Origin of the sequence: Pseudoalteromonas agarivorans, from assembly GCF_024518735.1 — a bacterium.
GTDB classification, from domain to species: domain Bacteria; phylum Pseudomonadota; class Gammaproteobacteria; order Enterobacterales; family Alteromonadaceae; genus Pseudoalteromonas; species Pseudoalteromonas atlantica.
Genome location: NZ_JANIGJ010000008.1, coordinates 1 through 57,671 on the forward strand (window position 1 = coordinate 1; position 57,671 = coordinate 57,671).

Genomic DNA, 57,671 nt, shown 5'->3' on the forward strand with positions numbered 1-57,671 from the left:
TCACACCGACCCTAAGCGGCACCAGTGATGCGGTTGAAGGCACCGTGATCACCTTTACGGTTATCGATGATTTAGGGGCCGAGCAAACCTTTACCACCACCGTGGATGCGAGCGGCAATTTCTCAGTAGAAGTACCGACGGCACTTGCAGAAGGACCGTACAGCATTGAGGCCAGCATTAGCGATGATGCAGGTAACAGCACTGATATCACCGGCACCGGTAACATCGATACCACCGCACCAAGTGTGAGTGTAGATGCACCAGCGCTCACCAACGACAGCATGCCAACTGTAACGGGCACCAGTGATGCACCCAACAGCACCGTCACGCTAACCTTTACCGATGCAGCCAATGCCGTACAAACTATTGATGTACAAACCGATGTCAACGGCAATTGGAGTGCGACACCAACCAGCGACTTAGCCGAAGGGAGTTACAGTGTGAGTGCCAGCATTACCGATGCAGCAGGCAACACCGGCACAGGCAGTGATACGGGCGAAGTGGATGTAACTCCACCGACTTTAGAGATCATTCCTTCGTTCTTGTTGGGGAATTTAGTCTCTCTTTCAGGGGATTCTGATTTACCAGAAGGGTCAGTGATCACAATTACCGAGTATTTAGTCGGTGGTTTAGTGGGCGCAACGTACACTGCTACCACGAATGCTGATGGCACATGGGGACTTGCCAACATAACAGTACCTTTGCTTAGTCTTGCGTATGTTACTGCAACTGCAAGTGATGCTGCCGGCAATGTTGCGAGCGTCAACTCACTTAATTTTGATAATGAAGCACCTGCGCTTACCGTTACTGTAGATGCATTATCGAATGATGCAACGCCTGTGATCTCTGGTGTTACTGATATGGTTCAAGGAACCGAGGTAGAACTAACCGTTGTAGATAGTGCAGGTCAAAGCCAGCAGTTTACGGCCATAGTTCAAGCTAATGGAAGTTGGTCTGTTGAAGTGCCAACCGAGTTAGCACAAGGGCAGTACACTGTTACCGCAGAGGTAAGAGACGATGTTGGTAATTTAACCACTGAGCAAGCACAAGGTGAAATAGACAGCATAGCACCTACTCTTAGCGTTAATCCTATCGACACTACAGCAGATACAACGCCAACCCTATCAGGCACTAGTGATGCTATAGGTGCTGATGTAATAATTAGCATTGATGGCCAAACCTTTTTTGCGGTAGTAGATGCTGATGGAAATTGGCAGGTAGAGGTACCAACTGCACTTACCGATGGTAACTATACGGCGCAAATTAATGTTGCTGACGACGCCAATAATATCACTAACACAACAATCGACTTAACAATTGATACTCAGATACCAATAGTCGCATTGGACGACATAACCGTATTTAACACAGATACGCCAGTTATTAGTGGTACATCTGGTGAACCTACTGGCACAAATGTAGATATTGTTATTACAGATAGTAATGGTGATACGCATACGTTAGCTGCTACGGTAGATGCAAATGGTAATTGGCAAACAACAGCGCCTAATTTACCTGAAGGAAATTATAGTGTTGTTGTTAGTATTACCGACGATGCTAATAATACAGGTTCAGCGACTGGAACAGGGCTTGTTGATACTCAAGCACCAACCATTACCATTGACGCATTAGGTACAATTAATAGCAGCACGCCTACTATTTCAGGTACATCTAATGAGGTTGAAGGTACTACAATTAATGTCACAATTACTGATGGTGATAGCATTGATACTTACACAACGACTGTGGGGGCAGGCGGGGCCTGGAGTGTTGATGTAACCACGCCATTAACTGATGGACAAGTGACAGTTTCAGCAATCATTACTGATACTGCAGGTAACAGTAGTGAAGCAAATGCTACTGCTACGCTTAATACTAATGCACCTACCATTAATATAAACACCATTGTTGATACAAACGATCAAACACCTACGCTTTCTGGGTCGAGTAGTGCTGCAAATGGTACGTTAATTACGGTTACTATTACCGATGTTAATAATGTCTCGCACACGGTTACAACAACTGTAACTGATAATACATGGAGTGTAGATGCGACAAATATCCTTCCTGAGGGCACGTTTACTGTTTCAGCTAATGTGACTGAAGGTGGCTTAACCAGCAGTGCAACAGATACAGGGCTGATAGATTTAACAGCCCCAGAATTGAATATTACACCGCTACTAACGAGTAATGATACAACGCCTACAATTTCAGGTACAAGTACAGCCCCACAAGGCGCCATAGTCGCTATTTTGATTACAGATAGCTTAGGTGTAGAGCAAACAGTTAATGCCACAGTCGGTGCAAATGGCACATGGTCAGTTGCAGCTCCTTTATCGCTTAGCGAAGGCACATATACTGTTACTGCATCAACAAGTGATACCGCGGGGAACCCTGTAAATACTAGCACTACCGGTGTGGTTGATATAACCGCACCAGTGGTTAGCATTAACGATATTGTAGGTAGTACAGATTTAACACCTAGCGTTTCTGGCAGTGTAACAGGTGCAGCCGTAGGAGATGTGGTTGCTGTGGTATTTACCGACTTCCAAGGTAATGCGCATACAGTCAATACAACGGTGCAAGCCGGTGGAACTTGGTCAGTAGAGGCAAGCAATAGCCTTTCGCAAGGGGCATATTCAGTAGAAGTGTTTATTACTGATAATGCCGGAAATACAGGCAGCAATATCACTAACGCAAATATTGATACAATTGCGCCAGAAATTAGTATTGATCAAAGTTCATTAATACTTACCCAAGACAGCACGCCATTAATTAGTGGCACATCAAACGAGCCAAATACAAACGTTTTCGTTACGTTTACTGACTCAGCTGGCGCATCGCATCAAATTACCGTACAAACGGATGCTAATGGAGACTGGCAAGCCGCTGCAGACAACGTATTAGCAGAGGGGGTTTACAGTGTTTCGGCAACGATTACTGATAGCGCAGGAAATACCTCTGTTGATAGTAAAACAGGTGGCGAAGTAGATACAGTAGGGCCAGAGCTTACTATTGTGCCTTCGTTCGTATTAGGGCAGCTAGTATCTTTATCTGGTACTTCCGATTTAGGTGAAGGTAAAACAGTTACCGTTAATTTAGAATTAGCAGGTGATTTGGCTAACTTAACTTACGATGTAACTACTGATGCCAATGGTGACTGGGTGTTATTAGGTCTAGCGGTTAATATCATTGGCTTATCAGTTGTTGAAGCCTCTGCAACTGATGAAGCGGGTAACACCACCACTATTACGACGGCAGATGTAGATGCTTCAACGCCGTTACTTAATGCGGTAGTTGACTTTGTAGCTGGCGAGGGTGATTTACCAGTAATTAGCGGTACGACCGACCAAGCCCCAGGCACCGAAGTGCTAGTGAGAGTGGTAGATAGCGATAACATAGCACAAGATTTGGTTGCAATAGTGCAGGCAGATAATTCATGGCTTGTACAGGTTCCTCAATCACTTGCTGAGGGCGTGTTTACTGTAACTGTGAATGTATTAAGTGAAGTCGGGATCACAGCTACACAGCTGCTAAGCAGTGTAGTAGATACCATCTCACCAACACTTAATTTGCAAGTGATTGGTACAACGTCAGATTCTACTCCAATTATTCAAGGGACCAGTGATTTAATTAATGGAGTGGTAGAGATTCAGCTGGACGGAGGCTCAGTACTAACAACAACAGTGAATGCAGCAGGGCTATTTTCATTGGAAGTTGATGCGCTGACTGAAGGGCAGCATGTCGCCAACGTGAGTATTACTGATGATGCTGGCAATGTAGTAACACAAACGCTCGAGTTTGTTGTTGATACGTTAGTGCCTGTGGTAGATATTTTACCGTTGAGCATCAGCAATACTGACATTCTAACTATTTCTGGTACTTCTGAAGAAGCTCAAGGCACAGACATTGATGTAACTGTGATAGATAGTAACGGCAACGCAACAGTATTTGATGCCCTTGTTGGTAGCGATGGCACGTGGTCATTAGTAACCACTAGCCTACCTGATGGTATATATAGTGTATTCGCTAGTATTACTGATGCTGCGGGTAATGTAGGCCAGTCTGCTACTGAGCAAGTGACGATTGATACCATACCGCCATCGTTAGAAATAGACGCCTTTGGTGTACTTAATACATTAACGCCTACGATTACTGGCACCAGTGACGAAGAAACCGGTAGCTTAATCACGGTTAATATTACCGACTCCACAAACACACTTTATGAAGTTACTACAACAGTATTAGGAGATGGCACGTGGCTTGTTGTTGCACCTTTACTTGCTGAGGGCGATTTAACCGTCGAGGCTATTAGTATTGATAACGCAGGCAATATAGCAACGGTGACGCAAACGGGCGTTGTGAGCACCACTTTACCGAGTCTATTAATTAACCCAATAATAGATACAAGCGATACAACCCCTACTATTAGTGGTACTACCGATGTAATAAACGGTAATGTAGAAGTGGTTATTACAGATAGCAGTGGTAATGCAACAACCTATAACACTCAAGCTATTGCTGGTGTATGGACATTAATACCGACCACTCCATTAGCTGAAGGTGCATTTACGGTTGATGCAACAGTCGAAAACTTAAACCTTACAAGCTCTACAAGTCTTAATGGCATAGTTGACTTAACTCCGCCTACAATTGAAATTAATGAACTTGCAGTTACGAATAACTCACTGCCAACCATCTCAGGTACAAGTGATGCTCCGGCAGGTACAACCATAAGCGTAGTACTTACTGATGCTAATAGTGATTCGCAAACATTAACTGCGCAAGTGGCAGGTAACGGAACTTGGTCAGTCACAGCTGTTACGCCGCTTAGTGAAGGCAGTTTTAGTGCTACTGCAACAGTGAGTGATGCTGCAGGAAACTCATCAAGCGATACCATGGTTTCAAGTACTGATTACACAGCACCTATTGTATTTATAGACCCTATTGCAGTAGGCCAAGATACCACACCGACTATTACAGGCTCGGTAACCGGAAGTTTTGCTGGAGCTGCAGTTATGGTGATGTTTACTGACGCACTAGGTGAAACACACAATGTTTCAACAACAGTAAACACAGATGGGTCGTGGAGTGTTACAGCTTCGCAGCCTCTTAGTGAAGGGAATTACAGCGTTGATGTAAGCGTACTTGATAACGCAGGTAATATTGGCGAGCAATCAATAAGCAGCATAGTTGATTCAGGCATAGTAATTAACTCTGGTTTAGAATTAACAGCCGATAGCACACCTAAGATCACCGGTACCGCAGGAGCAAATGAAGATATTACCGTAAGCTTTATAGATGAAAGCGGTACTGTTGTAACCAAGGATACAACAGCGGGTGAGACAGGTGTATGGAGCGTATCACCAGACAACGCTTTACTCGATGGGGCATACACTGTAACGGCTACCGCTACTGATGAATCTGGAAATGTTACTTCAAGTGGAAGCTTATCTGGGTTAGTGATTGACTCAACGCCGGTAGACTTCGAAGTGTCTAACTATTACTGGGGCTTACTAGGAATAGGTTTAACTGCAGAAGGCACAGTAGAAGAAGGAAATAGTGTATATGTTGTAGGAGCAAACTTACTTGGCCTTGAGGTGTTAAACCTAAACTTAAATGTGCTAGAAAGCGCTATGGAAATTCAACCTGATGAGAATGGAAATTGGAGTTCATTATTATCAGTTCTTGATTTAGGTTCTTGGTCTGATTATCGCTTTATCACAGTTGATGAAGCCGGTAATTATTTAATTAAGGATATTAATGACAATATTATTGACCAAGGAAACGACCCACAACTTGCTAGCGCAGGAAGCAGTGCAAGTGCCACCGATACAACATTTGGCTTAGAAGGAGCCGCTGAGCCGTTTAGCGAAGAAGCAGCATTAGGCGCTACTATGCCAAATGAAGCAGTAACCAGCGATGCTTTAGGAGAAACGGTTAATTTAAGTAATGTAAGTGCTTTATCGAGTACAGAGCAAACGGTGTCAATGAGCTCTACAGAGCCCCTTAATATCAATGATGTAATTATTGACGAAGACACCGAGCAACTCGTTGCTCTTAATACTTTGATTGACGATGAAGGCTCTGCAATTGCTTATAGCCCAGCACAAAGTGGCGGAAGTACCGATGAAGCTGCGCCAGCAGTTGATGTTCAAAATCAATCAGAGGAAATGATTAAACACTTAATTGAAAATGGTAATAATCAAACAGATATTTAAATCAGTAACCCACTTCAGTTAAATAACTGAAGTGGGTTTCTAAAACTCACTTAATCAAAAGTGTGGTTATTATTTTGTGCTAAGTAGTAAACCTAAAAAAGCCCTTATTGAGACTTCAATAAGGGCTTTTTTAATAAATTAGGATAGATAAAAGCAGTTAAGCTTTTAGGTTACGAACCAGCTTGCTGTCGGTATTAACTACACTACCGCCTTGGTCGTAAGTCATACTGGTTGGGGCGCCAATTAAAATATCTTTTAATTGTTTTACACTTAAGTGTGCTTGGCGGGCAGCATGTGAGTTTACTTTATTTTGTTTTTGGCACTGCGCTAACTGCGCTTTAACTTGCGCTACTCGTTCAGTTACGTCAGGGGCATTTTCATCATTTGCAGCAAAAAGTTTATTCAACTCTTTATCGAGCTGCGTAAGCTTAGTTAAAAAAGACATTTTTTGTTGGGCAAGTTCTTTTAAACCTTCACCTCTGCGAGAGGCAATAATACTAAGCTCTTCGTTTAATAACGCATATAATGAATCCAAGCATTTAACTTGTTCATTTAATTTAACGCTAATTAAACTATTGTGATCAGCCATATACGTTAAACTCAAAATCAGCTAAGTTTTTAGTCAGCTTTTCAGCATCAATTTGGTATTTACCTTCGGTAATCGCTTTTTTAAGCTCAGCGACCTTTTCACTATCAAAGCCAGATGATTGCTGTGCTTTATCTTGCAGTGTTTTTAACTGCTGTGCTTGCGGCGTCAGGCTCACTGAATCACTCGCCGCTTTAGGCGAAGGAGTCTGTGTTGTTTGTGTACTTGCAGCGTTATCTTTTTTAATATCAACTTGTTGCTGTTTAGCGTTTGTAAGCGCATTAGCTTGTTGATTACTGCCATTAACTTGATTAACCATAATAATAAACCTGTATATTACCCAACTTATGCCAAGTTATCGGCATATACATAGGATACTTTAGTATAAATCGAAATTAAATATTTACTTGCACAGACTCTACACCATCTACACGTGCATTCAAAATTTTACCGGATTTTTTATTCTTGATCTGTACTTGCTCACCAAGGGTGCCATCTTCAAGTGCTATCCCCGTAGTTTTTATTCTAAGTCCTTTAATACTCGCATAAATATTAACAGCGTCGCCTTTGCAAACCATACAAATTTGGTTAAGCAAAACCGGCATACCGCTTCTTATATTTCGCTTACTGCGGCTGCCAATAAGCATTAAAGGGTTATCTAAATATTGTACCCTAACAAACTGCGAAGGCTTCATTTGTACGCTTAAATGAGACTTAGTAATAACTTCACCACGGGCTAGATTTGCCGTGGCAACCACAACGGGCGCCATTTTAACTATTCTTACATGGACATATTGAGTCCAGCTTTGCGCATCGTTACATTTTATTTGTACAGTCACCTGGCGTGTAAATGGCGGCTCATTTGGCACGACTAATTCTGGCTCGTTTTCGCATACTCTATCAGGAATGCGGCTATCGAGGGCAAGGGCGGTAATCTCCACATTTTTTTCAAGTGGCACGGTAACTTGCTCTGCAATATGAGAAATTGCTATTTCTTGTAATAAATCTTTACTAAACACTTTTGCATGCAAAGGTGTTGCTAAGCAGAGGCTAGCAAGAAAATAAAAAACACTGTATCTTCTGACTTTTTTTAACAAACTCATAATGTTTCGACTATGCTTATGGTTTCAAACAGGGTATAAATATTTTGCGTCAAAAAGTAGACGCTCCCGCGATGTTATGTAGCTTTATAAACAGAAAGCAATTATCGTTCCGCATTATTTGTTTTCTTTAGGAGATTTGAATGGCAGGCATTTTAGACTCAGTAAACCAACGCACCCAGTTGGTTGGGCAGAACCGCCTAGAATTACTATTATTTAAGCTCAGAGGGCGTCAGCGTTTTGGGATCAATGTATTTAAAGTAAGAGAAGTACTGCAATGTCCTCCTTTAACGAGTATGCCTAAATCAAATGCATACATTCGGGGTGTGGCGCATATTCGTGGTCAAACTATTTCAGTTATCGACTTATCAATGGCCGTAGGCGGCCGACCTATTGAAAATGTTAAAGACAGCTTCATAATAATTGCAGAATACAATCGTTCAGTGCAGGGCTTTTTAGTTGGCGGCGTTGAGCGAATTGTTAACATGAACTGGGAAAAAATAATGCCACCTCCGTCAGGAGCAGGGCGTTACTCTTACTTAACTGCCGTTACCGAGATTGAAAACGAATTGGTCGAAATTCTCGATGTAGAAAAAATCTTAAACGAAATTTGTCCAGTAAATACCGAGGTTAGTGCCGACCTTGCTGCCGATAGTGCAATACAAAAAGATTTAGGCGAGCGCATTGTATTTATTGCCGACGATTCAGCTGTTGCACGTAACCAAGTAAAAAGAGCACTTGAGCCACTTGGCGTGCAAACTGAGCTTGCAAAAAATGGTAAAGAGGCTTTAGTTAGGCTTAAAGAAATAGCCGAGCTTGATTGTAAAAATGATATAACTGAGCGTGTAGGTTTACTTATCTCTGATGTTGAAATGCCTGAAATGGACGGCTATACATTAACAGCAGAAATTAAAGCAGATCCAAAATTAGCGCCTCTACATGTTATTTTACACACTTCTTTGAGTGGGGTGTTTAATCAGGCGATGATCGAAAAAGTAGGCGCGGATGATTTTATAGCAAAATTTAACCCTGATGAATTGGCAACAGCAGTTAAAAAATGGGTTCATTGCGACTAAACAACAATAGGTGTTATTAATTTGAATAATAAAGATTTGCAGCAAAGTGACTACGATCAGTTTCGCTCATTTTTAGAGCAGCAATGTGGTATTGTGCTAGGCGAAAACAAGCAGTATTTAGTAAAAAGTAGGCTTGCGCCGCTTATGGCTCGTTTTAATGTTGAATCTTTATCACAATTAGTGAGTAAAACGCTTGGCCCTCATGAGCGGCAACTTAGAGCCGCTGTAGTTGATGCCATGACCACTAATGAAACCTTGTGGTTTAGGGATCAATATCCATTTGAGCTTTTAAAAAATAAATTGTTTCCAGAGTTTAAAGACGCCCGCCGACCATTAAAAATTTGGTCAGCGGCCAGCTCTTCAGGCCAAGAACCATACTCTATTGCCATGTCAGTTGCTGAGTTTCAGGCCAAGCAACCGGGCGTGTTGCGTATGGGGGCACAAATTATTGGTACTGATATTTCTAACACAATGCTCGATATGTGTAAAAACGCTGAATATGATGCGTTGGCATTAGCGCGAGGCCTATCAGCAGAGCGCCGTAAAAAGTACTTTATGGATAGCGGCAACGGCATGGCAAAAGTTGTCGACTCAGTTAGAAAACAGGTGAGCTTTAGACATTTAAACTTGCTTGATTCTTACGCCTTAATGGGGAAGTTTGATATTATTTTTTGCCGCAATGTCCTTATATATTTTTCACCAGAGGTTAAAGCAAAAATAATTGGTCAGTTTGCCCAAGCACTAAACCCAAAAGGGTATTTATTTTTAGGTGCGTCGGAGTCGATGACGGGCTTAAGTAACGAGTTTGATATGGTTCGTTGTAACCCTGGAATCATCTACCAAAAAAAATAATCCTATCACTTTGTTATTAAAAACGACGTTCTTAGCGTCGTTTTTTTATTTAATAACAACCCTCTATAAAAAAATAACGTAACTAAAAACTACTGGCTTATAAATTGCTTTAACTTAAGCAAGTCAATTTTTTGGAGAACGTTATGGCTATCAGTTTTGATAAAGCATTAGGTGTGCACCCGCATGCAATGTTGATCCGCTCACAGCGGGCAGAAGTACTTGCCACAAATATAGCGAATGCTGATACGCCTGGCTATAAAGCAAAAGATATCGACTTTGCCTCAGCATTAAAAGCGGCAAGGTCAACTCAGCAAAGCGGCAATAGCATGGTTACTACCAATGAAAAACACATTGCTGGCGGTACTCGAAGTGTAGGTGGTTCTGAATTATTTCGCAATCCAAATCAAGGAGATACAGGCGATGGTAACTCAGTTGACATACAGGTGGAACGAAACTTGTATACACAGAATGCGATGGAGTATCAGGCAAGCCTGCAATTTTTAAGTAGTAAATTTAAGGGCCTGAATAAAGCGCTCGGTAGTCAAGGATAATAATTATGAGTTTATATAACGTTTTTGATATTTCAGGCAGTGGTATGAGTGCGCAAAATGTTCGCTTAAATACCACCGCGAGTAATATTTCGAATGCTAATACAATTAGTTCATCCCAAGACAAAACTTACCGAGCACGCCAACCTGTATTTGCTGCCGAGCTGACAAAAGCGTCTGCCTCAGCCAGCAACCCTCAGGGCTCCGCTGTTGGTGTTAAAGTGCTGGGAATTGTTGAGAGTAACAAACCACTACAAATTGAATATAACCCTAATCACCCAAGTGCGGATGAAAATGGCTATATCTATAAACCCAACGTTAATGTTGTTGAGGAGATGGCAAATATGATCTCTGCTTCTCGCTCTTATCAAACAAACGTGCAAGTTGCCGATGCAGCTAAGCAAATGTTAAGCAAAACGCTGTTACTTGGGCAGCGATAACCGAGGGTAGGTTATGAGTAACGATATTAGTACTAGTTCATCTTTTTTGGACTCTATAACTTGGCAAGAGACCCAAGTAGCGACAACCACTGAAGAGAGCGATGCATTAACGCAGGAAGATTTTTTCTCGTTGCTAACTCAGCAGCTATCGTATCAAGATCCGAGTAATCCGGCTGATAACGATCAGATGATTGCGCAAATGACTAATTTTACCATGGCGCAAGGCATCACAGATTTAAACACAAATTTTGAGTCACTTGCCTCGTCAATGACCTCAAACTCTGCCTTACAAGCATCAACGCTGGTTGGTAAGCAAGCGCTTTTAGAATCTAATACGCTTGAGCTTGGCGAAAGCGGAGAGGCAAAAGGGTCTGCGGTTGCTGAAGAAGCCGTTGATAATTTAACAATTAAAGTCACAGATGCTTCTGGGCAACTGGTTCGAACTATCGATATGGGTTCGCAAGCAGCGGGTGCAGTGCGCTTTAGCTGGGATGGTAATAATGAATCCGGTGAGCGCCTACCAGAGGGTGAATACACCATTACTGCAGAGGGCAGTACCAACGGCGAGTTTTCAAGCTTACCGGTGGCAACATTCAAAAACATTGAAAGCGTTAATATCAATGGCTCTAGTGGCATTATTATTAACACTAAAGAGGGTGCGGTTAGGTTGACTGATGTCGCAGAGATCGCATAACCAATTAAAAAGTATTTCGCCTGCTAGCAGGCTATTAGATTCAAAGTTAGAGGTGAATTATGAGCTTTAATATCGCACTTACAGGCCTAGCTGCCGCTCAAAAAGACTTAGACGTAACAGCAAACAATATTGCTAATGTAAACACCACCGGTTTTAAAGAATCGCGTGCTGAATTTGCCGATGTATACGCTGCATCTGTTTTTAGTGCAGGTAAAACTAAAAACGGTGATGGTGTGCAAACAACCATGGTTGCACAGCAATTCCACCAAGGGTCACTGCAATTTACTAACAACTCGTTAGACTTAGCGATTACCGGCGAAGGGTATTTTGCAATGACCGACGACATTTCGTCGCAAGATTTAACTTACACTCGTGCAGGTGCATTTAAGCTAAACCAAGATAACTTTATGGTTGATGCCAAAGGTAATTATTTGCAAGCTTTTCCAGTAGACGAGTCATCAGGTGATACCACATCGGTTAGTTTAAGTACTACAAACCCGATTCAAATTCCTGACTCATCAGGTTCACCTCGCGCAACCGAAAACGTATTTTTATCGTTCAACTTAGATGCAACAGCTGATGCAACAGGCCTCGATTTTGATCCGACATCGAACGGTACCTATAATTCGTCGACGTCTACTACTGTTTACGACTCATTAGGTGAACCACATATTCTGCAATACTTTTTTGTAAAAGAAGAAGATGCAGCTGCAGGTGGTACAGACAATAGCTGGGAAGTATACGCTACGCTTGATGGTAAAGTGGTAAACGGTACATCTGGTGCAGAGCAAACAACTACACCATATACACCTATTACCACACTTGGTTTTGATTCTAGCGGTTTACCCGCCACAACAGATGGTGTAGCAAATACTAACACCACCACGTTTGATGAAATTAATTTACCGGCAGGTGCAGGTACTGGTTTATCGTCAATGCTTGATAACGGCGCAACATTCCCAAGTACAGGGATTGAGCTAAACTGGCGTGATGAAAACAACACAGCTGGCCGTATTCCAACTCAGTACTCAAGTGGCTTTGAAGTAAAAGCACTTGACCAAGATGGTTCTACAGTGGGTCGTTTAGCGGGTATTGATATTGGCACAGACGGTAAAATTGTTGCCTCATACAGCAATGGCGACTCAACCTATTTAGGCCAAGTTGCTATGGTTCGCTTTCCAAACTCTCAAGGCCTTTCGCAAGTAGGCGATACCAGCTGGAAGCAAAGTATAGACTCTGGTGAGCCAGTGGCCGGTGAAGCAGGCTCGGGTACTTTTGGTAGTATTAATTCATCCGCGCTTGAGCAATCTAATACCAACTTAACAAACGAATTAGTTGATTTGATTACCGCTCAACGTAACTACCAAGCGAACTCAAGAGCGCTTGAAGTTAACTCAACAATTCAGCAAAGTATTTTGCAGATTCGATAAGTTAACCTTATTTTTGGTTAAGATTTTAAGGCTGCATTTTTGCAGCCTTTTTTGTAGCTATGTCGCTAAAACTAGTCTAGCTGAACCGTTCAATACCTTCCTTATATTGCGTCAAATTTAATCTGGCATCTATTTTGCATTTATCAACTCAGAGATTTTTTATGTGAGTCGATGTTATGGACAAAATGGTCTACATTGCAGCCTCTGGCGCTAAGCAAAGCCTACAAGGGCTGGCACTTAAAGCCAATAATTTGGCAAACGCAAACACCACAGGTTTTAAAGCTGACTTTGCGCAAGCGCGCTCTATGCAAGCATTTGGCGAGGGCTTACCAACGCGCGTGTTTTCAATGCAAGAGCGACCAGGTTCTAACATGACCTCTGGCGGCATAATCGAAACAGGTCGTGATTTAGATATTGCCATGAGCGATAACGCCTGGCTTGCCGTTCAAGATGACTCAGGAAACGAAGCCTATACAAAAGTAGGCACGCTAAACATTACTGCACAAGGTATGTTGGTAACAAGTCATGGTCGTCAAGTTATTGGCGAAGGTGGCCCCGTAATTCTACCGGTCCCTATTGAAAAAATAAGCTTTAGTGAAGATGGTGCCATACAGGTTCGCCCGCAAGGGGCACCAGCCAATTTTTTAGAAGAAGTAGACACGCTGCGCGTTGTTGAAGGAAACAGCAGAGAGCTTGAAAAAGGCAACGATGGTTTATTTAGACCTGTACCAGGGCAAACCGTCGATACCTCTGCAAATGTAAAAGTGTTAAGTGGTGCACTGGAAATGTCTAACGTTAATCCAGTTCACGAAATGGTCGATATGATCAACCACCAACGTCAATTTGAGTTACAAGTAAAACTAATGAAAACAGCTGAAGAGATTGACGAACGTCAAGATCAGTTGATGCGCATAGTTTAACTTTAAAATGAGGGCATACTTATGAATCCTGCATTGTGGATAAGTAAAACAGGGCTAGACGCTCAACAAACTGATATTTCAGTTATTTCAAATAACTTGGCGAATGCCAGTACCGTAGGTTACAAAAAAAGCCGCGCTATTTTTGAAGATTTATTGTATCAAAACATCAACCAACCTGGCGGGCGCTCATCACAAGATACCGAGCTGCCATCTGGCCTAATGCTAGGTGCGGGTGCAAAAGTGGTTGCTAACCAAAAAGAGTTTACGCAAGGTAATATGCTCACCACCGAAAACTCACTCGATTGGATGATTTCAGGCGAAGGCTTTTTTGAAGTGCTGCAACCCGATGGCAATATTGCGTATTCGAGAAATGGGCAATTTACTACCGATGAAGACGGCCGCATTGTTACCTCAGGTGCAGGTTTTGTTGTTCAGCCCGAAATGAATGTGCCCGATGATGCGCAATCAATTACAGTCTCTCAAGATGGTGAAGTATCTGTACGCGTTGCAGGGCAAGCCGATAACGTGGTAATTGGCCAGCTAACAATTAGTGACTTTATTAATCCATCGGGTCTTGAGCCAATTGGTCAAAACCTTTACACCGAAACCGCTGTTAGTGGTGCGCCTGTTCAAGGTAATCCAGGCGTAGAAGGCTTAGGTACTATTATTCAAGGCTCGCTTGAGACATCAAACGTTAATGTAACGGAAGAATTGGTAAACCTTATCGAAACTCAACGTGTTTACGAAATGAACTCAAAAGTAATCTCGGCCGTTGACGAAATGATGAGCTACATCAATCAACAGTTATAACCGTGCACAAGGGGATAGTTATGCGTAATGTTATTTTATTTGCAGCAGGCACCTTATTTTTAAGTGGCTGTGTTTCTACGCAAAATAGTGAAGTGGTTCAAGATGACCCCTACTACGCACCCATGTACCCAGAGCCTGTAGCAGAGCCTGTTGTTGCAACGGGTTCATTGTTTAACACCAATACATTTAATGATTTGTATTCAGACAAAAAAGCACTTAGAACCGGCGATATAATTACCGTTAAGCTTGAAGAGTCAACACAAGCTACAAAAGCGGCTAAAACCGAAACCGATAAAGAAACCGAAGCCAGCCTAGACCCCGTTATTGGGTTAGGTGGTTTACCAGTCAATATAGGTGGCGACAGTATTCAGTTTGGCATTGGTAGTGATTCATCATTTACCGGTGACTCTAAATCAAATCAGTCAAACAGCTTAGTGGGCGATATCTCGGTGAATGTTATGCGTGTTTTACCCAATGGTAACTTAGTTATTCGTGGTGAAAAATGGCTAACACTTAACACCGGCGAAGAGTTTATTAGGCTCGAAGGCCTTGTACGTCCGCAAGATGTAAGCGCCGATAACACGGTTGAGTCGAATAGAATTGCCAATGCCCGAATTCAATATTCAGGTAAAGGACAAACACAAGAAGCGCAAAGCCCAGGGTGGTTAACACGTTTCTTTAGTAGCTCGTTATTTCCGTTTTAGAGGATAGTAGTATGAATAGCATTAAAGCGTTTATTTTGATCATACTGCTAGGCTGGCAATTTTCTGCCAGCGCCGAGCGTATAAAAGATGTCTCTATGGTTGAAGGTGTACGTGCCAACCAATTGGTAGGCTATGGTTTAGTGGTGGGGCTACCTGGTACAGGGGAGCAAAACTCTTACACACAACAAAGTTTTAGAGGCATGCTAAACAGTTTTGGTATTACGCTGCCTTCAACACAAAGCCCTAAAATTAAAAACGTAGCAGCAGTGGCAGTCCACGCTGAGCTTCCGCCGTTTAGAAAGCCGGGTCAAACAATTGATATTACGGTATCTTCTATTGGCAGTGCAGGCAGTTTACGTGGCGGCACCTTGTTACAAACTTTCTTAAAAGGGGTGGATGGAAACGTATACGCTATAGCACAAGGTAGCCTAATTGTGGGTGGTTTAGGAGCACAAGGGCTAGATGGCAGTAAAGTGGTCATTAACACCCCGACAGTTGGCCGCGTACCTAACGGAGCGACAGTTGAACGCGAAGTTAAAAGCCCTTTTATGCAAGGCGACTACATTACTTTTAACCTAAACCGCCCAGACTTTACAACGGCAAAACGTTTAGAAGCAACAATTAACAACTTGGTAGGCCCTAATAGTGCACAAGCTATTGACGCTGCCTCAGTACGCGTTATTGCGCCACGTGATGCATCGCAACGAGTGTCTTATTTATCAACGCTTGAAAACCTAGAGTTTAAGCCTGCTGACACTTCAGCCAAAATTATTGTTAATTCACGTACGGGAACGATTGTCATTGGCAAAAATGTGAAGCTACAGCCTGCGGCAATAACCCATGGCGGCCTAACAGTCACAATTGCTGAACAGCAAAATGTAACGCAGCCTAATCCATTAGCAGAAGGCGAAACCGTTGTTACACAGCAAAGTATTATTGACGTTAATCAAGATGATTCTCGTGCGTTTGTATTTAACCCCGGCGTTAGCTTAGATGACTTAGTGCGTGCTATAAATGAAGTAGGCGCAGCACCTGGAGACCTAATGGCTATTTTAGAAGCGCTTAAAGAAGCGGGTGCAATTAACGGACAGCTTGTTGTTATTTAATTATTTTTAAGAATGTTTACCCTTCCAAATAAAGCTTAAGTACTCAAAAGGTACTTAAGCTTTTTACTGTTTACCTTTCTTTGGCTCAATTTTTGCATTTCTTAAAGCATTATTCATTTTTGTGTCAAAAAGCTGATGGAAACAAATCACCTCGATAAGCAAAACTTTTTTGATTTAAGTAATCTTAATACTTTACGTCAAGACGCTTTAAACAGCGGTGATGCATCTACTGATGCCTCTAAAGCGGCGCTAAAAAAAGCAGCGGCACAATTTGAAGCTATTTTTACCCAAATGCTTCTAAAAGGGATGCGTAAAGCCAACGAAGCATTTGAAGATGAAGACAGTCCGTTTAACTCTAGCGGCGTAAAGTTTTTTGAAGAAATGCACGATCAGCAGCTCTCTTCTGAGCTTTCATCAAATGGGTCTTTAGGTTTGGCTGATTTAATTGTTCAGCAGCTCTCACCAGATGCTGAGAACTTTATGCCTGGCTCCGTATTAAGAACTACTAACGACTTTATCAGTGATAAACGCGCAGGCTCTGAACTGCCGCACGAAAAGGGGCACAGTGTAAAGCAAGCAAATAAAGATGACTTAGTAGTCAGCAGTGCGGCAACACAAACTAAAACCACAACACAGCCTACACAGCAGTCGTCGTTTAATAATGCTGAAGAGTTTGTTAGTGCAGTGTGGGAGCATGCTAAAACAGCGGCCGAAAAAATTGGTTTAAACCCTGCAGTAATGGTGGCTCAAGCGGCACTTGAGACGGGTTGGGGTAAGCATATTATTAATAAAAGCGACGGGAATAGCTCAAATAACCTGTTCAATATTAAATCAGATAAAAGCTGGGAAGGCGATAAAGCAAGTAAAGTAACGCTTGAATTTGAGCAAGGTACCCCTGTTAAAAAGCAAGCAAGTTTTAGAGCTTACGATTCTATAAAAGAAAGCGTGAACGACTTTGTCGATTTTTTAACGCAAAACCCACGCTACGAAGAAGCATTACAAAAAACAGCACAGCCAAACGAATTTTTAGATTCGCTACAAAAAGCAGGCTATGCAACCGATCCTAATTACGCGAGTAAAATAAAAAAAGTGCTAAATAGCAGTGAGCTTAAAAATATTGCAACAAGCGCGTTTACCCAAGGAGTGAAGTAATATGTCGTTTAGTTTATTAAATATTGCCAGTGCTGGGGTGCGTTCAAGCTCTGAGCTGTTGCAAACGACCAGTAAAAACATCACCAATGTAAATACAGAAGGCTACGTACGTGAGCGCACTGAATTTACCACGATGGTTGATAACCAAGTAGGTCGCGGCGAAACATACAGGTTATTGAACGAGTTTGCCCAGTCGCAGTTAAACCGCGACACGTCAAATAAATCGTTTTTTGATCAATTTGTAACAGAAGCCAACCGTGTTGATACTATTTTTTCAGAAGAGTCTAATAACTTATCAACGGGCATAAATTCATTATTTAATAACGTGCAAGAGGCGCTAAATCAGCCGTCTTCAACAGTTGCTCGCTCATTAGTAATGACCGATGCGCAAAGCTTAGTTGATCAAATGGATAGGCTTTCGGGTATCGTGCTTGAGCAACAAGGTATAGTGAATGAGCAGCTTGAGATTTTTTCTGAAGAAGCCAACTCACTCATCCAAAATATAAATACGTTAAACCAAGAAATTGCAGTCGTAAATGGCACAAATAACGCATCAAGCGCAAGCTCTATTTATAACCAGCGCGACTTAGCGATTCGTGAATTATCAGAGCTTGTTGATATAGAAACACTTGATGGCCCTAATGGCGAAAAACTCGTCTTTATGGGCAGCGGTGAATCTTTAGTTATGGAAAACGGTACATTTAACTTGTTTTCACTGTCGGGCGACCCCGATCCTAATTTTAAAGAATTGACGCTTGACGTTAATGGCGGCAAAGCTGTGCCGCTAGAAATAGATGCAACTAAATTAAAAGGCAAAATTGGCGGCTTGTTGGCTTTTAGAGACGACATACTCGTGCCTGCACAAAACCAAATTGGCCAAATGGGATTGGCAATTGCAGATGCGTTCAACGAGCAAAATAAATTGGGTATGGATGCTAACGGCGAGCTAGGCGGTGATATATTTAATATACCTACCGTGGGTGCTTATGCATACCAAGCTAATACCGGCGGCGCCAGTTTAACTGCCACGCTTGAGGCTGGTAAAGGCAGTGAACTGCCTGCCAGCGACTTTATTGTTACTTATACCGCTAATGCAAATGAAGTGAGCATTCAGCCTATAGATAATAAAGGGGAGCCGATAGGCAGCGCCTCTTTAGCGACGATACCGCCATCAGGTGTTATCGACTCAGATGACATTACGAGTGGGGAGTCGTTTGGTTTACAAATTGATGTAGCCGGTACAGGTAATACAGGTGATCAGTTTCAAATTAAACTTAACTCAGAGGCGGCAACCAGTATTTCCCTTGCGACAAGCCGCGGTGAAGACTTAGCACTGGCATCGCCTATTCGTACAGCTAACAGCATAGATAATGTAGGTACAGCGACTATTTCAGCCGGAGAAGTAACAAGTGTTACCTCGGGTGGCTTTAACACTACCCCTGGTTTAGACAATGGCGATATCACGTTAGTTAAAACAGGCACTGCAAACGAATATCAAATTACAGATGCAAATGGCACCACGACGTTTACAGTAACGCCTCCAGCAGAAGGCGTACTGGCTCAGGCTGGCGCACCTTATAGCAATTATGGCTTTGATTTTGACATTGAAGGCACGCCAGCCACTGGAGACACCTTTACCCTTGAATTTAACGAAGGCGGCTTTGACGATAACCGTAATGGTTTAAAACTCGCTGATTTACAAAATGGTGAGTTAGTACGTAAAAATGTAGTGACAACAGCCACTGCCGACAATCACGAAACGTTTAACCAAGCCTATTCAGGGTTAGTGAGCGATATTGGCGTAGTCACTGGCCAAGCCATTACCAGTGCCAGCGCATTTGATGCGTTAGCAGAGCAATCAGAAGCGTGGTATGAGTCGCTCTCAGGTGTAAACCTAGATGAAGAGGCTGCCAATTTACTGCGTTTTCAGCAATCATATTCAGCATCAGCTCAAGTGTTGGCTGCAGCTCAAGAAATTTTTGACACCTTATTAAGTGCAGCGAGGTAATTATGCGTTTATCAAATAACTTAATGTACCAAAACAACATTAATAAAATACTCGATAGTCAACAAAGTGTTGCTAATGCACAAGAGCAAGTAACGACAGGTAAAAAATACTTAACTACCTCAGAAGCACCTGCTGCTATTTCGCAAGGGATGCTTTACTCAAATAAAATACAAACAAATGAGCAGCATGCTAAAAATATTGACCAATTAAATGGCCGCCTAGAAACTGAAGAAACCATCTTACAAAGTATAAATACTAATATTCAGCAAGCCCAAGAGCTGGCTATTCAAGCGGGCAATGGTGCTTATACTCAAGATGATTTAGAGTCTATCGCGGCTGAGCTGAGTGAAATACAAAAAACACTCGTCAATTTAATGAATACCCGCTCAGAAGACGGTAAGTTTATTTTTTCAGGCTACCAAGACAGCACCCAACCATACCAGTTTGACTCTACAACAGGTGAGTACACCTATAATGGGGATCAAGGCCAGCATGTTATAACCATAGCTGAAGGAGTAAGTATTAAATCAAGCGATAACGGTTTTGATACGTTTGAGAAAAGCGACGCAAGGTTAAATGTTACTGATAATCAAGCTGCGATCCCGGTAACTACGCCTGCAAATAATATTACAGCAGGCACGGTTTATGTAGATGGTCAAACAGAGTTCGACCGGTTTCATCAAGATAATTACAACGCTGATCCAACCGCAGCGGCAACAGCGAACACGTATAATGTGGTAATAACACCAGGCGCTACGGCGAACGACCCTGATACTTATGAAATTTTGCGTGACGGCGTGTCGTTGAGCCCCGCACAAGTAGGCGAGGTAACGGATGAGCCAATCGATTTTGCAGGCATGAAAATCGAATTTGAAGGTGCAGCACCAGGGCAGCTTGATTTTACCCTCGAAAAGCCACACAAAGAAAACGTGCTTAATACATTACAATCGCTCATTACGGGATTAAATGATGGCACACTTGAAAACGATGATTTTCAGCAAGTATTAGCCGATGGTGTAGTACAGCTTCAAAATGCAAGTGAGCAAGTTGTGTACACGCAAGCGAGCTTAGGTGGGCGTATGAATGCGGTTGAAAGCGTGAGTGACTCAAACCTTGCGCAAGATATTCAAAACAAAAGTAACCTTTCTGATTTAGTAGAGGTAGACATGGCAGAAGCCATTAGTGAACTCACTAAACAAGAAACCGCACTGCAAGCATCGCAAGCTACGTTTGGCCGTTTAACAAACCTTTCTTTATTTGATTACTTATAAACAGATTATAAGCAGAAATACCTTGCCGCTTTAGTTAATACAAAGCGGCAAAAACCTCCCTCAAAATAGCGGCAATAAATTGTCGTCACTCCAGCTAACCAGATAACTTATTATTAACGTTTAATATTTTGATATAAAAAACTTTAAAAACATATAGTTATATTTATTTTTAAAGTTGGCACAGTAAATGCTTTTCTAATAATTAGAAATTATCGAATAGTGGTTCCTGTTAAAACGTGCTGAACCACACTCTGTTTAAACCTAGGAGATGGTAAAATGGCATTAACAGTAAATACTAATGTGTCGTCACTGAACGCACAACGTAACTTAACAAAATCTGGCGAAGGCCTAGCAACGTCAATGGAGCGTTTATCATCAGGTATGCGTATTAATAGCGCAAAAGATGATGCGGCGGGCTTACAAATTTCAAACCGCTTAACCTCACAAATAAATGGTTTATCAGTTGCTCAACGTAACGCCAACGATGGCATTTCAATGGCGCAAACCGCTGAAGGCGCAATGAGTGAGTCGACCAACATACTTCAGCGTATGCGTGAACTTGCTCTGCAAGCAGCTAATGGTTCAAACTCAGCAGAAGATAGAGAAGCACTGCAAAAAGAAGTGTCAGCACTCCAGGTTGAGTTAACACGTATTGCAGAAACTACCTCATTTGGTGGTCAACAACTACTAGATGGTAGCTACGGAAGTAAAACTTTCCAAGTAGGCGCTAACGCTAACGAAACAATTAATGTATCACTTTCAAGCGTTGCAGCAGAAAAAATTGGCTCAAACCAATTAAATTTACAAGGTATTGCAAATACAGGTTTTGGTACTGCTGCTGCAGCTGGCGCTACAGCACCTGCAAACTCAGTCGCTGCGGGTACATATACGATTTCAGGACGTGATGATTCAATAATTAATATTGAAGCAGGTACCACAGCAAAAGATGCCGCAGCTAAAATTAACCAAATGACAGGGACTACCGGCGTTACTGCGCAAGCGCGTACAGAGGCGGTTCTTGATATTGGTGGTGCAGCTACCGTTGCTGATGAAATAGTAAGCTTTGAGCTAAATGGCGAAAAAGTATCGTTTGTTGCCACTGCTAATGTAGACAGTGATGAGCAAGCAATGGCTGAAGCGATAAATGCGCGTACAGATGAGCACGGCGTTACAGCTGTAATAGAAAATGGCGTGCTAACTATCTCTAACAACCAAGGTGAAGACGTCGTAATCGAAGATTTCGAAACGACTGATGCTACAGGTACGCCGGTTGCTGCTACTTTAGCTGTTACCGCAGCATCATATGATGGTAACCCAGATACCGCAGTAACACTTACCAGTGGTAGTGGCACAGATTCAACACGAGTAATGGGAAGTATTCAGCTTAATTCTGCAGAAGTGTTTACTGCCACTGCAGGCAATACATCTTTAGCTGCGACTACCAATGAGACCACCAGTAAACTTGAAAATGCAGCTGATATTGATGTGACTACTCAAAAAGGCTCTCAAGATGCGCTTTCAATCATTGATAATGCAATAGCCAATATTGATGAGCAGCGTGCGGGATTAGGTGCTGTTCAAAACCGCTTTAGCTTTACAATTAACAACCTTGCAAACATTGAAGAAAATGTAACCGCATCGCGTAGCCGTATTCAAGACACCGATTTTGCTACGGAAACAGCAGAGATGACTAAAAACCAAATCCTACAGCAGGCAGGTACATCAATCCTTTCACAGGCAAACCAAGTACCACAGGCTGCGATTAGCTTATTAGGTGGTTAGTAATAAACGCTATTAATAAAACTTATAAAAAGCACATCTTGATAGGTGTGCTTTTTTGTTTTTTGTCCATAAATAGCACGCTGTACGTGAATTAAAAACTTTTTTAGGGGGAAGTGAATTTATTATTCTCTTTAAAATTAGGTGGTTAGGTTTATTTAATAAATTACTTTAAAAATAAATCAAAATAACGCTAAAGATAAATTTTCTCCTGCCGTTAACTTAACCAGTACAGAGCTTGAACATACAATTGTGACAGCTCTTGGTTAAATCTAAACAGTCACATTACGAAAGTAATCAGGAGTTTTATTATGATTTCAGTAAATACAAATGTATCTTCATTAAACGCTCAGCGTAACTTATCTACTTCAGGCTCTGACCTTGCAACGTCAATGGAACGTTTATCATCAGGTATGCGTATCAACAGCGCAAAAGATGATGCGGCAGGCCTACAAATTTCAAACCGTTTAACTTCACAAGTAAATGGTTTAGCAGTAGCACAGCGTAACGCTAACGATGGTATCTCAATGGCACAAACTGCTGAAGGTGCAATGAGTGAGTCTACAAGCATATTACAACGTATGCGTGAACTAGCACTACAATCTGCTAACGGTTCAAACTCTTCAGAAGACCGTGAAGCACTGCAAAAAGAAGTGTCTGCATTACAAGTTGAATTAACACGTATCGCAGAAACAACATCATTTGGTGGTCAGCAATTATTGGATGGTAGTTTTGGTTCTAAGTCTTTTCAAATTGGTGCTAATTCTAATGAAACAATTAACGTGTCACTTTCAAGTGTTGCAGCTAACAAAATTGGTACAAATCAAATAAACCTTCAATCAGCAGCAGCAGGTGGTTTTGGTCAAGCGACTACTGCAGCGGGAACGCTACCAGCAACAAGTGCTGTAGCAGGTAGTACAATTGATATTTCTGGTCGTGAAGATTCAACTGTAAATATTGCAGCTGGCGCAACCGCAAAAGAAGCAGCTGCGGCAATCAATAGTGCGACAAGTACAACAGGCGTTACAGCACAAGCAAGAACAGAAGCAAATTTAAGTTTTAATACAGCAGCTGCGGCCGATGAAACAGTAAGTTTAGATTTAAACGGAGAAAAACTTTCTTTTGTAGCAACAGGTAGTGCTGATGGTGATAACCAAGCTTTGGCTGAGGCAATAAACGCTAAAACAGACGAACACGGTGTTTCAGCTTCTATCGACAACGGTGTGCTGTCTATTTCAAATAACGATGGTGATGATATTACCATTGAGAATGTTACAGATACTGCAGCTACTTCAACGGTTAGCATTGCAGTGACACCTCAAGGTTATGATGGTACTGATGGCATAGCAACAAACTTGGTTGATGGAACTGGCGCTACGCGAATTACTGGCGGCGTACAAGTGAATTCATCTGAAGTATTTACTGTAACACCAAATGATGCGTCTTATGCTCCAGCAGCAGAAACCACAAGTAAACTTGTTGATGTTGATTCAATTGATATTCTGTCTCAAAAAGATTCACAAGATGCACTAGCAATTATCGACAACGCAATTGCGAACATCGATGCTCAGCGAGCTGGTTTAGGTGCGGTTCAAAACCGTTTTGACCACACTATTAGTAACCTTGCTAACATTGAAGAAAACGTATCTGCATCACGTAGCCGTATTCAAGATACAGACTTTGCAACTGAAACTGCAGAGATGACGAAAAATCAAATCTTGCAACAAGCAGGTACGTCAATCTTATCGCAAGCGAATCAGTTACCACAAACAGCACTTAGTTTACTAGGTTAATAAGTAAAACGTTATAGCTTAATGTGTAGCTAGCTAGTACATAAAGTCAGTATTAGTTTTAAAACAAGGAGGTGGCTTTAGCTACCTCCTTTTGTGGTTTAAGGGTATAAATTAAGCTATTGTTAGTTTAATAACTATACAAGTTCGGCAAAATTTAGGAGGCGTTATGAACACTATTACTTCAAACGCAGAAGTTACGATAGCATCAACATCTTTAACTGGTGAAGATAAACAAGTAGGGCAGTCTGGAGCGACATTGACTCAGCGCGCTGTTGATGACGTAAATAAAACGGATGAACAAGGCTTGCAAAACCAGTTAAACAATCAATATACGCAGCAAAGCTCTGAGGGCAATAGTTCACAAAACCAACAACTTGAGCGTGAACAGCTTGAAAAAGTGGCGCAACAATTGCAGGAGTTTATGGGAGAGATGAGCCGTAGCCTGCAATTTCAAGTTGATGAAGACTCAGGCCGTGACGTTATTAAAATACTTGATAAAACCAGTGGTGATGTCATTAAGCAATACCCTTCGGAAGAAGTGTTAAGCTTAGTGTCAAAGCTTTCTGAATCTGCGGGTATTTTAATCGATCAAACAGTTTAGTCTTCGTATAGTTGATATATTATTAGTTACGTTTTTTGGGGTTTAAAGAGGTGAAGTATGTCTATTTCGTTTAATGGTTTGGGCTCTGGCTTAGCCGTGTCAGATATAGTTGATGCGCTAGTTAATGCTGAGCAGGCTCCAGCTGAGGCTCGTTTAAACACTCAAGAAAGCAATTTAACTACCGACATTTCTGCTGTAGGCGCTCTAAAGTCAGCTTTGGAACAAGTGCAAACAGCAATGGAAGCGTTAGGGGATGCAGATAACTATCAAAAGCGCAGTACGTCAGGCAATGATGATTTTGTCTCTATCAGTGCTGATGAAGACGCCCAGCCAGGTGGTTATTCTGTAAAGGTTAATAACCTTGCTACAGAGCATAAAATACTATCAGAAGCATTTGACGCTGACGCTGCAGTGGGTGAAGGTACTATGACATTCAGTTCAGGCGAGAATAGTTTTGATATTGAAGTATCAGATACCGCTACCTTAAGTGAAATAAGAGATGCAATTAACGACAGCAGCGATAACGACAGCATAAACGCAACAATAATAACAGATGATACCGGTCAGCATTTAGTGCTGGCAGCTAAAAATAGTGGGCTTGAGAACGAGATTAAAGTCGAGGTAACCGATACTGATGGTAATAACACCGACACTAATGGGTTATCTCGTTTAGCCTTTGATTCTGCTGGTGTTCAAAATGCCTCAGAAATTATTGCTGCAACCGATGCATCAATTACTATCGATGGCTCCCTCACAGTTAGTAGTTCTTCAAATACGTTTACTGATGTTATAGACGGTATAACAATCACCGCTAAAAAAGCTCAGGGTACTGATGATGATTTAAGTGATATATCGGTAACCGAAAATAATAACAATATCCAATCGGGCTTAAACAATTTTATTTCTAGTTACAATGAATTACTTGAACTTAGTAATAACTTAGGGGCATCAAGCGAAGATGGTGCTGGTGTAATGGCCGGTGATTCGTTACTACGCGGTGTAATGTCTAAATTGCGAGAGCAGATTACCGACTCTGTAGATTTAGGCAATGGCAACTCATTATCACTTTCGCAATTAGGTGTTGAAGCCGATCGTTATGGAGTATTGACGCTTAACACCGAGACTTTAAATGAAAAAATTGATGAAGATGTCGACTTAGTGCAGCAGTTTTTTGTAGGCTCTGATGAAGACGAAGGCGGCTTTGCCCAATCGTTTGATGAGTTAATGAGTTTTTATACTGACGCTGACGGCATTATCCAAAACCGTATCGACAGTAAAACAAATCAATTAGAAGATATTGATGAACAGCGCGAAAGCCTGACAAGTAAAATGGAATCGTTATCTTCTCGATTATATGCTCAATACAACGCCATGGATTTATTGGTAGCGAGCTTAAACTCGACAAGTAGTTACGTGCAAGCGCAGCTTGAAAATATGCCTGGTGTGGTGAGTAATAATTCTTAATTTTCCATATTAATTATGAACATAAAAAAACCGTTTAAAAACGGTTTTTTTATGTCTAAATATTGCCTTTAAGAAGCTTAGTAAGTTTAAAGTTGCTAGAGGTAGCTAAACCGATTTATAAGCCGAGATTGCTTTACCTGTTTTTTTTTGCTTAATTATGGCTTTAGATGATTCATTTTTTACAGCATTTGCCTGTTTGCTAATGTTGTTGATGTTGGCTTGCACAACCATAAGTTGCTCGGCGGTAGGCGGGTTATCGCTTTCGCACCAGCGCTTAAGCTCACTATTTAAAGTATCCATAATAGGGGGAGCTTCATCAGCGTTATTGCTTTGCACTAATAATTCGATTCTGCTGAGCAATTGATTAATATGCTCAGCTTTGCTTGTTTCCTCTAAAGCCATTAGCTTATACCGCAGGATTACGCTGATCGACAGGAATGCTATCCCACCCTTCTTTAATTTCTTTAATAATGCCAGCTACTTCAGAAATAATCTCAATATCATTGTCAACATTTGCTTGCACAAGGCGTCTTTGGCAGTAGTCATAAAGTGCTAATAAATTATTTGAAATACTCGGATCTTGTTCCACTTCTAAATTAAGCGCGTCTTGTAATGCACCTAAGAGTAAAATACAGGCAGAGATGTTTTCGCCTTTTTTTTCTATTTCTTTGCGCTCAATAAACCCTTTAGTAGCGGCCAAGCGGCCAATTATGTTACTAAAAATAAGGTTAATTTGCTCATAGGGCGCCATTTCTGCGATGTTGCTGGCGCGCACTTGAGAATATTTTTTTAATGAAACATGAGCCATGGAAAATCCTAAATAAATATGTGAAATCGTCTGTACGTAACAAAAGCAATATTAATGCCAAACATATTGCATTTATTTAGTTATCGGCATTGTTGCTTTCAACTTAAGTTAATTATAGTTTATATTTTTGACCTACGTAGATTTATGCACTAAGTAAAAAACAAGACATGGCATTAGCTTTAAGTATTAAACAACAAAACAATACTTAAGTTTTAATTATTAAGTATTATTGTTTTATAGCGATGTCTATTTTTTGGCGTTTATGTCAAAAAACCGCCGCTATTACTTGCATCCATACAGATCTCGCTTACAATTTAGCTAATAAAATGAATTAGTGAAATTATGGCTCGCTAACTATGATCTTGATTTTAGATAATAATAATAACCGTGCAATAGGATTACATGCATCACTTACCTTTATTGGGGAAGCTGTGAAGTTACTTGACGAAAGTGATTTTGAGCAAGTATCTAGTAAGTATCAACAACAAGAATGCATTGTTATTTTAGGTGCATTGCAAGGCTTAGATCATGAAAGCTTAATTAAGCGTTTTCCAACCCTGCCTTTTTTACTGATTGGTGAAACACTCAAGCCATTATTAAGCATTGCTAATGTAGTGGGACTAATTTGTGAGCCGTTTAATCACGAAGTAACCACACAGTTATTACACGACTGCCAACAGTACCAACGTATGCTTCCTGGAAGTCACAAGCATCATAAGCCACACAAAACATTTGATGGTTTAGTTGGCGAAACTGATGCTGTTAAAAACGTACGCTTTTTAATTGAGCAAGTGGCTAAAACCGATGCAAACGTGCTTATTTTAGGTGAGTCGGGTACAGGTAAAGAGGTGGTTGCGCGTAACGTCCATTTATTATCTAAACGCAATACTGGGCCGTTTGTACCAGTGAACTGTGGCGCTATTCCTGGAGAGTTGCTCGAAAGCGAGTTATTCGGTCACGAAAAAGGGGCGTTTACCGGCGCTATTTCTGCACGTAAAGGGCGCTTTGAATTGGCTCAAGGCGGTACGCTATTTTTAGATGAAATTGGCGATATGCCGCTGCAAATGCAAGTAAAGTTATTGCGTGTATTACAAGAGCGCAGCTACGAGCGTGTAGGTGGCACAAAAGCTATTCAAGCAGATGTACGGGTGATTGCCGCTACTCATCGCAACCTTGAGGAAATGATTGAAAAGGGCAGCTTTAGGGAAGATTTATATTACCGTTTAAACGTGTTTCCTATTGAAAACCCGTCTCTTAATGAGCGTGCAGACGACATACCTTTATTACTTAAAGAGTTAATGCGTCGTGTGAATGAGCAAAGTGGTACGTCGGCTAAATTTACAGAGCGCGCGGTAGAGAGCCTAAAAGAGCATGCTTGGCCTGGTAATATTCGAGAGCTTGCTAATTTAGTGGAGCGCATGGTGATTATGTTCCCTGAAAAAGTAGTGGATGTACCCGATTTACCCAATAAATATCGCTACATCGAGGTAGACGCATACGAGCCAGAGTACCCTGAAGAGCTACTTGAAAAAGATGCCTTTAACGATATTTTTAGCTCAGGTTTTAGCGATTATGATAATGAACCTGAGCCTGAATTTAGCCAACCGGGATCTGGCGTATTACCCGAAGAAGGTATAGAGCTTAAAGATTATTTAGCAGAGCTTGAAATAAGCTTAATTACCCAAGCGTTAGAGCGTTTTGATTACGTTGTTGCCCGCGCCGCAGAAATATTAGGTGTAAGGCGTACAACGCTTGTTGAAAAAATGAAAAAGTACAATCTATCGCGAGATTAGCCAAACTTAGCAAGTGCCGAACCACTACAAATTACCGAGTTTGGCTCTTTTAATTTCTTGCTTACAGCTTACAGCTTACAGCTTACAGCTTACAGCTTACAGCTAATAACTTTTAATAATCTCGGCTCTTCTAAAACAATCATTACTATGATCGTTAACCATGCCACAGGCCTGCATATGTGCGTATACCGTTGTAGGGCCCAAAAATTTAAAACCTCGTTTTTTTAAATCCTTTGCAAACGCTTTTGACTCCTCGGTAATTGCAGGGGTATCTTCAACACTATTTAAATCACTAATAATTGGTTTATTGCCCACAAATCGCCATTGGTAATTACTAAAGCTGCCAAATTCTTTTTGAATCTCAATAAACCGCTGAGCATTATTAACGGTGGCAGCAATTTTTAAGCGGTTACGCACTATGCTCTCATCTCGCATTAGCCGTTCTATATCATCGGCTGTAAAGTTAGCCACTTTTTGCACATTAAAATTAGCAAATGCTTTTTTATAGCCTGCGCGCTTTTTTAAAATGGTGTACCAACTTAAGCCCGCTTGCGCCGACTCGAGAGTAATAAATTCAAATAATTTCGTGTCGTCATAAAGGGGGACTCCCCATTCTTCATCATGGTATTTCACGTAATCAGGCTTTGTGGCATCAAGCCACTCACAACGGCATTTATTTTGCTCACTCATTATTATTCCTTTTAGTGTGCGTCATTTTTTTGTTACGCGTTATTGTAAGGTAACTAAATGAAAAATATATAAAATAATATTGGTATAAATTGTGCATTTAGCCCTATATCTACATCATTAAGAGATTTGATTATGGCCCTTGCGAGTGTACTTAAACCACAGTTTATTACTGCAAAACAGTATAACCCATGTTTACTTCAAGAAGAGTACATTGGTGAATTAAGTGATTTAAGACAGCAGGCAAGTTGGCTGTCGCACTTAGTTGATACTATGCCTGCGGGTGTTGTTGTGCTTGATGGCAAAGGGCTTATTGCAAAAGCCAATCAAATAGCGATTGATATGTTAGGCGAGCCGCTCGAAGGAGAGAAGTGGTTTAACATTATTCAACGCTCTTTTCGTCCCCACCAAGATGATGGACATGAAGTGTCGCTCAAAGACGGGCGACTTATAAAGCTTGATATTACTGCGCTAGCGCCGGAGCCTGGGCAATTAATATTAATGACAGATTTAACAGAAACGCGCCGTTTGCAAAAGCGCGTAGCCCATATGCAACGTTTGAGTGCGCTTGGTAAAATGGTGGCATCGCTTGCGCACCAAGTGCGTACACCGCTTTCGGCGGCTATGTTATACGCGGCCAATTTGGGCTCTAAAAAGCTACCAGAGTCATCACGGGATAACTTTCAAACTAAGTTAATGTCGCGTTTAAAAGATTTAGAAACCCAAGTTAACGATATGCTGCTTTTTGCCAAAAGCGGCGAGCAACAAGTGGTTGAACAGGTTTCTATGCAGCAGCTTTTAAACGAGGTAAAACTAGGTGCCGATGCAATGGTGGCCTTAAATAACAGCTTACTTGTTGTTGAGCTACCAGAGCCAGACATAGAAATTACCGGTAATAAAACCGCGCTGGCCAGTGCTATTCAAAACCTTATTCACAATAGTATTCAAATTATTGGCAGCCAAGCCCAGGTGACATTAAAAGCGCAGCGCGATAGCAGCGAACCCGATACCGTGCGTATTAGCGTATGCGATAACGGCCCTGGTGTAGAGTTGAGCCAAATAGAGAAAATTTTTGAACCGTTTTATACCACAAAAAGCCAAGGTACAGGGCTCGGGCTTGCTGTTGTAAGCTCTGTGGCTAATGCGCATCAAGGACGTGTTGAAGTGGTTAATAATGCCAATGGTGGTGCATGTTTTAGTTTATTGCTGCCCATATGCACGGCCTCAACGCAGGAGAAAACAGCATGAGTAATACAATACTAGTGGTTGAAGATGATGCAGGTTTAAGAGAAGCACTCATAGACACGTTAGAGATGTCGGGTATTGCCTGTGTTGCAGCCGATAGTGCTGAGCAAGCCATGATCCAATTAAAAAAATCTGAGTTTTCATTAGTGGTCAGCGACGTGCAAATGGGCGCGATGAGCGGCCTAGATTTACTTAGAAGCATTAAGCTTAACTACCCAGATCTCCCCGTATTAATGATGACTGCCTATGCAACGATTGATGATGCAGTAGAGGCAATGCGCTTAGGCGCAATTGATTATATGGCTAAACCATTTGCCCCTGAGGTGCTTTTAAATATGGTTAGTCGGTATTTACCCGAAAAGCCAAAAGACACTGACGGCCCAATTGTTGCCGACCCTAGCAGTATTGCGCTTTTAGAGCTGGCGAGCAAAGTGGCGCGCTCAGATGCAAGTGTTATGGTGCTAGGCCCTAGTGGCTCTGGTAAAGAAGTGTTAGCGCGATACATTCACGATAAATCAAACCGATGCGATGCGCCTTTTGTGGCAATAAACTGTGCGGCTATTCCCGAAAACATGCTTGAAGCCACTTTATTTGGCTACGAAAAAGGCGCGTTTACCGGTGCAATACAAGCATGCCCAGGTAAATTTGAACAAGCCCAAGGCGGCACCATATTACTTGATGAAATAACCGAAATGGACTTGGGGCTGCAAGCTAAGCTATTACGGGTATTGCAAGAGCGTGAAGTTGAGCGTTTAGGTGCCCGAAAAACAATTTCACTCGACGTAAGAGTACTCGCAACCAGTAACCGCGACCTAAAAGAAGCCGTTGCAGATAATCAATTTAGAGAAGACTTATATTATCGCTTAAATGTATTTCCTCTAATGTGGCGACCGCTCTGTGAGCGCCCAGGCGATATAATTGTATTGGCTAAGCATTTAATAGAGCGCCATTTAGTTAAAAGTAAAGAGCCGCTAGCAACGCTTGATAGTGCCGCTGAGCAAAAATTACTAAGCCATGCATGGCCTGGTAATGTACGCGAGCTTGATAATGTAATTCAACGTGCGCTTATTTTGCGAACGGGCAATGTAATTGGCGAACAGGCTATTTTTATTGAAAACTTAATGCAAGCGCCAATTAACAGTACGCCTACACAGGAGATAGCGCCTGAACAAGCGTTCCCTCCCAGTGGCGCGTATTATGATGACAAAATAACGCCTGCAGAGGCGAGTAGCTCTCTGCCTAGTGTTGATACTGGCAGCTATAAAGATGAGCTAAAAGATAAAGAGCATAAAATAATATTAGAGACCCTAGCGCGCTGCCAAGGCAAGCGTAAAGATGTTGCCCAAACACTTGGGATCAGCCCGCGTACTTTACGTTATAAACTAGCGCAAATGCGTGATTTAGGTATTTCGCTGCCCGCATAACTTTATCCCTTTCTTCTATATAACCCTAAACTAACCATGCTTAGTTTAGGGTTGTCAAATCTCTGACTCTCAAAAATAATAGTTAACCTTATGTAATTAAAGGTTTATTTTTATGGCACACTTTGTGCTTTATTCCCTTTATGAACGTTAACTGCATTTGCCAGAGAAAATTATGAAAATTCAAAACAGCGCGCTATTTCAAGAAATGCAATCAATGGCTTTAGAAGCAGGCCATACAAATCAAATCAATAAGCTACCTACTCAAGCCCAGCCAACATCGTCTGCTCAATTTGGTGACTTACTAAGTGATGCATTAAACACGGTTAATGGCTTACAACAAGATGCCAAACAAAAAGTAGTAGCTGTTGAAATGGGTGATAGAAGCGTATCGCTTGCTGAGGCAATGATTGCCTCACAAAAATCGTCAGTGGCATTTGAGGCTACAGTACAAGTAAGAAATAAACTTGTTGAGTCATACCAAGAAATTATGAACATGCCTGTTTAAGTAGGTAGTGGAGAATTATTGTGGCGCAATCTAATCAATCAACAGATCTTGCTCTTGCTGGTGGCGGTATTGACCAAAGCGAAGATAACGAGCAACAAGAACAAAAGTCGGGCTACTTAAGCGCCTTAAATGGTGTTGATGTGCTTCGCCAAGTCACCCTTATTATTGCGCTGGCTATTTGTTTAGCTATTGCCATATTTGTGATTATTTGGGCACGTCAGCCAGACATGCGTCCACTTGGTAAAATGCCAACAGAAGAGCTGATCCAAACCCTTGATTTTTTAGATGCACAAAAAATTGACTACGAGCTAGACGGCAACGTGATTTCGGTTGATGAAAGCGAGTATCAAAACATTAAATTGCTGATGGCCCGTGAAGGCCTTGAGCAAGGTCCTACCTCAGGCACCGACATCATAATGCAAGATATGGGCTTTGGTGTTAGCCAGCGATTAGAGCGAGAACGTTTAAAACATGGCCGCGAGCAACAACTTGCCCGCACCATAGAAGAATTAAACAACGTAACACGCGCTAAAGTTTTATTAGCCATTCCAAAAGAAAACGTATTTGCACGCAGAGAGAAAAAGCCATCAGCCACAGTGGTATTAACTCTTAAGCGCGGAAGAATGCTTGATGGCGAAGAAATTGACTCAGTGGTTGATATGATTGCCTCTGCAGTACAAGGGCTTGAGCCTTCACGTGTTACGGTAACAGATCAAAATGGCCGCTTACTTAATTCAGGCTCGCAAGACTCATTAGCAGCACGCTCTCGTAAAGAGTACGACATTGAAAGAAAGCGTGAGCAAGAGTATTTAGAAAAAATAGACAGTATTCTTATTCCTGTAGTCGGCTTGGGTAACTACACGGCGCAAGTTGATTTAAACATGGACTTTAGCTCAGTAGAAGAAACACAAAAGCGCTACAACCCAGACTTACCAGCAGTAAGAAGCGAAACCACATTTGAAGAGAACAACATTGGTGGCTTAGCGGTAGGAATTCCTGGGGCACTTACTAATCAGCCACCTATGAATTCAACTATTCCAGAAGTGGCAGGTCAAGGCAATGCTGGTACAGCAACGAACCCAAGCAGAGTGCATAAAGAGGCTACACGTAACTTTGAGCTAGACACCACCATTTCGCATAAGCGCCAACAAACAGGGGTTATTCGCAGAATTAGCGTCTCGGTTGCCGTTGATTATGTGCCAAAAGTAGGTGAAAACGGCGAAACAACCATGGCGCCGCGCTCGGTAGAGGCTTTGTCAAATATACGTCGCCTATTACAAGGTGGGGTAGGTTTTGATATGCAACGTGGCGATGCACTAGAGGTGGTAACCGTGCCATTTGTACGCGAAGCAGTTGATTTAGATTTAGAAGTACCGCTGTGGGAGCAGGACTGGTTTATGAAAATCGTCCGCTTAGTACTGGGTGCGCTGGTTATTATTGTGCTTATTATGGCAGTTGTTAAGCCTATGCTTAAACGCTTAATATACCCAGATGATACGCTCGAAGAGTATGATGAAGATGCATTAAGCTCAGGGGTTGATATTGGCGATAGCACGCTAGATATGCTAAATAAAGACTTTGATTCTGCTTCTGTAGGCTTCTCAAGCGATGGTACACTACAGCTGCCAGATTTACATGGCGACGAAGATTTGCTTAAAGCGGTAAGAGCACTTGTAGCGAACGAACCAGAACTCTCATCACAAGTAGTGAAAGCGTGGTTAACAGAAGATGACTGATCAAGAACAAAAACAACTCCCGCCAGCGTTTGATGTTGACAAGTTAGATGGCGTAGATAAAGCTGCAATTCTTTTATTGAGCTTATCTGAAGAAGATGCAGCGCAAATACTTAAACACTTAGAGCCTAAGCAAGTGCAAAAAGTGGGTATGGCAATGGCCGCGCTAGATGACTTGTCACAATCTAAAATAAGCGCAGTCCACAATTTATTTATAGAACAAATACAAAGCTTTAGTACAATTGGCTTCCAGTCAGAAGACTTTATTAAAAAGGCGCTTACTGCCGCATTAGGTGAAGATAAAGCAGCAAGTTTAATAGACCAAATTGTAATGGGCTCGGGCGCTAAAGGCTTAGATTCACTTAAATGGATGGACTCAAAGCAAGTTGCCAATATTATTCGTAATGAGCACCCGCAAATTCAAACTATTGTTTTATCGTATTTAGAGCCTGAGCAATCGGCAGAAATCCTAGCGCAATTTCCTGAAAAAGTGCGCCTAGATTTAACTATGCGTATTGCGAACCTTGAAGAAGTGCAACCTGCAGCATTGCAAGAACTTAACGAAATTATGGAAAAACAATTTGCCGGCCAAGCAGGCGCACAAGCCGCTAAAATGGGTGGCTTAAAAGCCGCGGCAGATATCATGAACTACCTAGATACAAATGTAGAAGGGCAGTTGATGGACTCTATTCGTGAACACGATGAAGAAATGTCTCAGCAAATTCAAGATCTTATGTTTGTGTTTGAAAACCTTATGGATGTGGATGACCGCGGTATTCAAGCCATATTGCGTGAAGTACAGCAAGACGTACTAATGAAAGCGATTAAAGGGACTGACGAAGCGCTTAAAGATAAAATTTTGGGTAATATGTCTAAACGTGCTGCCGAAATGCTTGCCGATGACTTAGAAGCAATGGCACCGGTTAGAATAAGTGAAGTAGAAGCTGCCCAAAAAGAAGTGCTTTCAACAGCAAGGCGTCTATCTGACTCGGGTGAGATTCAGTTAGGTGGCGGCGGTGGCGAGGAGTTCCTGTAAGCTATGTCTAAATTAAAAGGTCGCCCTTTACATGCAGATGAAGCTGATGAGCTTTTAAAAAACTGGCCAATACCTGACGTTGCTCCTGATGAGCGTAGTTTTGGCAATCGTTCAACGGCTTTTGGTACACCGCTTTCTGATTTGTATAAAAAAGAAGTTGAAGAAGAAGCTGTAGAAGACACTCAGCCGCAAGAGCCTGAGCTGCCTTCGTTAACTATGGCAGAGCTTGAGCGCATTAGGCAAGATGCTTATGAGGAAGGCTTAAAGCAAGGGCACGAACAAGGCTACATAGATGGCTTTGAAAAAGGGGTTGGTGAGGGCAAAGAAGCAGGTTACAAAGAAGGCATAGAGCTTGGTAAAACACAAGGCCAAGAAGACGTTAAGCCGTTAATAGAAGAGCAGTTAACCAGCTTGCGTAGCATAATCGACAACCTCAGCGCTCCGCTTGATAAAGTGGACGAACTGGCAGAAAAGCACTTAGTGCAATTAGCGGTTATGTTGGCAGAAGCTATAACCTATCAAGAAATTAAAACATCGCCCGATGTTATTTTACATACGCTTAAAAAAAGCATAGATGCATTAAATACTGAGCAAGAAAAAGTTCGTGTGCATTTAAACCCAGATGACCTAGAGCTGGTAAAGCAAAGCTATGGTGAGCAAACTATTGCGGATAATAATTGGCAGCTAATTGCAGAACCCACACTCGAGCGCGGCGGTTGCGAAGTTAAAACACCACAATCGTCTTTAGATATGACCCTAAAAACCCGTGTCAAAGAAACGTTGGATAGCTTTTTGCATAATAGCGGTATCTAATCTTTTTTGTGGCGTGTTATGGCAGCTCAACGTGCACCTCTAAGCGAACGCTTAAATCAATACCAACACCATATCGCAGCGTTTAAACCTGCTGTAGCGGGTATTTTAACCCGAGTAGTCGGTTTAACCCTTGAGGCGAAAGGGCTACGTGCGCCTGTAGGCAGCCAATGCAAAATAGAAACTATGTCAGGGTTTGTAGATGCTGAGGTGGTGGGCTTTAGTGAGCAAACCCTTTACTTAATGCCTAATGACCACATTTCCGGTGTGTTGCCCGGTGCGCGTGTTATTCCACAAGTAAATGATACCGGCTTGCCCGTTGGTATGAGCCTACTAGGCCGCGTTGTAGATGGCCTAGGCCGCCCGCTTGACGGCCTGGGAAAAATTAACGCCGAACACTATTTAAAGTTTGCACAAAACCCCATAAACCCCCTCGCTAGAAGACCAATCAGCCAACCTATGGATGTAGGTGTACGGGCTATAAACTCAGTTATTACTGTAGGGCAAGGCCAGCGTATGGGTTTGTTTGCAGGCTCTGGTGTTGGTAAATCGGTCCTCTTAGGTATGATGACCCGCGGCAGTGAAGCCGATGTTATTGTGGTTGGCCTAGTGGGTGAGCGTGGCCGTGAGGTAAAAGAATTTATTGAAGAGATACTCGGTGTAGAAGGGCGCAAACGCTCTGTTGTGGTAGCTGCTCCTGCTGATGCATCGCCTCTTATGCGCTTAAAAGGCTGTGAAAGCGCGGTGACCATTGCTGAGTACTTTCGTGATCAAGGTTTAAACGTATTGTTATTGCTTGATTCAGTAACACGTTACGCTATGGCGCAACGCGAAATAGCGCTAGCGGTTGGCGAACCTCCTGCTACAAAAGGGTATCCGCCTTCTGTATTTGCTAAATTACCGGCGCTGGTAGAGCGAGCGGGTAATGGCGGCGAAGGTCAAGGGTCTATCACTGCGTTTTTTACAGTGCTTAGTGAGGGCGATGATATGCAAGACCCAATAGCCGATGCTGCACGTGCTATTTTAGATGGGCATATTGTACTTTCGCGTGACTTAGCCGATAGCGGTCATTACCCCGCGATAGATATCGAAAAATCAATTTCTCGTGTTATGCCGCAAGTGGTGTCTGAGCCTCATATGCAGCAGGCCCGCGTATTAAAACAAGTGTATTCAATGTATCAGCAAAATAAAGATATGATCACCTTAGGTGCGTATCAAAAAGGGGCTGACCAAATGCTTGATCAAGCTATAAATATGATGCCGCGCGTAAATGCGTTTTTACAGCAAGGTATGCGTGATGTAATAAGTTACGACGATGGTTTACACGGCCTAGCCCAATTACTAGGACAAGCATAATGGCAAAAAATAAGCTCGATTTACTGCTTAAGCTCGAAACCGACAAAGAAGAAAATCTGCGCATGAGCTACTTACAAGCCAATCAAAATTTACAAGCTAACCAACAAAAGCTGCAAGGGTTAAATAACTTTAGATTAGAATACTCTCAGCAATTACATGTGAAAGGAAAGTCCGGTTTATCAAGCGCGGGCTTTGGCCAGTACCATGCCTTTATAGCAAAAATTGAAGAAGCGATTCGTCAGCAAGCCAGTACGGTAAATACCGCTAAGCAAGTTGTAACACAGCGTAAAGCTTTGTGGTTAAAGCAGCAGGTAAAAGCAAAAGCCGTAGCAAAATTAATTGAAAAACAAAACCTAAAAGCAGCGGCGTTAATGGCAAAGAGTGAGCAAAAAATGCTGGACGAGTTTTCTACTAATCAATTTTTTCAGCGCCGTAAAAGTTTATAACTTTGGCGCGTTTATTGCTTTGTTGGTAGGTGGTAATTAATTTTGGCAAAGTGCGGTGGCAACTTGCCGCAGTGCTGTGTAGGTGAATTATGGCAATAAACGATATTTCAATGTTGGCAACAGCTGAAAAAGACTCTTTTTTAGCATTTAAAGACAATAACTTACCTGCAGGTAACGAATCTGGTAATGCTTTTTTAAGCCAGCTACAAGATGCAGACAAACCCTTTGTCTTGCCTGCTAATTCTGAGGCTCCTAGCCAAACAGGCTCTTTATTGCCAACAGATGATAAGCAGCTAGCCAATAGCAAAAAACCGACAGCTTCATCAAGTGATGACACGCAAGATACGTTATTATCTGGCGACAGCGTTTTAGCACAAATAAACTCCTCGCAAGTGATTGATGTAAGTGTAAAAACACACGGCAGTAGCGATAATGATTTTAGCGATTTAAGTGCAAAAAAGAGTGATAAAAGTGTCAGCTTTTTAGCTTCGCAACTAGGGGAAACTGGTGAGGCCGATGCCATAACGACTAAAGCCGATGATACTCTTTTAGCTGATAATAATAGCAACGGCAAAAAAAGCGCGTTTACGAGCGCCGAGCTAGAAGTTAAAGCAGCTAAGCAAAGCACTGGAGAAAATTTAGCCCCTTCTTTAAAAAATGAAGGTAAAGGTGCTGAGAATACAAAAGCGCCAGGCACTGCGTTAAATGCTGAAGGTGCGCTGCCTATAAGCGATGCAGACATAGAGCAATTAGCCAAAGACCTGACTCTTTCATCTACGCAATCAGAGCTTTCAACTACATCTAAAGTACTCAACTCATTAAGCGAAGCGCAACGTGCACAATTAAACGAGCACGTTAAAAGCTCATTTACTGAAACCACGCCAAGTGAAGGTGATGATCGTGCAAGCTCCGTTAAACAATTACTGACAGAATTTGTCGTACAAAACGAAAAAGAGACAAGGACGCGCGGTGAGCTAGTTCAATCTCAGTTAAAAAACTTAAATAGCGATGAAAAGCAGGCAATACTTAGCCAATTAAAAAGCTATGTGAGTAACGAGCAACCAACAGGTGATACGCTCAAAAAAGTAAATGAAACAATAAGCAACTTACAAACTATGCTTGATGCGCAGCTTAGTGAGAGCAAAGCGCAAAGTGTGTCGAGCTCTGCAAATGCGGCTTTAAATGCGCAGCAAGCCAGTAATGCTGCAATGAATGCGAATACACCGCAAAATAAAGCCATGATTAATACTGAAGCACCCTCTAGTATTGAGCAAGACGGTGTAAATCCAGAAGAGTTAAACGCCTTAGAGGCCGAGCAGGAAAGCTTACTTAAAGAGCCTAAAACAAATACTGGTTTATCGCGTGTAGCTCAGGTGTTTACGTTGATAACCGATGGCATTAATAATACGCAGGCACAAATAAATACTCAGTACGACAACGCTCGTTATGAACAGTCTATTTTAGAGAGCCAAGCTATACAGTCGCAGCAATTACAAAGCAGCACCGCGCAGGTTAAGCAGGTAAATATAGATGCAAGTATGATGCAGGCTATTAATATTGTTAAAAGTGATGCAGCTAAAATGCTTCAAGAGCGTGTATCTTCAATGCTAAGCATTAGCAATAAAGAAGCTGAAATTCGCTTAGATCCGCCAGAAATGGGCAGTATGCAAATTCGTATCAGAAGTGATGCTGAACAAGCACAAATAAATTTTGTAGTGCAAAACCAGCAAGCTAAAGAAGCACTTGAACAATCAATGCCGCGCTTACGTGAAATGTTAGCCGAGCAGGGAATTGATTTAGGTGAAAGTACGATTTCTTACGGGCAATCTGGTAGTGAGCAAAGCGATGAAGGCGAAGGGCAATCACAAGATCAAACGGCTAATAAAAATACACAGCAGGATAAAAATGATGAACAAGATGGAGCTAACCCACAAAGTTCTCGACAACAAACTTCATCATCAATAGATTACTATGCCTAAGTACTGCTATTATAATAACTAAAACAAGCAAGTACCTTTGCTAAAAAAGGAATCACAATGGCCGAAGAAACAAGTTTAGAAATAGAAGAAACCGGTAAAAGCAAAAAAAAGCTGATCATAATCATAGTGGCAGTACTGCTTGTTGTTGGCGGTGGTGCAGGCTATTTTTTTATGGCGGGCGATGATGCACCCGTTGAAACATTAGATGAAGAAACAACAACTGCAGCGCAAAGCGACTCGGCTACACCTTCAGGCTCTTCAGCCGAAATGGGCAGTGCCTTGTATGTTGCTATGCCAAGACCCTTTGTGTTTAATGTACCTGGGTCAAGCAGAGATAGAATTGTACAAATAAAAGTGCAATTACTTGTGCGTGGCGATGTAAATGAAGAAACCGCTAAAAAGCACATCCCACTGATTGAAGGCACCTTATTAAGCGTGTTTTCAACCACCACAGCTGATGAGCTCAGCACCAGTGCAGGCAAAGAAACATTACGCTTTACTGCGCTTGAAAAAGTGCAAGCTGCGCTAAATGATGTTGAAGGCACTAAAGTAATTGAGCGGGTATTGTTTACCGGCTTTGTGATGCAATAAGGGGCTAGCGTGAGCGATTTATTATCCCAAGACGAAATTGATGCACTCTTACACGGCGTTGATGAAGTCGAAGAGGAAGATATACACGAAGGTGAAGACGGCGAAGGCAGTACATTACAGTATGACTTTTCTTCGCAAGATCGGATCGTGCGTGGTCGCATGCCGACCCTGGAAATTGTTAACGAGCGGTTTGCTCGTCACATGCGAATAAGCTTATTTAACATGATGCGCCGCACCGCAGAGGTGTCGATTAATGGCGTACAAATGATTAAATTTGGCGAATACATTCATACCTTATTTGTACCAACAAGTTTAAATATGGTGCGTTTTAGACCGCTAAAAGGCACTGGCCTTATCACCATGGAAGCACGTTTAGTGTTTATTTTGGTAGATAACTTTTTTGGTGGTGACGGGCGTTACCATGCCAAAATTGAAGGCCGCGAATTTACCCCTACCGAACGTCGAATCGTGCAAATGCTACTAAAAATTATCTTTGAAGATTACAAAGAAGCATGGGCACCGGTTATGGACGTGTCGTTTGAATACCTCGATTCAGAAGTAAACCCAGCAATGGCTAACATTGTGAGCCCTACTGAGGTTGTGGTTATTAGCTCTTTTCATATTGAATTAGATGGCGGTGGTGGCGATTTTCACATCGCTTTGCCGTATTCAATGCTTGAACCCATTAGAGAGCTATTAGATGCGGGTGTACAATCGGATACAGAAGACACCGATTTGCGCTGGAGCAAAGCTTTACGCGATGAAATTATGGACGTTGAGGTTGATATGTCGACTCAACTTCTTGAGGTGGATTTGTCTCTTAAACAAATAATGGAACTTAAAGCGGGCGATATTATACCGGTAGAAATGCCAGAGCATATTACGGTATTTGTTGAGGAGTTACCTACATTTAGAGCTAAAATGGGTCGTTCTCGCGATAACGTTGCGCTACAAATTAGTGAAAAAATTAAACGCCCTGATTCAGTTAAATCTGAGCTGCATGTATTTACCAAAGGCGGCAAGAAAATTGATTCAGATGCAGAATTAGCAGAACTAGAAGATGATTTACACCTTTCTGACGGTGTAGACTTAGACTGGTAATTGATTAAAAGGTTAAAAGTATGAGCGATGATCAAGATACAATGGACGAATGGGCAGCAGCCCTAGCTGAAGCCGAAGGCGGTGATGAGAGCGCCGAAGCGCATGTAGCAGAGCTTGATGAACTAAGTGATGCTAAACATGAACTTAGCGGTGACGAAAAGCGTAAACTCGATACAATTTTAGATATTCCTGTGACTATTTCTATGGAAGTAGGGCGCTCTAAAATAAATATTCGTAACTTACTGCAGCTAAACCAAGGCTCTGTTGTTGAACTAGACCGCGTAGCCGGTGAGCCACTGGATGTATTAGTAAATGGTACGCTTATTGCCCATGGCGAAGTGGTTGTAGTAAATGATAAATTTGGTATTCGTTTAACGGATGTTATTAGCCAGGTAGAGCGGATCAAAAAATTACGATGAGCTCCCTTGCTGCTTTAACAAACTCAGTATTTACAAAGGCAGAAACGTTAACACCTACGGCCGACATTTTGTCTATGGTGTTGTCGTTGGTTGCGGTGCTAGTACTGATTGTAGTGCTGGCATTTTTTGTTAAAAAACTTAATCCAAATTTAGCTAATAGCGAAGAATTTAAAGTGGTACGAAGCTTACCGCTTGGCTCACGAGAGCGCTTAATGGTGGTTGAAATAGATAATGCACAGCATTTATTAGGGGTCACCCCGCACAGTATTAACTACTTACATAAATTAGACACGCCGTTAAGTGAAAAAGAACTGCCAGAACTTGCTAAGCGATTTAGCAAACTACTAAACCCGCAAACGAATCAAAATAAAAAGAATTAACCCTATGATAAAGTGGCTGCTGATTATTTTAGCTGTGTTATTTGTACCTGCTGCAAGCAGTGCAGAGGGCATAGACGCTCTAACCATTACAACCAATGCCGACGGGACGCAAGATTACTCTGTAACCTTGCAAGTACTGGCAATTATGACGGCGCTGAGCTTTATTCCTGCCGCCATAATTATGATGACTTCGTTTACCCGTATTATTGTTGTACTGGCTATTTTGCGCCAAGCCATTGGTTTACAATCAACACCTTCAAACCAAGTTTTATTAGGGATGTCGCTTTTTTTAAGTATTTTTATTATGGCGCCTATTTATCAGCAAGTTAACGAGCGTGCGATAGAACCTTATTTAAATGAACAAGTTACTTCGGTACAAGCATTAGAGCTTGCAAAGGAGCCCATGAAGGCCTTTATGCTCTCGCAGGTACGATTAAAAGACTTAGAAACGTTTGCCAAAATAGCTGGTTATGAGCAGCTTGATTCGCCAGAGGCCACACCGCTTATTGTGTTAATACCTGCATTTGTGACCAGTGAACTACAAACCGCGTTTATTATTGGTTTTATGTTTTTTATACCGTTTTTAATTGTGGATTTAGTGGTTGCCTCGGTATTAATGGCAATGGGTATGATGATGCTCTCGCCAATGATAGTGTCCTTGCCTTTTAAAATAATGTTATTTGTACTGGTCGATGGCTGGAGCCTAGTAATGGGCACATTAGCTAAAAGCTTTGGCCTAGGGACATAAACCATGTTTTACATTCGCACTTTTAAACATTAGGAGTACAACATGGAACCAGAGATTTTTGTTGATATTCTTAGCGATGCACTGTTTTTAGTTATTAAGCTGGTATCAGCTATTGTGGTACCTGGTTTACTTGTTGGTTTAGTGGTGGCGGTGTTCCAAGCGGCAACCTCAATTAATGAACAAACCCTAAGTTTTTTACCGCGCTTATTAATTACCATTGGGGCACTTATTGTAGGTGGGCATTGGCTTACTCAAGAGCTAATGGACTTTTTTACCCGCCTGGTTTTACTCATTCCTGAAATTGCAGGCTAATTGTGGAATTTCCTTTTTCTGTTGTTATTCAATGGTTAAGTGATTTTTTACTGCCTTTAGTTCGCATCAGCTCTATGATCATGATTATGGCGGGCTTAGGCGCACAAAACGTACCTACCCGCATTAAAATGGGATTGGCGGTAGTGGTAACGTTTTTAGTGGTGCCAGCGCTGCCTCCAGCAACATTTACTAATTTATTTTCTTTTGAAATGGTGCTGGTGGTTATTCAGCAAATGTTGATAGGTGTTGCGATAGGGTTTGCCTCTACGCTAATGCTAAATACTTTTGTGCTTGCTGGGCAAATACTGGCAATGCAAACCGGTTTGGGCTTTGCCTCTGTTATAGACCCTTCAAATGGTGCGAGTGTGCCTGCAGTTGGCCAGTTTTACTTAATTTTAGCGACCTTGTTATTTTTTGTTTTTAATGGCCATTTAATGATGATTCAAATGGTGGTGCATAGTTTTTCGGTGTTGCCTATAAACGGCCAGTGGTGGGCTGTTGATCATTACTGGGACATAGTAACGTGGGGCAGCTGGATGTTTACCACTGCATTGGTATTGGCTTTAGCCCCCCTTACGGCCATGCTCATTATTAATATTTCATTTGGTATTATGACCCGCGCAGCACCGCAATTAAACATTTTCTCAATAGGTTTTCCGTTTACATTAGTTGCCGGTTTAATGATTATTTGGGCTACCTTGGGTAATTTTGTAACCCAATTTGAGTTTCAGTGGTTAAAAATGATTGAGCTAATGTGTAGCCTTGTTGGCTGTACGGTGTAGGAGGGGCAATGGCTGAAGATTCAGGTCAAGAAAAAACAGAAGAACCCACCTCCAAAAAGCTCGAAGATGCTAAAAAGAAAGGTCAAATAGCACGCTCAAAAGAGCTAGGGACTATGTTTGTACTTATTTTTTCTGCAATTTCGTTGCTGTTGTATGGGCCCGAAATAGGCAAAGGCTTATACAATATTATGGGCAGGATGCTGTCTTTAAATCGCAGCGAAACCTACGACACCACTAAAATGTTTGCGGTGTGGAGTGAGGTGGCCAGTGCGTTGCTGTTTCCTATGGCGATGTTTGTTTTAATTATTGTTATTGCAGCATTTATAGGAAATACCTTACTAGGCGGCTTTAATTTTAGTTGGGAAGCCGCGGCACCTAAACCCAGTAAAATGTCGCCAATGAAGGGCTTTAAACGTATGTTTGGCCCACAAGCAGCGATAGAGCTTGTAAAGTCTATATTAAAGTTTGCGCTGGTGGCTATTTTTGCGGTGTTTTTGATTCAAACTTTTTTTGATGAAATTTTGCATTTAAGTATTGAAAGCGCACCTAGTAATATAATACATGCCCTTGAAATACTCTCGTGGATGTTTTTAGGGTTGTCGTGCACCTTGGTGATTATTGCCGCAATAGATGCGCCTTATCAAAGTTATAACCACAACAAACAACTTAAAATGACCATGCAGGAGATCAAAGACGAGTACAAAAACTCAGAGGGTGATCCGCAAATTAAAGCGCGCATTAGGCAAACACAAAGGCAAATGTCGCAGCGAAGAATGATGCAAGATGTTCCCGATGCCGACGTAATTGTAACCAACCCTACTCACTATTCTGTGGCGCTAAAATACGATACTGAGCGAGCAGGTGCACCGATTGTACTTGCCAAAGGGATAGATGAAATGGCTATGCAAATTCGTAAAATAGCCAAAGGTAACGAAGTACCGATTGTAGAATCTCCTATGCTTACGCGGGCGCTTTATCATACTGCTGAAATAGGCCAACAGATCCCAGATCAGCTATTTACCGCTGTCGCTCAAGTTTTAGCCTATGTATTTCAGCTTAAACGGTTTAAAAAAGGGCGTGGTAAACGACCTATTCCGCTTAAGTCTAAACTGCCCATACCTGATGACTTCAAATACGATTAGAGTGTGTTGAGCTAACCACACTTTATAAATATCAACACGCCGCTGCAAATTCAAACCATAAAGCCCATACGCTCTTGTCTCTCACTTGCTTTAAATTTTGCATCAATACTCAATGAATCTATTGCTGACTCTATACTTGGAATAGTTATTGCAAATTCAGGCTAGTGTCAATTTATTGAATTGTAGAGTTATGGATTTTAAAGCGGTATTACAACAACTTAACAAAGATAAAAAAGAGTATGCCAAAGGTGTTGGCACACCGCTATTAGTACTTGCAGCGCTGGGTATGGTTATTTTACCGCTGCCGCCATTTCTTCTTGATATATTATTTTCATTTAATATTGCCCTTGCCTTAGTTGTTTTACTGGTGACTGTTTACACCATGAAACCCCTCGAATTTGGCATGTTTCCCGCGGTATTGTTAATCGCTACAATTATGCGTTTAGCCCTAAATGTTGCCAGTACACGCGTGGTGCTCCTTGAGGGTCACAACGGGGGCGATGCGGCTGGTAAGGTAATTGAAGCGTTTGGCTCAGTGGTTATTGGCGGAAACTACGCGGTAGGTTTAGTGGTGTTTTTAATTTTGATCATCATAAACTTTGTAGTAATAACCAAAGGTGCTGGGCGTATTTCTGAAGTATCGGCTCGTTTCACGCTAGACGCTATGCCGGGTAAACAAATGGCGATTGATGCAGACTTAAACGCTGGCTTTATTAGTGCAGAACAAGCACGTGAGCGCCGCAGCGAAGTAACCCGCGAAGCCGACTTTTACGGCTCTATGGATGGGGCGAGTAAGTTTGTAAAAGGCGATGCCATTGCCGGTATCGTGATATTAATTATTAATATTGTTGGCGGCTTATTTGTGGGCATGATCCAACATGACTTGAGCTTTAGCCGCGCAATGGAAGTATATACTTTGCTTACCATTGGTGACGGCCTTGTGGCGCAGCTTCCTTCATTACTGCTCTCTATTGGTACTGCTATTGTTGTTACTCGCCAAAACGAATCACATAACATGGGTGAGCAATTTAAAGCCCAATTAGGGAACGAAAAATCATTATTTATCGCCTCAGGTATTTTAATCATTATGGGGTTGGTTCCGGGTATGCCTCATATTGCTTTTTTAAGTTTAGGCGCACTACTTGGCTACTTAGCTTACTTTACTCAGCAGCAAAAATTAAAAGCCGCTGCTCTAGCAGCCCAAGAGGCTGAAAGTGGTGCCGTTGCCGGTACTGGCGTTGCAAACAAGCAAGAGCAAAAAGAGCTTGGATGGGACGATGTACAACAAATTGACGTTATTGGCTTAGAAGTTGGCTACAGGCTTATTCCGCTTGTTGACCAATCTCAAGGTGGTGAGCTGCTCAACCGAATTAAAGGGGTGCGTAAAAAGTTATCTCAGGAGCTTGGCTTTTTAGTACCGCCTGTACATATTCGCGATAACTTAGAGTTAGACCCTAATGCGTACCGTATTACCATGATGGGGGTTTCAAGTGGTGAAGGCGAACTCAAACATGGCGATGAACTGGCCATCAACCCAGGGCAAGTATTTGGCCCGATTAAAGGGGTTGAAACCAAAGACCCAGCATTTGGCCTAGATGCGGTGTGGATAAAGCCTGATCAAAAAGACGAAGCACAGTCACTAGGTTACACCGTGGTTGACTCAGCCACTGTGGTAGCCACCCATATTAGCCAGTTATTAACTAACAGTGCCGCATTATTACTAGGGCATGAGGAGGTTCAAAACCTGCTTGATATGTTAGCTAAAAGCCATCCACGTTTAGTAGAAGGGTTAGTGCCAGAAGTACTACCACTGACAACCGTTGTAAAAGTACTGCAAAATTTATTAAACGAAGGTGTGGCTATTCGTGATATGCGCTCTATTGTTCAAACCCTTGTAGAGTACGGCCCACGTAGCCAAGATGCCGATGTTTTAACAGCTGCAGTGCGTATTTCGCTGCGCCGTTTAATAGTTCAAGACGCTGTGGGAATGTCATCAGAAATCCCTGTCATAACCTTGGCGCCTGAGTTGGAACAGATGTTGCATCAGTCATTGCAAAATGCAGGCGACGAAGGTGCCGGAATAGAACCAAGCCTTGCTGAGCGACTTCAAACATCATTAAACGAAGCGCATCAGAATCAAGAAATGGCCGGAGAACCTTCAATATTGCTAACGTCAGGAATGTTACGCACTGTGTTATCTCGCTTTGTTAAGTACACCATACCGGGTTTAAGGGTGATGTCTTATCAAGAGGTACCAGATGAAAGACAGATCAAGATTGTCAGCTCAGTAGGCCAACAATAAAGATTTTAACAGGGGTTGAACCATGAAGATTAAACGTTTTTTTGCAAAAGATATGCGCACCGCACTGAAAGAAGTTAAAGATGAGCTAGGTGTTGATGCCGTTATTATGTCGAACAAAAAACTCGCTAATGGTGTAGAAATTGTTGCCGCAGTAGATTACGACAAAGCAGCCCCTAAAGCCGCAGCACAACCACAGGCAGCGCCTGCTCCGCAAAGAGCCGTGCAACAGCCTACTCATAACTTTGTAAAGCCAGAGCCTAAGCGTGCGCAACCTGAGCCACAAGCAAAAGTAGCTGATAGCTTACAAGCTTTATTAGAGCGTCAGTCGCCACGCCCTCGCTCTCCTGAGCTAGCCTCTATGTTTTCGCAATCAGGTATTGATACGTCTGAGCATTACCAAGAGCCAGCACAGCCACGTACGACAAATATGTTTGCTCGCGAAAATGAAGCGCCAAAACGCATGCAAACCCAAGCAGACAGCCTAGGCTTTGATGATTTAGATCAAGACTTTGACGATTTAGATGCGCCGGTTGCACCACGTAGCCAAACTAATAACAACGAAAGCGCCCAAATGAGCGCGATGCGTGATGAAATGAACGCAATTCGCCAGTTACTAGAACACCAAGTATCGGGTTTAATGCAGCAAGATATGGCACGTCGCGACCCTACACGTGCATGCATGATTGACCGTTTAGTTGGCATGGGAATAGATAAAGACGTTGCAGAGCAAATGGCGTGTTTTATCCCAGATGACGTATCGCGTCAGCAAGGTTGGAAAGCATTATTGCAAATGGTTGAAGATCAAATGCAAACCACCAATAACGAAATTCTTCGCCAAGGGGGTGTGTATGCCCTTGTTGGGCCTACTGGTGTAGGTAAAACAACCACAGTTGCTAAACTTGCCGCATTAGGCGCACAAAAGTATGGCGCCGACAAAGTTGCCCTAATCACCACTGATACATACAGAATTGGTGCGTATGAGCAGCTTGCAACGTATGGTCGTATTATTGGTTGTGGTGTTAAACAAGTAAAAGATGCCAATGAATTAGCTGAAGTTTTATATCATTTACGCAATAAGCGTCTAGTATTAATTGATACAGCGGGTATGAGCCAACGTGATTTACGCCTTACAGAGCAATTAAATACGTTAATGCGCAACCAGCGAGTAGATATACGTAGTTATTTAGTATTAAGTGCCACAGCACAAATAAATGTACTGCAAGAAACCGTAAGACATTTTAAAAAGGTTCAGCTAAGCGGTTGTATTTTCACTAAGTTAGATGAATCATTAAGTTTAGGTGAGATTATTAGTATAGCGATTCAAAATCGCCTTCCAATAGGGTATCTTACTAATGGTCAGCGTGTACCAGAAGATATTCGCGTTGCAAATGCTGAAAAACTAGTAAAAAAAGCTGAGCAATTGTATTTAAAAAGAGCAAAAGCACAACATTCAAGACACCAAGCAGTGGCGTCAAGCACAGTAGGGATGTATGATTAACACAGTATTAGATCAAGCAAGCGGCCTGCGCAAAATGAGTCAAAACAACAACAACGGCGTAAAAGTTATCGCTGTCACCGGCGGTAAAGGAGGGGTGGGTAAAACCAACGTCTCTTTAAATACTGCTATTGCTTTAGGGCAGCAGGGTAATCGTGTATTAGTATTAGATGCCGATTTAGGCCTAGCTAATTGTGATGTAATGCTAGGACTACGTGTTGAAAAAAACTTATCTCATGTCCTTTCAGGCGAGTGCGAACTTGACGAGATTTTAGTTGAAGGCCCAGGCGGTATTAAAATCGTGCCTGCTACATCAGGCTCGCAAAGTATGGTGGAGCTAACCCCATCTGAGCATGCTGGGTTAATTCGTGCCTTTAGTGAGCTTAATACCGAATTTGATATTTTAATTGTAGATACCGCCGCTGGTATTTCTGACATGGTGCTGAGTTTTTCTCGTGCAGCGCAAGATGTCATGGTGGTGGTGTGTGACGAGCCGACCTCTATTACTGATGCCTACGCGCTTATTAAAGTACTTAGCCGCGAGCATGGCGTTTATAAATTTAAAATTGTTGCAAACATGGTGCGCAGTATGCGCGAGGGCCAAGAGCTTTTTGCAAAGCTCTCTAAAGTAACAGACCGCTTTTTAGATGTGTCTATGGAGCTTGTTGCGACTATTCCATATGATGAAAATATGCGTAAATCTACGCGCAAACAAAAAGTAATTGTCGATCTTTTCCCTAATTCACCAGCAGCAGTCGCGTTTAAAACATTAGCGACAAAAGCAGTAAAATGGCCTATACCTAATCAACCTTCAGGACATTTAGAGTTTTTCATTGAGAAGCTAGTAAACGGCTGATTATGACAACATCGGTGAAAAGAGCTATGGGATATCAATCAACACAAAATTTAAATGTGATTGTTGAAAAGCACGCGTCGCTTGTCAAAAAAGTGGCGTGCCATTTAATAGCTCGTCTTCCTCCTAGCGTTCAGCTTGATGACTTAATCCAATCGGGAATGATTGGCCTTATCGAGGCCTCAAAAAACTTTGACGCCAGTAAAGGGGCAAGCTTTGAAACGTTTGCTGGTATTCGTATTCGCGGCGCTATGCTTGATGAAATGCGCAGAGGGGATTGGGCACCACGTTCGGTGCACCGCAAAAGCCGATTAGTAGCCGAAACCATCACAGAATTAGAAAATAGCTTAAATAGAGAACCAAAAGATACTGAAGTAGCTGAAAAACTTGATATTTCGCTAGAAGAATACCATCATATTTTAAATGATGTTAATTCCAGTAAAGTGCTTGGTATAGAAGACCTAGGGGTAGATGAAGATGTTATTAGCCCTGCAGGTCAAGATTTAGCGCTAGACAAACCATTTAATAATGTTAAAAATGAACGGTTTAATAATTCATTGTTAGAGGCAATAAAGTCTTTACCAGAGCGAGATGCAATGGTGCTTTCTTTGTATTACAACGATGAAATGAATTTAAAAGAAATTGGGCATATACTCGATGTAAGTGAATCGCGTGTAAGTCAGATACATGGTCAGGCGATGATTAAGCTCAAAGCAAAAATCAATGACTGGATAAACTAGTAGTAAGTAAATTATAGGTTAAGACCTCACCGGAGGATGTTTTGGATAAAAACATGAAAATTCTTGTTGTTGATGATTTCTCTACAATGAGACGTATTATAAAAAATCTGTTGCGTGACCTAGGGTTCACGAATGTTCAAGAAGCTGACGATGGTTCTACAGCATTACCTATGTTGCAAAATCAGGTTTTTGACTTTGTTGTAACCGATTGGAACATGCCAGGCATGCAGGGTATTGACTTGCTAAGAGCCATTAGAGCTGACGAAAAATTAAAACATATTCCGGTTTTAATGGTGACGGCAGAAGCTAAAAAAGAACAAATAATAGCGGCAGCGCAAGCAGGTGTTAATGGCTATATTGTTAAGCCATTTACTGCTGGTACTTTGAAAACTAAATTAGAAAAAGTGTTTGAACGCTTAGGTTAATGAGAGGAGAGGCTTATGTCAGCACCAGCTGCGCCTCAAATTACTTTAGAACAAGCTCGTCAGCTCGTCGTTTTTTTAGAAAACGGTGAGCAAGATAAAGCAGATCAATTAATTTTAGATACTGCCTCTCAAGAGCAATCGCAGCTTTTTGCTGAAGTAGGTAAGTTAACACGCCAATTACACGAAGCCCTTAAAAGCTTTGAACTTGATACGCGTTTAACCGATTTAACCACTGATGCAATACCGGATGCGAAAAAGCGCTTAAACTATGTCATGGAAATGACAGAAAATGCAGCTAATAAGACAATGGATGCGGTCGAAGCAAGCCTTCCTATTGCGCAGCAGCTAGCAGATGAAATTGCACATATTAAGCCTACTTGGGATAGGCTTATGAACCGCGAAATAGAGCTGGGCGAGTTTAAAACCTTATGCCACAGCATCGACAAGTTTATGAACAGCTCTCATCATAAAACCGATGAGTTGCAAACTTTAATGACCAATGTACTAATGGCGCAGGATTTTCAAGATTTAACCGGCCAGGTTATCCGCCGTGTAATTGAATTAGTCAGAGAAGTAGAAGAAAGTTTAATCCACCTTTTAACAGCATTTGCTGCACAAGATGACAGCATTGTTGAAAGTAAAGAACAACAAGAAACAGAAGAACTGGTTGCCGCACAAACATTAGCAGGTCCTGAAGGCCCTATTATTGATAAAGAGTCGCGAAATGATGTTGTATCTGACCAAGACGAGGTCGATGACCTATTATCAAGTTTGGGCTTCTAAGAGGAGAGTAACTGCATGAGCTTTGAAGTCGATGAAGATATTTTACAAGACTTTCTTGTAGAGGCTGGAGAAATCCTAGAGCTTTTATCTGAACAGTTAGTTGAGCTAGAAAATAACCCAGAAGATACTGAGTTACTAAATGCTATTTTTAGGGGCTTTCATACCGTAAAAGGGGGGGCAGGCTTTTTAGCTATGACTGAGCTTGTTGATGCCTGTCATGGTGCTGAAAACGTATTTGATCTCTTACGCCAAGGGGTTAGAACTGTTAATTCAGAATTAATGGATGTGATTTTACAAGCACTAGATACCATTAATGAAATGTTTGCCACTATTCAAAACCGCGAACAGCCAGACCCAGCAGACCCTCAATTATTAGAAACCCTTCACAAACTTGGTCAACCGCCTACGGATGACGAGCTTACTGAAACAGCCCCCGAAGTTGTTGAACAAGAACCCGCAGCTCCCGTTAGCGCAACAGATGATGAAGACCCATTTGCATTTGATGAACTATTTGATGTGGCAGGTTCAAGCCCTTCAGCAGATAGCACGCAAATTGATGAAATTACAGAAGATGAATTTGAAAGCTTACTCGATGAGCTACACGGCAAAGGGCAAAGCCCAGTGTCGCAACCAAGTGCAGAGCCAGATTCAAGTTCAGATATAACCGATGATGAATTTGACAGTTTATTAGATGAATTACACGGTGTAGGTAGTTTTGGTCCGGTTGCAGGAGATACTTCAAGCAGTGAGCCAGAAGTAAAACACACAGCACCACCAGCGGCTGTTACAAATGATAGCGGTGATGATGAAATCAGCGATGATGAATTTGAAGCACTGCTTGATGAATTGCATGGTAAAGGTGCCGCACCAGAATCAAAAGAAGCTGACACACCTGCACCGCAGCCACCTAAGGCTGCACCTGTAGCACAAACGCCAGCAAAACCTACGCCAGTACCTGCAGTAAAACAAGCTCCGGCGGCAAAAGCCGCTGCGCCTACACCTAAAGTGGCTGAAAAACCAGCGAGTAGCGCTGCACCTAAAAAAGCTACGCCTCCACCTGCTGAAACCACAGTACGTGTTGATACAAAGCGTTTAGATCAAATAATGAATATGGTTGGCGAGTTGGTATTAGTACGAAATAGGTTGGTCAGTTTAGCGACCAATACAGACAGTGAAGCGATGGGTAAGGCGATATCAAATCTTGATGTGGTCACTGCTGATATTCAAGGTGCAGTAATGCAAACGCGAATGCAGCCTATCAAAAAAGTGTTTGGCCGATTCCCTCGCGTAGTACGTGACTTAGCCCGTAGCTTAAATAAAGAAATTGATTTACAGCTTGTAGGTGAAGAAACCGATTTAGATAAAAACTTAGTTGAGGCACTGGCCGATCCGTTGGTGCATTTAGTACGAAACTCAGTTGACCACGGAATTGAAATGCCAGCAGCGCGTGAAGCTGCGGGTAAGCCTAGAACTGGTAACGTTACATTATCGGCTTCGCAAGAAGGCGACCATATTTTGTTAACCATTAAAGATGATGGTGCAGGTATGGATGCGGAAAAACTGAAAAAAATAGCGATCAGTAAAGGCGTTATTGATCATGATCAGGCAAGTCGCTTAACAGATACAGAAGCGTATAACTTAATATTTGCACCAGGCTTTTCGACCAAAGAAGAGATATCTGATATTTCTGGTCGTGGCGTAGGCATGGATGTAGTAAAAACTAAAATTACGCAGCTTAATGGCTCTGTGAGTATACAGTCAGAGTTGGGCGTAGGGACTATTTTAGAGATAAAAGTACCATTAACACTGGCTATTTTACCTACGCTGATGGTTATTGTTGGTGAGCAAACGTTTGCGTTACCACTTGCTGGTGTGAGTGAAATATTCCACTTAGATTTAACCAAAACCAATGTGGTAGATGGTCAGCTTACAATTATTGTTCGTAAAAAAGCGATACCGCTATTTTACTTAGAGCATTGGCTAGTTAAAGGTGCTGATTGTTCTCAGCGAAAAGCGCAAGGTCATGTGGTAATTGTACAAATAGGTACTCAGCAAGTTGGCTTTGTGGTTGATTCATTAATTGGCCAAGAAGAAGTTGTTATTAAGCCTCTTGATGCGTTATTACAAGGTACGCCTGGAATGGCTGGTGCAACAATTACATCTGACGGTGGTATTGCGCTGATTCTGGATGTACCTAATATGCTTAAGCATTACGCAGGATAAAATGTAGGCATACCTGTGTATGCCTACACATAAATTTAATAAGAGAGCGCAATGGCCGTAAAAGTTTTAGTTGTTGACGATTCCAGTTTTTTTCGCCGTCGAGTAAGCGAAATTCTTGAACAAGACAGCGGTATTGAAGTAATAGGTTTTGCTGTTAACGGTAGAGAAGCCGTAGAAAAAACAGCGCAGTTACGTCCAGATATGATCACCATGGATGTAGAAATGCCTGTGCTTGATGGTATTAGCGCAGTAAAAGAAATTATGGCGAGTAACCCAACGCCAATACTTATGTTTTCTTCATTAACCCGCGACGGTGCAACCGCAACTTTAGATGCACTTGATGCCGGAGCTATGGACTTTTTACCGAAAAAGTTTGAAGACATTGCACGAAATAACGAAGATGCAATCAAGTTATTGCAAGCCAAAGTGAAGGAAATTGGTCGCAGGCGTGCACCACGCCCTGTTAGGCCATTAACATCAAGTAATACTACTGCTCCACCTGCAAGCAAACTAGCCACAACAAGCTCTTCGCTTAAACAACCTGATAGAAGCTTTCAACGTGCTGCCCCAGTGCAGACAACAACTACACCCAGTATGCCCACGCGTGCCAGCGGTAAACACTATCAAATAGTGGCTATTGGCACTTCAACTGGCGGGCCAGTTGCTTTACAAACCATATTAACCCAATTACCTGCTAACTTTGCACACCCTATTTTGTTAATTCAGCACATGCCGGCGGCATTTACGCCTGCGTTTGCGGCACGTTTAAATAGCCTTTGCAAAATACGCGTTAAAGAAGCGCAACAAGGTGACAGGCTAGAAGCCGGCACAGCCTACTTAGCACCTGGTGGACAGCAAATGATGGTAGAGGGGCGAAGTGGTAACAAAACGCTGCGTGTATTTGAAGATAATAGTGAACGTATAAGCTACAAACCAAGCGTTGATGTTACTTTTGCAAGTGTTGCCAAAAGCTACCAAGGAGATGTACTTGCTATTGTTTTAACCGGCATGGGCGCTGATGGGCGTGATGGCGCGCGAATGCTTAAGCAATCTGGCGCAACAATTTGGGCGCAAGATGAAAAAAGCTGTGTGGTATACGGTATGCCTCAAGCCATTGCCAACGCTGGGCTTGCCTCTGAGCATTTAGCGTTAAACGACGTAGCAGCAAGAATAAAAAGAGAGACTGGTTGTGGATAAGCTCTCTGTTTTAGGGTTAATCATTGCGCTGGGCGCTATAGCGATTGGTTACTCTTTAGAGGGTGGCGTTGTCACGGCGTTATTTAATGGCCCTGCACTTATTATTGTACTTGGCGGCACCTTAGGGGCTGTTATGTTGCAAACGGCGACAAGCACCTTTAAAAAAACGCTAAGCATGAGCCATTGGGTGTTTTTTTCACCCCAGTACAATATTGAGCAAGCCATAGAGCAAATTAAAACGTGGTCGCATAAAGCTCGCCAGGAAGGGTACTTAGCGCTTGAAAAAGAGGCACTTAGTCACCCAGATCCTTATGCAGCAAAAGGGCTTAGCTTACTAGTAGATGGGTGTTCGGAGCAAAAGCTACGCGACACCTTAGAAATAGATTTAATGCTTGAACGAGACCGCTTACTTGAAGCAAGTAAAGTGTACGAAGCCATGGGCGGATATAGCCCAACTATAGGCATTTTAGGGGCTGTACTTGGTCTTATTCAAGCAATGTCATTTATTACTGACCCTCAAAAGCTAGGTGCAGGGGTCGCCACCGCATTTATTGCAACAATATATGGGGTGGGTTTAGCTAACTTATTATTTTTACCTATGGCCAATAAGCTTAAGCAGCGAGTAGAGCAAAAAATGCTTTACCATGAAATGATGGCCGAAGGGGTGATTGCTATAAGCCTTGGCGAAAGTCCTATAAACATAGAATTAAAGCTTGAAGCTTATCGCACAGAGCGCCCTAATGTCGTGGTAGAGTAACTTTTATGTTACGCCGGCGCTTACGTCAATCAGCTGAAAAAAATCAACATACAGAACGTTGGTTAGTCTCTTATGCTGATTACATGACCATTATGTTTGCCTTTTTTGTGGTTATGTATGCCATTGCCATAAATAAAGAAGAAAGTTTTCAAATCCTCTCAGACTCCCTAGAACAGGTTTTTGACAAATCAGCAAGGCAGCAATCGCAACAAGGTGAGGGCGTTACAGGTGAAGGGCTACTTACTGACCGAGTTACCCCTGAGCAAGAGATATTGTACGGTGAGAGCATTCAAAAACAGGAGTCTGGCCCAGAGCTGTTAGATGGGCATAGTGATACCAGCAATATAAAACAAAAACATTTAGGTAAACCACTCGATAGTTTGTTAACTAAATTACATTCAGCACTTATTGATGAAATTCGTGATGGAGAAGCCAGTTTAGAGCTCAATCAAGATTGGCTTATTATTGAGCTAAGTTCAGGAATGCTGTTCTCAAGTGGTAGCTCTGTGGCCCATGCGCGAGCTAAGCAAGTCGTAAAAATTGTAAAAGATATTATTGCCCCAGTAGATAACTACATAAGGGTAAGAGGTTACACAGATAACGAAAGTATTCGCAATGAAATGTTTCGCTCTAACTGGGAGTTGTCAGTTGCACGTGCGACCTCTATTTTAGTTGAATTAGAAACGTTAGGAATTAACCCAGCTAGAATGGCAATCGAGGGGTATGGGCAATACTCACCTTTTGCCGAAAACGACACCGCAGCGGGTCGAGCAGAGAATCGTAAAGTTGTTATTGCGCTTTCTAAGTATGGCTTAGTACAACAAACCACCGAAAATGAAGCTGAGCCTGATGAGCAAGTGCAACAAGCTGCGCCTGAGCCAGAGGTCGAACTTCCCTCTGATGATAACTCTATTAAAATAATTCGTTTACCTCATGGTGGCATCAGAATCACCACGCGCAATGAACAGTAATTAGGACTTAATGTGAAGATTTGGACAGTAGCAAATCAAAAGGGCGGTGTAGGTAAAACCACAACGGCTGTCA

The 57,671-nt window shown here is 42.1% G+C and carries 53 protein-coding genes and 1 pseudogene (1 of these 54 running past the window's edge); 48 read left to right on the top strand and 6 right to left on the bottom strand.

Annotated features, from left to right (window positions below; all coding sequences use genetic code 11):
* The coding region (locus NQT65_RS14505) for an Ig-like domain-containing protein (RefSeq protein ID WP_256851441.1) at positions 1-6,221 on the top strand (6,221 nt) is incomplete at its 5' end.
* Between the two features lie 157 nt (positions 6,222-6,378).
* Here NQT65_RS14505 and flgN read toward each other — a convergent pair.
* From flgN to flgA, 3 genes are all read right to left on the bottom strand, one after another.
* On the bottom strand, positions 6,379-6,810 hold the full coding sequence (gene flgN, locus NQT65_RS14510; protein WP_126007883.1) for a flagellar protein FlgN: 432 nt from the start codon (positions 6,808-6,810) through the stop codon (positions 6,379-6,381).
* The gene (gene flgM / locus NQT65_RS14515; RefSeq protein WP_004588011.1) at positions 6,803-7,126 is read right to left on the bottom strand and encodes a flagellar biosynthesis anti-sigma factor FlgM; all 324 of its coding nucleotides are present in this window, start codon (positions 7,124-7,126) and stop codon (positions 6,803-6,805) included. Before flgM ends, flgN begins: the two co-directional genes overlap by 8 nt.
* A gap of 76 nt (positions 7,127-7,202) precedes the next feature.
* A complete protein-coding gene (gene flgA, locus NQT65_RS14520; protein ID WP_054982971.1) occupies positions 7,203-7,910 on the bottom strand; it encodes a flagellar basal body P-ring formation chaperone FlgA in 708 nt (235 codons plus the stop codon).
* Between the two features lie 140 nt (positions 7,911-8,050).
* Here flgA and NQT65_RS14525 point away from each other — a divergent pair, with 140 nt between their 5' ends.
* The 18 genes and pseudogenes from NQT65_RS14525 to fliD all read left to right on the top strand — a co-directional run bounded on the left by NQT65_RS14525 (position 8,051) and on the right by fliD (position 26,555).
* Positions 8,051-8,983, top strand: coding sequence for a chemotaxis protein CheV (locus tag NQT65_RS14525; RefSeq protein ID WP_004588013.1), 933 nt, complete (start codon positions 8,051-8,053; stop codon positions 8,981-8,983).
* A gap of 21 nt (positions 8,984-9,004) precedes the next feature.
* Entirely contained in the window at positions 9,005-9,835 is an 831-nt protein-coding gene (locus tag NQT65_RS14530) for a CheR family methyltransferase (RefSeq protein ID WP_004588014.1), read from the top strand.
* 143 nt (positions 9,836-9,978) lie between these two features.
* A complete protein-coding gene (gene flgB / locus NQT65_RS14535; RefSeq protein ID WP_004588015.1) occupies positions 9,979-10,386 on the top strand; it encodes a flagellar basal body rod protein FlgB in 408 nt (135 codons plus the stop codon).
* Positions 10,387-10,391: 5 nt separating this feature from the next.
* The gene (gene flgC / locus NQT65_RS14540) at positions 10,392-10,823 is read left to right on the top strand and encodes a flagellar basal body rod protein FlgC (protein ID WP_004588016.1); all 432 of its coding nucleotides are present in this window, start codon (positions 10,392-10,394) and stop codon (positions 10,821-10,823) included.
* 13 nt (positions 10,824-10,836) lie between these two features.
* Positions 10,837-11,517, top strand: coding sequence for a flagellar hook assembly protein FlgD (locus NQT65_RS14545; protein WP_004588017.1), 681 nt, complete (start codon positions 10,837-10,839; stop codon positions 11,515-11,517).
* 59 nt (positions 11,518-11,576) lie between these two features.
* A complete protein-coding gene (gene flgE, locus NQT65_RS14550) occupies positions 11,577-12,947 on the top strand; it encodes a flagellar hook protein FlgE (RefSeq protein ID WP_256851442.1) in 1,371 nt (456 codons plus the stop codon).
* 176 nt (positions 12,948-13,123) lie between these two features.
* Positions 13,124-13,867: a flagellar basal body rod protein FlgF gene (locus NQT65_RS14555; protein ID WP_004588019.1), complete on the top strand. Its 744-nt coding sequence runs from the start codon at positions 13,124-13,126 to the stop codon at positions 13,865-13,867.
* A gap of 21 nt (positions 13,868-13,888) precedes the next feature.
* Entirely contained in the window at positions 13,889-14,677 is a 789-nt protein-coding gene (gene flgG / locus NQT65_RS14560; protein ID WP_004588020.1) for a flagellar basal-body rod protein FlgG, read from the top strand.
* A gap of 20 nt (positions 14,678-14,697) precedes the next feature.
* Complete coding sequence (gene flgH, locus NQT65_RS14565; RefSeq protein WP_004588021.1) at positions 14,698-15,381, top strand: flagellar basal body L-ring protein FlgH; 684 nt, start codon at positions 14,698-14,700, stop codon at positions 15,379-15,381.
* 11 nt (positions 15,382-15,392) lie between these two features.
* Positions 15,393-16,487, top strand: coding sequence for a flagellar basal body P-ring protein FlgI (locus NQT65_RS14570; protein ID WP_004588022.1), 1,095 nt, complete (start codon positions 15,393-15,395; stop codon positions 16,485-16,487).
* Positions 16,488-16,622: 135 nt separating this feature from the next.
* The gene (gene flgJ, locus NQT65_RS14575) at positions 16,623-17,639 is read left to right on the top strand and encodes a flagellar assembly peptidoglycan hydrolase FlgJ (RefSeq protein ID WP_256851443.1); all 1,017 of its coding nucleotides are present in this window, start codon (positions 16,623-16,625) and stop codon (positions 17,637-17,639) included.
* 1 nt (position 17,640) lies between these two features.
* A complete protein-coding gene (flgK, locus tag NQT65_RS14580) occupies positions 17,641-19,647 on the top strand; it encodes a flagellar hook-associated protein FlgK (RefSeq protein ID WP_256851444.1) in 2,007 nt (668 codons plus the stop codon).
* Between the two features lie 2 nt (positions 19,648-19,649).
* The gene (gene flgL, locus NQT65_RS14585; protein ID WP_256851445.1) at positions 19,650-20,918 is read left to right on the top strand and encodes a flagellar hook-associated protein FlgL; all 1,269 of its coding nucleotides are present in this window, start codon (positions 19,650-19,652) and stop codon (positions 20,916-20,918) included.
* A gap of 276 nt (positions 20,919-21,194) precedes the next feature.
* Positions 21,195-22,700 carry a flagellin gene (locus tag NQT65_RS14590; RefSeq protein WP_138686017.1) on the top strand — a complete coding sequence of 502 codons (1,506 nt, stop codon included), beginning with the start codon at positions 21,195-21,197 and terminating at the stop codon, positions 22,698-22,700.
* A 308-nt stretch (positions 22,701-23,008) separates the two neighbouring features.
* Positions 23,009-23,929, top strand: a pseudogene (locus NQT65_RS20300) (flagellin N-terminal helical domain-containing protein); the annotation flags it as partial.
* Positions 23,909-24,490, top strand: coding sequence for a flagellin (locus NQT65_RS20305; RefSeq protein ID WP_420875623.1), 582 nt, complete (start codon positions 23,909-23,911; stop codon positions 24,488-24,490). The pseudogene NQT65_RS20300 and the gene NQT65_RS20305, both read left to right, overlap by 21 nt.
* A 166-nt stretch (positions 24,491-24,656) precedes the next feature.
* Positions 24,657-25,091: a flagellar protein FlaG gene (locus NQT65_RS14610; protein ID WP_138686015.1), complete on the top strand. Its 435-nt coding sequence runs from the start codon at positions 24,657-24,659 to the stop codon at positions 25,089-25,091.
* A gap of 57 nt (positions 25,092-25,148) precedes the next feature.
* Positions 25,149-26,555 carry a flagellar filament capping protein FliD gene (gene fliD, locus NQT65_RS14615; RefSeq protein ID WP_256851446.1) on the top strand — a complete coding sequence of 469 codons (1,407 nt, stop codon included), beginning with the start codon at positions 25,149-25,151 and terminating at the stop codon, positions 26,553-26,555.
* Between the two features lie 105 nt (positions 26,556-26,660).
* Here fliD and NQT65_RS14620 read toward each other — a convergent pair whose 3' ends face one another.
* Both NQT65_RS14620 and fliS read right to left on the bottom strand, forming a co-directional pair.
* Complete coding sequence (locus tag NQT65_RS14620) at positions 26,661-26,957, bottom strand: hypothetical protein (RefSeq protein WP_064386720.1); 297 nt, start codon at positions 26,955-26,957, stop codon at positions 26,661-26,663.
* 4 nt (positions 26,958-26,961) lie between these two features.
* Positions 26,962-27,363 carry a flagellar export chaperone FliS gene (fliS, locus tag NQT65_RS14625; RefSeq protein WP_055015914.1) on the bottom strand — a complete coding sequence of 134 codons (402 nt, stop codon included), beginning with the start codon at positions 27,361-27,363 and terminating at the stop codon, positions 26,962-26,964.
* A 356-nt stretch (positions 27,364-27,719) separates the two neighbouring features.
* Here fliS and NQT65_RS14630 point away from each other — a divergent pair, with 356 nt between their 5' ends.
* Positions 27,720-29,156 carry a sigma-54 dependent transcriptional regulator gene (locus NQT65_RS14630; RefSeq protein ID WP_256851447.1) on the top strand — a complete coding sequence of 479 codons (1,437 nt, stop codon included), beginning with the start codon at positions 27,720-27,722 and terminating at the stop codon, positions 29,154-29,156.
* Positions 29,157-29,258: 102 nt separating this feature from the next.
* On the opposite strand, the gene NQT65_RS14635 is transcribed toward NQT65_RS14630, so the two are convergent.
* A complete protein-coding gene (locus NQT65_RS14635; RefSeq protein ID WP_256851448.1) occupies positions 29,259-29,846 on the bottom strand; it encodes a DNA-3-methyladenine glycosylase I in 588 nt (195 codons plus the stop codon).
* A 132-nt stretch (positions 29,847-29,978) separates the two neighbouring features.
* On the opposite strand from NQT65_RS14635, the gene NQT65_RS14640 reads away from it, so the two are divergent.
* The 28 genes from NQT65_RS14640 to NQT65_RS14775 form a co-directional block, all read left to right on the top strand.
* Positions 29,979-31,091, top strand: coding sequence for a sensor histidine kinase (locus NQT65_RS14640; protein ID WP_256851449.1), 1,113 nt, complete (start codon positions 29,979-29,981; stop codon positions 31,089-31,091).
* Complete coding sequence (locus tag NQT65_RS14645) at positions 31,088-32,512, top strand: sigma-54-dependent transcriptional regulator (RefSeq protein WP_256851450.1); 1,425 nt, start codon at positions 31,088-31,090, stop codon at positions 32,510-32,512. The genes NQT65_RS14640 and NQT65_RS14645 overlap by 4 nt, the downstream gene beginning before the upstream one ends.
* Before the next feature lie 172 nt (positions 32,513-32,684).
* Positions 32,685-33,017, top strand: coding sequence for a flagellar hook-basal body complex protein FliE (gene fliE / locus NQT65_RS14650; protein ID WP_004588289.1), 333 nt, complete (start codon positions 32,685-32,687; stop codon positions 33,015-33,017).
* A gap of 20 nt (positions 33,018-33,037) precedes the next feature.
* Entirely contained in the window at positions 33,038-34,753 is a 1,716-nt protein-coding gene (fliF, locus tag NQT65_RS14655; protein ID WP_004588290.1) for a flagellar basal-body MS-ring/collar protein FliF, read from the top strand.
* Positions 34,746-35,786, top strand: coding sequence for a flagellar motor switch protein FliG (gene fliG, locus NQT65_RS14660; protein ID WP_004588291.1), 1,041 nt, complete (start codon positions 34,746-34,748; stop codon positions 35,784-35,786). The genes fliF and fliG overlap by 8 nt, the downstream gene beginning before the upstream one ends.
* A gap of 3 nt (positions 35,787-35,789) precedes the next feature.
* Positions 35,790-36,599, top strand: coding sequence for a flagellar assembly protein FliH (gene fliH / locus NQT65_RS14665; RefSeq protein ID WP_256851451.1), 810 nt, complete (start codon positions 35,790-35,792; stop codon positions 36,597-36,599).
* 18 nt (positions 36,600-36,617) lie between these two features.
* Complete coding sequence (fliI, locus tag NQT65_RS14670) at positions 36,618-37,952, top strand: flagellar protein export ATPase FliI (RefSeq protein ID WP_096041360.1); 1,335 nt, start codon at positions 36,618-36,620, stop codon at positions 37,950-37,952.
* Entirely contained in the window at positions 37,952-38,398 is a 447-nt protein-coding gene (gene fliJ / locus NQT65_RS14675) for a flagellar export protein FliJ (RefSeq protein WP_256851452.1), read from the top strand. The genes fliI and fliJ overlap by 1 nt, the downstream gene beginning before the upstream one ends.
* A gap of 89 nt (positions 38,399-38,487) precedes the next feature.
* Positions 38,488-40,377, top strand: coding sequence for a flagellar hook-length control protein FliK (locus NQT65_RS14680; RefSeq protein WP_256851453.1), 1,890 nt, complete (start codon positions 38,488-38,490; stop codon positions 40,375-40,377).
* A gap of 57 nt (positions 40,378-40,434) precedes the next feature.
* The gene (gene fliL, locus NQT65_RS14685) at positions 40,435-40,968 is read left to right on the top strand and encodes a flagellar basal body-associated protein FliL (protein WP_004588296.1); all 534 of its coding nucleotides are present in this window, start codon (positions 40,435-40,437) and stop codon (positions 40,966-40,968) included.
* Between the two features lie 9 nt (positions 40,969-40,977).
* Entirely contained in the window at positions 40,978-42,069 is a 1,092-nt protein-coding gene (fliM, locus tag NQT65_RS14690) for a flagellar motor switch protein FliM (protein WP_004588297.1), read from the top strand.
* 20 nt (positions 42,070-42,089) lie between these two features.
* Positions 42,090-42,488, top strand: coding sequence for a flagellar motor switch protein FliN (fliN, locus tag NQT65_RS14695; protein ID WP_004588298.1), 399 nt, complete (start codon positions 42,090-42,092; stop codon positions 42,486-42,488).
* Positions 42,485-42,868 (top strand): flagellar biosynthetic protein FliO, encoded by a 384-nt coding sequence (fliO, locus tag NQT65_RS14700; RefSeq protein WP_004588299.1) that lies wholly within the window; start codon positions 42,485-42,487, stop codon positions 42,866-42,868. The genes fliN and fliO overlap by 4 nt, the downstream gene beginning before the upstream one ends.
* A gap of 4 nt (positions 42,869-42,872) precedes the next feature.
* Complete coding sequence (gene fliP, locus NQT65_RS14705; protein ID WP_004588300.1) at positions 42,873-43,616, top strand: flagellar type III secretion system pore protein FliP; 744 nt, start codon at positions 42,873-42,875, stop codon at positions 43,614-43,616.
* A 42-nt stretch (positions 43,617-43,658) separates the two neighbouring features.
* On the top strand, positions 43,659-43,928 hold the full coding sequence (fliQ, locus tag NQT65_RS14710; RefSeq protein WP_004588301.1) for a flagellar biosynthesis protein FliQ: 270 nt from the start codon (positions 43,659-43,661) through the stop codon (positions 43,926-43,928).
* A gap of 2 nt (positions 43,929-43,930) precedes the next feature.
* Positions 43,931-44,710 carry a flagellar biosynthetic protein FliR gene (gene fliR / locus NQT65_RS14715; protein ID WP_004588302.1) on the top strand — a complete coding sequence of 260 codons (780 nt, stop codon included), beginning with the start codon at positions 43,931-43,933 and terminating at the stop codon, positions 44,708-44,710.
* Between the two features lie 8 nt (positions 44,711-44,718).
* Complete coding sequence (gene flhB / locus NQT65_RS14720; protein ID WP_054983002.1) at positions 44,719-45,852, top strand: flagellar biosynthesis protein FlhB; 1,134 nt, start codon at positions 44,719-44,721, stop codon at positions 45,850-45,852.
* A 190-nt stretch (positions 45,853-46,042) separates the two neighbouring features.
* Complete coding sequence (flhA, locus tag NQT65_RS14725; protein ID WP_024032312.1) at positions 46,043-48,154, top strand: flagellar biosynthesis protein FlhA; 2,112 nt, start codon at positions 46,043-46,045, stop codon at positions 48,152-48,154.
* A gap of 22 nt (positions 48,155-48,176) precedes the next feature.
* A complete protein-coding gene (gene flhF / locus NQT65_RS14730; protein ID WP_256851454.1) occupies positions 48,177-49,652 on the top strand; it encodes a flagellar biosynthesis GTPase FlhF in 1,476 nt (491 codons plus the stop codon).
* Positions 49,645-50,505: a MinD/ParA family ATP-binding protein gene (locus tag NQT65_RS14735; RefSeq protein WP_054983003.1), complete on the top strand. Its 861-nt coding sequence runs from the start codon at positions 49,645-49,647 to the stop codon at positions 50,503-50,505. The genes flhF and NQT65_RS14735 overlap by 8 nt, the downstream gene beginning before the upstream one ends.
* Positions 50,506-50,531: 26 nt before the next feature.
* Positions 50,532-51,242, top strand: coding sequence for an RNA polymerase sigma factor FliA (locus NQT65_RS14740; RefSeq protein ID WP_024032309.1), 711 nt, complete (start codon positions 50,532-50,534; stop codon positions 51,240-51,242).
* Between the two features lie 41 nt (positions 51,243-51,283).
* The gene (gene cheY / locus NQT65_RS14745) at positions 51,284-51,667 is read left to right on the top strand and encodes a chemotaxis response regulator CheY (protein WP_004588308.1); all 384 of its coding nucleotides are present in this window, start codon (positions 51,284-51,286) and stop codon (positions 51,665-51,667) included.
* 15 nt (positions 51,668-51,682) lie between these two features.
* A complete protein-coding gene (locus tag NQT65_RS14750) occupies positions 51,683-52,450 on the top strand; it encodes a protein phosphatase CheZ (protein ID WP_055015934.1) in 768 nt (255 codons plus the stop codon).
* A 15-nt stretch (positions 52,451-52,465) separates the two neighbouring features.
* Positions 52,466-54,673 (top strand): chemotaxis protein CheA, encoded by a 2,208-nt coding sequence (locus tag NQT65_RS14755; protein ID WP_256851455.1) that lies wholly within the window; start codon positions 52,466-52,468, stop codon positions 54,671-54,673.
* A 51-nt stretch (positions 54,674-54,724) separates the two neighbouring features.
* The gene (locus NQT65_RS14760) at positions 54,725-55,870 is read left to right on the top strand and encodes a protein-glutamate methylesterase/protein-glutamine glutaminase (protein ID WP_256851456.1); all 1,146 of its coding nucleotides are present in this window, start codon (positions 54,725-54,727) and stop codon (positions 55,868-55,870) included.
* Entirely contained in the window at positions 55,863-56,627 is a 765-nt protein-coding gene (locus NQT65_RS14765) for a flagellar motor protein (protein ID WP_029773814.1), read from the top strand. The genes NQT65_RS14760 and NQT65_RS14765 overlap by 8 nt, the downstream gene beginning before the upstream one ends.
* A 5-nt stretch (positions 56,628-56,632) precedes the next feature.
* Positions 56,633-57,598 (top strand): flagellar motor protein MotB, encoded by a 966-nt coding sequence (locus tag NQT65_RS14770; RefSeq protein ID WP_256845322.1) that lies wholly within the window; start codon positions 56,633-56,635, stop codon positions 57,596-57,598.
* A gap of 12 nt (positions 57,599-57,610) precedes the next feature.
* A protein-coding gene (locus tag NQT65_RS14775) for a ParA family protein (protein WP_004588314.1) crosses the window boundary here: on the top strand, positions 57,611-57,671 show its start. The gene runs 710 nt beyond the window's last position; only the first 61 of its 771 coding nucleotides appear in the window; the start codon lies at positions 57,611-57,613; its stop codon lies off the right edge, out of view.

Coding starts and splice junctions, on each gene's coding strand:
- flgN (WP_126007883.1), bottom strand. CDS start 6,810: ATGGCTGATCACAATAGTTTAATTAGCGTTAAATTAAATGAACAAGTT.
- flgM (WP_004588011.1), bottom strand. CDS start 7,126: ATGGTTAATCAAGTTAATGGCAGTAATCAACAAGCTAATGCGCTTACA.
- flgA (WP_054982971.1), bottom strand. CDS start 7,910: ATGAGTTTGTTAAAAAAAGTCAGAAGATACAGTGTTTTTTATTTTCTT.
- NQT65_RS14525 (WP_004588013.1), top strand. CDS start 8,051: ATGGCAGGCATTTTAGACTCAGTAAACCAACGCACCCAGTTGGTTGGG.
- flgB (WP_004588015.1), top strand. CDS start 9,979: ATGGCTATCAGTTTTGATAAAGCATTAGGTGTGCACCCGCATGCAATG.
- flgC (WP_004588016.1), top strand. CDS start 10,392: ATGAGTTTATATAACGTTTTTGATATTTCAGGCAGTGGTATGAGTGCG.
- NQT65_RS14545 (WP_004588017.1), top strand. CDS start 10,837: ATGAGTAACGATATTAGTACTAGTTCATCTTTTTTGGACTCTATAACT.
- flgE (WP_256851442.1), top strand. CDS start 11,577: ATGAGCTTTAATATCGCACTTACAGGCCTAGCTGCCGCTCAAAAAGAC.
- NQT65_RS14555 (WP_004588019.1), top strand. CDS start 13,124: ATGGACAAAATGGTCTACATTGCAGCCTCTGGCGCTAAGCAAAGCCTA.
- flgG (WP_004588020.1), top strand. CDS start 13,889: ATGAATCCTGCATTGTGGATAAGTAAAACAGGGCTAGACGCTCAACAA.
- flgH (WP_004588021.1), top strand. CDS start 14,698: ATGCGTAATGTTATTTTATTTGCAGCAGGCACCTTATTTTTAAGTGGC.
- NQT65_RS14570 (WP_004588022.1), top strand. CDS start 15,393: ATGAATAGCATTAAAGCGTTTATTTTGATCATACTGCTAGGCTGGCAA.
- flgJ (WP_256851443.1), top strand. CDS start 16,623: ATGGAAACAAATCACCTCGATAAGCAAAACTTTTTTGATTTAAGTAAT.
- flgK (WP_256851444.1), top strand. CDS start 17,641: ATGTCGTTTAGTTTATTAAATATTGCCAGTGCTGGGGTGCGTTCAAGC.
- flgL (WP_256851445.1), top strand. CDS start 19,650: ATGCGTTTATCAAATAACTTAATGTACCAAAACAACATTAATAAAATA.
- NQT65_RS14590 (WP_138686017.1), top strand. CDS start 21,195: ATGGCATTAACAGTAAATACTAATGTGTCGTCACTGAACGCACAACGT.
- NQT65_RS14610 (WP_138686015.1), top strand. CDS start 24,657: ATGAACACTATTACTTCAAACGCAGAAGTTACGATAGCATCAACATCT.
- fliD (WP_256851446.1), top strand. CDS start 25,149: ATGTCTATTTCGTTTAATGGTTTGGGCTCTGGCTTAGCCGTGTCAGAT.
- NQT65_RS14620 (WP_064386720.1), bottom strand. CDS start 26,957: ATGGCTTTAGAGGAAACAAGCAAAGCTGAGCATATTAATCAATTGCTC.
- fliS (WP_055015914.1), bottom strand. CDS start 27,363: ATGGCTCATGTTTCATTAAAAAAATATTCTCAAGTGCGCGCCAGCAAC.
- NQT65_RS14630 (WP_256851447.1), top strand. CDS start 27,720: ATGATCTTGATTTTAGATAATAATAATAACCGTGCAATAGGATTACAT.
- NQT65_RS14635 (WP_256851448.1), bottom strand. CDS start 29,846: ATGAGTGAGCAAAATAAATGCCGTTGTGAGTGGCTTGATGCCACAAAG.
- NQT65_RS14640 (WP_256851449.1), top strand. CDS start 29,979: ATGGCCCTTGCGAGTGTACTTAAACCACAGTTTATTACTGCAAAACAG.
- NQT65_RS14645 (WP_256851450.1), top strand. CDS start 31,088: ATGAGTAATACAATACTAGTGGTTGAAGATGATGCAGGTTTAAGAGAA.
- fliE (WP_004588289.1), top strand. CDS start 32,685: ATGAAAATTCAAAACAGCGCGCTATTTCAAGAAATGCAATCAATGGCT.
- fliG (WP_004588291.1), top strand. CDS start 34,746: ATGACTGATCAAGAACAAAAACAACTCCCGCCAGCGTTTGATGTTGAC.
- fliH (WP_256851451.1), top strand. CDS start 35,790: ATGTCTAAATTAAAAGGTCGCCCTTTACATGCAGATGAAGCTGATGAG.
- fliI (WP_096041360.1), top strand. CDS start 36,618: ATGGCAGCTCAACGTGCACCTCTAAGCGAACGCTTAAATCAATACCAA.
- fliJ (WP_256851452.1), top strand. CDS start 37,952: ATGGCAAAAAATAAGCTCGATTTACTGCTTAAGCTCGAAACCGACAAA.
- NQT65_RS14680 (WP_256851453.1), top strand. CDS start 38,488: ATGGCAATAAACGATATTTCAATGTTGGCAACAGCTGAAAAAGACTCT.
- fliL (WP_004588296.1), top strand. CDS start 40,435: ATGGCCGAAGAAACAAGTTTAGAAATAGAAGAAACCGGTAAAAGCAAA.
- fliN (WP_004588298.1), top strand. CDS start 42,090: ATGAGCGATGATCAAGATACAATGGACGAATGGGCAGCAGCCCTAGCT.
- fliO (WP_004588299.1), top strand. CDS start 42,485: ATGAGCTCCCTTGCTGCTTTAACAAACTCAGTATTTACAAAGGCAGAA.
- fliP (WP_004588300.1), top strand. CDS start 42,873: ATGATAAAGTGGCTGCTGATTATTTTAGCTGTGTTATTTGTACCTGCT.
- fliQ (WP_004588301.1), top strand. CDS start 43,659: ATGGAACCAGAGATTTTTGTTGATATTCTTAGCGATGCACTGTTTTTA.
- flhB (WP_054983002.1), top strand. CDS start 44,719: ATGGCTGAAGATTCAGGTCAAGAAAAAACAGAAGAACCCACCTCCAAA.
- flhA (WP_024032312.1), top strand. CDS start 46,043: ATGGATTTTAAAGCGGTATTACAACAACTTAACAAAGATAAAAAAGAG.
- flhF (WP_256851454.1), top strand. CDS start 48,177: ATGAAGATTAAACGTTTTTTTGCAAAAGATATGCGCACCGCACTGAAA.
- NQT65_RS14735 (WP_054983003.1), top strand. CDS start 49,645: ATGATTAACACAGTATTAGATCAAGCAAGCGGCCTGCGCAAAATGAGT.
- NQT65_RS14740 (WP_024032309.1), top strand. CDS start 50,532: ATGGGATATCAATCAACACAAAATTTAAATGTGATTGTTGAAAAGCAC.
- NQT65_RS14750 (WP_055015934.1), top strand. CDS start 51,683: ATGTCAGCACCAGCTGCGCCTCAAATTACTTTAGAACAAGCTCGTCAG.
- NQT65_RS14755 (WP_256851455.1), top strand. CDS start 52,466: ATGAGCTTTGAAGTCGATGAAGATATTTTACAAGACTTTCTTGTAGAG.
- NQT65_RS14760 (WP_256851456.1), top strand. CDS start 54,725: ATGGCCGTAAAAGTTTTAGTTGTTGACGATTCCAGTTTTTTTCGCCGT.
- NQT65_RS14770 (WP_256845322.1), top strand. CDS start 56,633: ATGTTACGCCGGCGCTTACGTCAATCAGCTGAAAAAAATCAACATACA.